The sequence below is a fragment of the Nocardia miyunensis NBRC 108239 genome, from assembly GCF_001613065.1.
GTDB classification, from domain to species: Bacteria; Actinomycetota; Actinomycetes; order Mycobacteriales; family Mycobacteriaceae; genus Nocardia; species Nocardia miyunensis.
On sequence record NZ_BDBQ01000044.1, the window covers coordinates 114,455 to 161,682 of the forward strand.

Below are 47,228 nucleotides of genomic sequence, written 5' to 3' on the forward strand. Positions count from 1 at the left end.
GCTCGACGTCGACGCCCTGGCCGAGATGCTCGACGAACGAGTGAAGCTGGTCTCGCTGGTGCACGCGCCAACCAACGGCGGCCTGGTCAACCCGGTCGCCGAGGCGGCCCGGATCGCGCGTCGGGTGGGTGCGCTGGTACTGCTGGACGCCTGCCAGTCCGCCGGTCAGCTCCCGCTGGACGTTGCCGAACTGGACGTCGACGCGATGTCGGCGACCGGCCGCAAATGGTTGCGCGGGCCGCGCGGCACCGGATTCCTGTATGTGCGACCGGAATTGGCCGCGACCATGGAACCGACCCGTCTGGACCTGCACAGCGCCGCGTGGGTGGGCCCGCGCGAATACCGCCTGGCCGCCGACGCCAGCCGCTTCGAATTCTGGGAGTGCGACGTCGCCGCGCGCCTGGGCCTGGGCGCGGCCGTGCGCTACCTGCTCGACCACGGACCGGACGAGGTCTACGCCGCGATCTCGGCGAACGCCGAGCAGTTGCGCAAGACCCTCGCGCAGATTCCCGAGGTGACCGTCCGCGACCTGGGCGCGCGGCACAGCGGCATCGTCTCGTTCACCATCGACGGCTGGATTCCGGTGGACATCCGCGATCGGCTGCTCGCGCAGGACATCACCGTCACCGTGAGCCATCGCGGATCGACGCTGCTGGACATGTCCGCCCGCCGGTTGGACTCGGTGGTGCGCGCCTCGCCGCACTGCTTCGTGAGCGCCGACGAGCTGGAGCGTTTCACCGAGGCCGTCACCGCACTGGCCACGGGCCGCTGAGCGCGGCCGCGCGCCGCCGGGCACCCCGGTCCCATGCCGAGCATGTGGCGGCCACGGGGTACGCCGGATCCGCGAAACCGAGGACGCGCACACATTCCATCGTCCCGGCGCGCGAGGGTGCGTCGATCCTCGCGTGCATCCGACAGTCGCCCGGCCGGAACCCGGGGTGCATGCCGCCCCGGGTCAGTGCACGGGCGCGTCGAGCGGGTAGCGGGCGGGCAGGTGGCTGCGGTCGCCGACGTGGAAGGCCAGGATCAGATCGTCGGCGACCTGGACCAACTCGTCGCGTCCCTCCACCCGGCCGGCCCAGTCCAGCGGCAACGCGGACAGGCCGTGCGCCGCGCCGATCAGATTGCCCGCGACCGCGCCGGTGGAGTCCGAATCACCGGAGTGGTTCACCGAAAGCAACAGTGCCGCACGGGGATCCGCGGTCTGGTCGGCCACCAGCGCGCAGTAGACCGCGATCGCGAGGCATTCCTCCGCGATCCATCCCGCGCCCACCTGTTCGACGCGCTCGGCCGTGGCCTCACCCTCGTCGGCCGTGGCGACGGCGCGATGCAGCGCGGCGACGGTCTCCTCCGCGCCGGGGCCGCCGGTGATCTGAGCGATGCTCTGCTGCACCGCATCTCGCAGCGGAACGCCCGCCACCACGCGATCGACCAGCGCGGCGAAGATGCCCGCCGAGAGATAGCCGGTCGGGTGGCCGTGCGTGAGCTGCGCGCAGCGCGCGGCCATGGTGAACGCGACATCGGGACCGAGCCGGGCCAGTCCGAACGGCGCGGACCGCATCACCGTCCCGCACCCTTTGGAGTCGGCGTTGACCGGTCCCGGCGCGCCCAGCGGATGCGGTTCGCGGTACTCCTGCTCCTGCCGGTCCAGTCCGCTCATGCACGCGTTCCCGGGCGAGCGCCGGGCGTAGAGGAACGGCTGGCTGGCCAGCCAGCCGTCCGGCGCGTGTCCGGGCCCGTCCTGCCGCTGTGTCCGCAGCCAGCGCAGATAGGCGCGCTGTAGCGCCGGTGCGGGATCCGTGCCCGGCGGCAGCCGCAACAGCCCCTCCGCGGTGAACAACGTCATCTGCGTGTCGTCGGTGATCTGTTGTGGCGCATCGGGATCGTGCCCCATCGGCAGAAACCCCGTCACCCCGTCCGACCCGTGGAATTCCCGGATCGCAGCCAGCTCGAGAAACTCGATCGGCCACCCCAACGCGTCCCCGATCGCCCCGCCGAGCAGTGCCCCGCGAACCCGATCCACCAGTTTCGTGTACTCCTCCACACATCCGATCATGGCAGCACGCCGATGATCTCACGCCAGCAGACCGCAATCCGGGCCTCACACAACGCAATTGGCACTGGTACACCTTGCCGCACGACCTGGCGCACCGCCCGAACCGAGACCCGGCCGGGTCGACGCAATGAGCAAGACGATCGGGAGCCAGCGGGCGTACCCAGCACCCCCGGACCGACGCAATATGCAGAACATCGACCACGGCTCGAACGCGACACATTCGGGAGCTATCGGAATGCTCGGCACGATCGAATCCTCGCTACAGGCAACGCGCGGCCACGTCGGCGGTTCCGGCACAACGCAATCGGCGTTGGTACGCAACATGTCCGCGGTTCACGTCCGCGTGCGGCGACACACACGAGCGGCCCACACAGGCGTCAGGACTCCGAATGTCACCCGGACGGATCGCATCGGCGGCCACACGATCACGGCCGGAGGAAGCGATCGGTCAGTGCAACTGATTCTGGGCGGCTTCCAGGCCCGCGCGGAGCAGGAGTTCCACTGCGTCGGCGGCCTGTTCGACGATGACGGGGAGTTCCTTGCGCTCGGGGCTGGCGAAGGGTTTGAGGACGTAGTCGGCCGGGTCCTGGCGACCGGGCGGGCGGCCGATGCCGAATCGGACGCGCAGATAGTCCTTGGTGGTGAGGGCGCTGGAGACCGAGCGCAGGCCGTTGTGGCCGCCCTCGCCGCCGCCGCGCTTGAGGCGGATGACGCCGAACTCCAGATCGAGTTCGTCATGGATGACGATCACCTCGGTCGGCGGGATGGAGAAGAAGCGGGCCAGCGCGGCGACCGAGCGGCCGGAGACGTTCATGAACGAACGCGGCTTGGCGACCAACACCTTGCGTCCGTCCAGGCGCGCCTCGAGCAGGTCGGCGCCGGACTTCTTGTGCACGGTGAAACGGCCGCCGACGCGCCCTGCGAGCACGTCGGCGACCATGAAACCCGCATTGTGCCTGGTGCGCTCGTATTCGGATCCGGGGTTGCCCAGACCGATCACCAGCGCGGGTCCCGTCGGACGATCCGTGGCGGACGTCGCATTCCCGGCCGTCTCAGGCATTTGATTCGATCACGAAAACCGTTGGGGAACAGCCTTACTCGGCGGCCTCGCCCTCGCCCTCGGTCTCTTCCGCGGTGGCCTCGGCGGCCGGGGCGACGATGATGTTCACGATCAGCGCCTCGGCCTCACCGGCCAGGGTGACGCCCTTGGGCAGCGCGATGTCGGCCGCGGTGATCTGGGTGCCCGCCTCGACGCCCTCGACCGAGACCTCGATCTGCTCCGGAATGTTCAGCGCGTCGGCCTCGACCGACAGGGTGGTGGACTCCTGGGTGACCAGGGTGCCGGCCGCCGCGTCACCGACCAGGGTGACGTGCACGTCGGTGACGACCTTCTCGCCGCGCTTGACGATCAGCAGGTCAGCGTGCTCGATGTAGCGGCGGATCGGGTGCACGACAACCGACTTGGTCAGCGCGAACTGCTTGGTGCCCTCGATCTCCAGGTTCACCACGGCGTTGGTGCCCTGCTCACGCAGGATGGCGGCGAACGCCTGAGCGTTGATGGCCAGATGCTTGGGAGCCTCGCCGTGGCCGTACAGCACGGCCGGGACGTTGCCGTCGCGGCGGGTGCGGCGTGCGGCGCCCTTGCCGAATTCGGTGCGTACGGTGGCTTCGAGAAGGCTGGTGTCGGACATGGGGGGAAGTTCTCCTACGGCTTTCCGGGGCGGGTGTACCTAACTGGCCAGGGACTGCCCTGGCGAAGGGTCTGCTCGTCGGGCGAAAGAACGAACGAGAACGGCGGAAAAGCCGAGCCGCGTCGATCACGGTGTGTGCACATCTGTGCCTCACACCCTCGCCGAGACAACCCGAAGAGAATAACACGCACGCCGGAACACACCCGAACCGGACCCCGCGCCCACAACCGGCGCACACATCCGCGCCGTGCCTCCGCAACACTACCGTCCCGAGCGCCGATGTACAGCGGTTCGAATCCTTCGAATCGAATCCGCCGAATCGAATCCCCGGAACGCCAGGCCCCGAGCAATCCGTTCGATGCCCGAGAGTCGCCAGGTCCACGACGCACCCGTTCGACGCGCCGAGACTACGGCTCATTCCGCCGGACCGGGCCGGGCCCAGAATGCCCGGCCAAGTAGCCTGGAGAGGTTGACCACCCCCGAACAGGAGCCCGTGCCGTGAATTCCCCTTCCCCGAACGCGACCACGTCCGGGCGGTTGGCACAGGAAGTCGCGCGGCGGCGCACCTTCGCGGTGATCTCCCATCCCGACGCGGGTAAATCCACCCTCACCGAGGCACTCGCCCTGCACGCCAAGGTGATTGCCGAGGCGGGCGCGATCCACGGCAAGTCCGGGCGCAAATCCACCGTCTCGGACTGGATGGAGATGGAGAAGGCGCGCGGCATCTCGGTGAGTTCGACCGCGCTGCAGTTCGAATACGGCGACTGCGTGATCAATCTGGTCGACACCCCCGGTCACTCGGATTTCTCCGAGGACACCTATCGCGTGCTGACCGCCGTCGACGCCGCGGTCATGCTCATCGACGCCGCCAAGGGCCTCGAGCCGCAGACGCTCAAACTGTTCCAGGTGTGCCGCCACCGCGGCATTCCGGTGATCACCGTCATCAACAAGTGGGACCGGCCCGGCCGGGCGCCGCTGGAGCTGCTCGACGAGATCAGCGAGCGCATCGGGCTGACCCCGACCCCGCTGTTCCTGCCGGTCGGCATCGCGGGTGATTTCCGCGGTCTGCTGCGGCGCGGTGAAGAGGGTGCGGCTACCGAATACATCCACTTCACCCGCACCGCCGGTGGCGCGACGATCGCGCCCGAGGAGTCCTACCGCGTCGAGCAGGCCGCCGAGCGCGAGGGCGATGTCTGGACCACCGCGGCCGAGGAGAGCGAACTGCTCTCGGCCACCGGGCAGGACCACGATCAGGAACTGTTCCTGGCCGGGCAGACCTCACCGGTGATCTACGCCTCGGCCATGCTGAACTTCGGGGTGCGGCAGTTGCTGGAAACCCTTGTCGCCCTTGCTCCCCCGCCCGGCCCGCGCGACGACGTGAAGGGCTCGCCCCGGGAGACCGGCGATCCGTTCAGCGCGGTCGTGTTCAAGGTGCAGGCCGGAATGGATACCGCGCACCGCGACCGGCTGGCGTTCATGCGCATCGTGTCCGGGGAGTTCGAGCGCGGCATGGTCGTCACGCACGCCCAGACCGGACGCCCGTTCGCGACCAAATACGCGCTGACCGTCTTCGGCCGCGAACGTTCCACCGTCGACACGGCCTATCCGGGCGATGTGGTCGGCCTGGTGAACGCGACCGCCCTAGCCCCCGGGCACACGCTGTTCGTGGACAAGAAGGTCGAATTCCCGCCGATCCCGTCCTTCGCGCCGGAACATTTCGCGACGTTGCGCGCCCGCAGCGCCGGCAAGTACAAGCAGTTCCGCAAGGCCATCGATCAACTCGACTCCGAGGGCGTCGTGCAGGTGCTGCGCAACGACACCCGCGGTGACGCCTCACCCGTGCTGGCCGCGGTCGGTCCCATGCAGTTCGAGGTGGTCACCGCCCGCATGCAGGCCGAATTCACCGTCGAGACGCAACTGGACTTCCTGCCCTACCAGCTGGCCCGCCGCACCGACGCGCAGTCCGCACCCGAACTCGACCGCCAGCGCGGCGTCGAGGTCTTCACCCGCACCGACGGCGCGATCCTGGCCCTGTTCAGCGACAAGTGGCGCTTGCAGTACATCCAGAAGGAAATGCCCGATCTGACCCTGGATCCCCTGGTCGCCACGGCGGACTAGCCGGACGCCTTCCGGTGTGCATCGTTATCACCGCGAAGCACCCGGGACAGGCTCGCAGCAGGGGCCATTGTCCCCTTACGACGCGCACGAACAAAGGCGCACAATAACGTCTGTACACCGGCTCGAGGTTTGTGATCGGTGGCTGGCCGGTTGCCTGCCGACAACGCTCGGACAGGCATTACGCCGTGATGGCATCGTCCCCCTACCAGGCAGCGGCACGTCTGGATCTTCTGTCGGCATCGCAGCCGCACGCCACACCATATGCAACGCCGGGCACCGCGAATGCTGCCCGTCGCGGCTGCGTGCCGCTTCGCGAGTTCGGCGCCGTCAACAGACAGGAAGCGCCATGTCAGAGCAGAACAAGGCCGCCGCCAAGCGCCTCTTCGACGCATGGAACACCCGAGACTTCGAGGTATTCGACGAGCTGCTCGCGGCCGATTACATCGACCACAGTCCGCAGAACCCGTACGCCGATATCCATGGCCCAGAGGGCGTGAAGCGATTCGCGCAGATGTATGTCGACGCAATCTCGGATCAACGGTTCCTGGTCAACGAACAGATCGCCGAAGGCGACTTCGTCACTACCCGATGGACGGGGACAGGAACCAATGACGGCGAGCTGATGGGTATGCCCGCGACCGGCAAATCGGCGGTCGTTCAAGGAATCACGATGCAACGCTTCCAGGACGGCAAGGCCGTCGAGGGCTGGACATGCTGGGACACGCTCGGCATGATGCAGCAACTCGGCCTCGTCCAGCAGGCGCACTCCGCGGCATCCTGACTCGTGATGTGACAGCGCACGACATCGCGGTGCGGTCCCCGGGCCGGTTGCGTTGTCGCGCATACCACCTCATCGGCCGCTAGCCCATCGTTTCTTCCGGGGTACCGGACGATTGGCCGTCGGCCGCGATGCCACCGGTCTCCGGCTCGCTGGCGATCAGGCCCCAGCGGCTCGAGGTGAGCCGGAGGCTGGGCAGGTCCGACAGGGAGAGCACTACCTCGTAGGTGCGTTCGTAACCGGTGTGGGCGATGCGCCAGCGGCCGTCCTCGCAGCGGACATAGCGGTCCGAATAGAACGCCGCGCCACGCAGCAGCATGTTGTGGCCGGGGATGAGCACCGTATCGGCCAGATACCAGGTTCCGGTGGCCTCGTCACCGTCGACGTCGATCTCGGGATGATCGCAGCGGTGTTCGGTGATCACGTGCGGGCCGAGGGTATTGCGCATGAACGCCAGGAATGCGTCACGCGATTCGAACTGCAGGTACTCGCTGTAGGTAGCGGTCGCGTCCGGGACCATGGTGTCGGCGAAATCGTCCCAGGACTTGGTATCGAGTGCCCGCAGGTAGCGGAACTTCAGCCGACTGATTGCGGAGACGGCATCGGAGTCCATACCTCAACAATCCCATCCGGACACGCAGTTCTGCGTGATTTGAGAGATCTGTGCTGGATTCTTGGCCTGCGCTTCACTCCGGCGGGTTCGGTCAGCCGCGAGTGCTGTCCAGAAACTCCGGCAACGAGTTGCACCGGCACGGTCACGAGTGCCGTTCGGCGTACCGATGCGTGGAGCCGAGCGCTCACTCGTTCGGGGACGAGCGCCTGACCGCGATGCTGCTCAGGCCGGACGGAGTGATCGCGTGGGCGGCAGGCCCCGGCGACGATCTCGATCCGCCCGCACTCCGCGAAGCGCTCGACACCTGGTGCCCGGCCGAGCTCGCCGTCCGAGGGCGGTAGCGGCCCGGCGCATGCTCCCGCGCCCGGCGACGCGCTGAGTCACGAAGGGGCGGAGTAGCTCTCGGTGGGCAGGGTGAAGCAGGTGCGGCAGAAGTCCTCGCCGAATTCGGTGAGGCGCAGGCTCTTTCGCACGATCTTCGGGACGCGTCCGGCCGCCTTGAGCGCCGTCTCGACGATCGGCTGGACCTCGAGCACCATGTAGCGGCTCAGCAGGACCGGGTCGTCGGAGTTCATCAGCAGGCCGAGGCGGTTGAGGTTGATCAGGTAGTGGCGCGAGCGGTCCGGGTAGCGCACGCCCGCCTGTTCGGGCACCGAGGTCAGATCGCCGGACACGAGTTCCGACCCGATGCCCAGCGGGCGGTTGGTGCGCACGTCCACCGAGGGCTGCGGTCCGTTCTGCGCCATGAAACGCAGGATGCGGGCCTCGTCGGGGGCGAGCTGATCGAGGATCCGGTCGTAGGCCGGATGCACCTCCTCGGTGAAGTACACATCGGCCGAACGGGCCAGCAGCGCATCGCCGCGACGACGCAGCTCGTCCATCGTCGTGGACCGGACGTAACCGCCGGTAATGGCCTGCGGCGTATGGCCGTTCGCGGTCGGCACATAGCTGACGATCTCGCGCACCGACCCCTCGGTGACACCCAGCACACTCCGAGCGACCGATTGCAGCGCCTGTCCGGCGCGCTCGGCGATCTCGGTGGAGGACTCTCCGTCCAGGGCCGCCTGGGTGATCTGCCGGGTCACCTCGTAGGTGGTGCCCACCGCCCACTGCCCGCTGCGCACAGCTGTCCCCGCGGCTAGCCCGGCCGCGCGGAACACCCCGCGAATGAGCCTGGCCTCGTTGCTGATCTGCCGCTGCTCCACTTCCGAGCCGCGCCTGGGTACGATCGGCGCCCCTGCCCGGTCACGCTGCGTTGCCGCCTTCGGGCCCGATCCGCTCGTGCCGGGATCCGCGGAGCGGGACCCCGGACGGACAACGTCGCGCCCGGTCCTGTCGTCTGCCACGTCCTTCTCCGAAACTCGCCAGGTGAACGAAAACGCTCACAGATTATCGCCGCCACCCGGTCACCGGATGCCTCGGCCCGGCGGGCCGTGCGAACAGTACCGGGCAACCACGACGACCGGCTACCCGAAAGTCTCCCACTTCGGACGCCACGAACCACATCCGGTCGCAAATTCGACCATCTCCGCAATTCCGCAGTAAGGTCCCCCATGCCGACGGGTACCTTCGAGTACCGGTGAGGCGGCGGTCACCGGTACGGTTCTGCAGGAGGGTGTCGTGCTCGACAGCTATTTCCATATCCACCCATCCATTCTGTTGGAACTCATCACGATCCCCTTGTTCACCGGCATCATCGGTTACATCACCAACTGGACCGGCGTGCTGATGCTGTTCAAGCCGATCTACTTCCACGGCATTTCGGTGCCGGGGCTGAAATGGCTGTTCCACTTCCTGCCCAAGCGGATTCAGGTTCTCCCGCTGCTGCGCTACGACGGGCGGATGGGCTGGCAGGGCATCGTCCCGTCGCGCGCGGACAAGATGGCCTCCATCGCCGTGGACAAGGGTCTGTCCAAACTGGGCAGCGTCAGCGATTTCTATCGCGAACTCGAACCCGACGCCCTGGCCGAACATCTGACCGCGCTGGCGCAGGAGCAGATCCGCGACATCGTCGAGGAAATCGCGATCCGGGAACATCCGCAGCTCTGGTACAACCTGCCCACCCAGGTCCGGGAAGTGGTGCACGAACGCGTGCGGGACCAGCTGCCCGAGGTGCTGCGCGATCTCACCGTCGAGCTGGGCAACAATATCGAGCAGCTGCTCGACGTCAAGCAGATGGTGATCCGGTATTTCCAGTCCCGGCCGCAGCTGCTCAATACGGTCTTCCAGGTGCTGGGGGCCAAGGAACTGCGATTCATGCAGAATTTCGGTTTCTACTTCGGCGCGCCCATGGGTGCGGTGCTGGTGGCCATCCTGCATCTGACGAACTGGTCGGCCCTGGTGGTGCTGCCGATCGGCGGCGTGGTGATCGGCTGGGTGGTGAACTGGATCGGCCTGAACATGATCTTCGCCCCCGCGTATCCGAAATGGTGGTGCCCGTGGCGGCAGGGCCTGCTGATCAAACGGCAGGCCGAGATCACCGAGGGCTACGCGGAATTGGTCGCCACCCAGATCATCACGATCGCCAACGTCGGAGACGAGCTGCTGAACGGGCCGCGCGCGGACCGCACCATGCAGGTCCTGGAGGACACCCTGCGTCCGGCCACCGACAAGGCGCTGGGCCCCGCGCGCGGGCCGGTGAAGTTCATGATGGGCACTCGCGACTACGCGACGCTGCAGGATTCCTTCGCCGACAAGGCCAAGAGCCTGGCGCCGGTCGCCTTCGCCGATCCGGCCTTCAACGCGCAGCAGAGTACGCAGGTCAGCCGGTATATCGCCAAGCAGATGGCGGCCCTTTCCCCGCCGAGTTTCGTGGACATGCTGCGTGCGGCGATCAAACAGGACGAGTGGCTCTTGTTCGTCCATGGCGGTGTGCTGGGGCTCATCGCCGGTTACGCTCATCTTCTGATCTTCGGAACGGAAGTGGCGAGAACATGGCTTTGAGCGACCCAGTGCGCGCTGCGGCCGGGCTGGTGCAGGTGGCCGCATCGGCTGCGGCGGAAGCGACCTCGTGGAGTGTGGACACCGCCCGGGACATCACCGGGGCCGTCGTGCGCGGCAGCCTGGCGGGGCGACCGCCGCGCGAGCTGCTCTCCGAGGCCAACGAGCAGATGCGCGAATCGGTGCGACAGGCGCTGGGTATCCCCGCACCGCAATCGGATTCGAGCTCCGACCCGGTCCGGAATCTGCGCGAGCGCGGTGCGGAACTGCTGCGGCATTCGGCGCGGATGCAGACCGGCGAGGGCGACCATCCGGCGTACGCGCGTATCCTGTCCGAGCTGACTCCCGACGAGGCGCGCATTCTGCGATTCCTCTATCTGGACGGCCCGCAACCCACCCTGGACGTCCGCGCCGGACGCGCGCTGAGCCCCGGGACGCAGCGAATCGAGATGGGGCTCAACCTGATCGGTGAGGAGTCCGCGCTGCACTCCCCCGATCGGACCGCCCACTATCTGACCAATCTGAGTCGCCTGGGCCTGATCGATTTCACCACCGAACCACTCGACAACCCCGCGCGCTATCAACTGCTCGAGGCGCAAGCGCAGGTCCGCTCACTGCTCTCCCGCAGCCGCCCGCGCGCCAAGATCCGTTACTGCAGCATCGTTCTCACCGGATTCGGCGGCGATTTCGTCTGCTGCTGTCTCCCCGTGCCGCCGATCGACAAGGCGCTGTAGGACGCGACGTTTCAGCCGACCTCGTCGGCGAGTTCCATCCAGCGTTCCTCGGTCGATTCCTTATCCGCCTGAACCTGTTTCAGCTCCACGCCGAGGGTGACGAGTTTGTCGGGGTCGGTGGCGGCCTCGGCGAGGGCGTCGTGCAGGCGCTGTTCGCGTTCGGTGAGTTTTTCCAGAGCTCGTTCCAGGCGGGCGAATTCCTTGCGGGCGGCGCGGTAGGCGGCCGAATCCGTTGCGGGAGCAGGGGAATTCGATGATCCGCCGGTGGCGCTCTGCGCGGGGGCGGGCCGGCCGGGCGCGGCGAGTGCGGCGCGACGGCGGAGGTATTCCTCGATGCCGCCGGGCAGGTTGGTCAGCTTGCCGTCGCCGAACAGCGCCCAGGTCGAATCGCAGATGCGCTCGATCAGGTAGCGGTCGTGGCTGATCACCACCAGGGTGCCCGGCCAGCCGTCGAGCAGATCCTCGAGCTGCTGCAGGGTGTCGATGTCCAGGTCGTTGGTCGGCTCGTCGAGCAGCAGGACGTTCGGCTCGCCCATCAGGATGCGGGTCAGCTGCAGACGCCGGCGCTCGCCGCCGGACAGATCGCCGACCGGGGTGCGCTGCTTGGCCGGGGTGAAACCCAGTCGCTCGGCCAGCTGCCCCGCGCTGACCTCCTTGTCGCCCAGCATGATTCGTTCGGCGACATCGGATACCGCCTCCAGCACACGCATATTCGTCGGCAGATCGTCGAGTTCCTGACGCAGCCAGCCGATTCGGATGGTCTGGCCCTGGATCCGTCGGCCGGTCGCCGGTTCGGCGTCCCCGGCCAGCGCGCGCAGCAGCGTGGTCTTGCCCGAACCGTTCACCCCGACCAGGCCGACCCGCTCACCCGGTGTGAGCCGCCAGGTCAGATCGTGCACCAGTTCGCGGCCGTCGGGCGTGGTCAAACTCGCGTCCTCGAGTTCGATCACCACGCGGCCCAACCGCTTTCGCGCGAAGGCGGCCAGCTGCACGGTGTCGCGCGGCGCGGGAACGTCGGCGATCAGCGCCTCGGCGGCCTCGACCCGATAGCGCGGTTTCGAGGTGCGCGCCTGCGGCCCGCGACGCAGCCAGGCCAGTTCCTTGCGCGCCAGGTTGCGGCGGCGCGCCTCGGTGGCGTCGGCCTGCCGGACGCGCTCGGCGCGGGCGAAGATCCAGTCGTTGTAGCCGCCCTCGTAGCTTTCCACCTTGCCGCCCACCACTTCCCACGTGCGGGTGGCGACGGTGTCCAGGAACCAGCGATCGTGCGTGACCACCACCAGGGCGCTGCGCCGAGCCAGCAGATGTTCGGCCAGCCACTGCACACCCTCGACGTCGAGGTGGTTGGTGGGCTCGTCCAGCACCAGCAGATCCAGCTCGCGCACCAGGGCCGCGGCCAGCGCCACACGACGACGCTCACCGCCGGACAGGTTGGTGACCGAGGCGTCCATGCCGAGCCCGGCGATGCCGATCCCCTCGATGACGTTGCGGATGCGCGGATCGGCGGCCCATTCGTGTTCCGCCACAACGGGATTGCCGCCGACCGCATCGTCGGCGAGTCCGGCGAGCACGACCTCGCCGACGGTGGCGTCCTCGGGCAGGCTGCCGCGCTGGGTGACCACCGCCATCCGCAGCCCGTTCATCCGGCTCACCCGGCCGCTGTCGGGCTCCTCGATCCCGGTCATCACCTCGAGCAACGTGGTCTTACCGCCGCCGTTGAGACCGACGACACCGATCCGCTCACCCTCCTGCACACCGAGCGAGACCTGATCCAGCAGCGGTTTGATCCCGAAACTCTTGCCGACCTGTTCCAAGTTGACCAGGTTCACCATGGGCTCGTCCGCCTCTCCGTATTCAGGCCAAACAGTGTGAGTGGCGTGTCATCGATATCGAATCGCCTGCCGCGGTGGCAGCCCGTCCCCGGGGCGCTCGGCAAGCTCCTCATGATCTCACGCCGCCGCTCACGCCCCGGATCTCCCCCCGGAGCGGACCCGCCGGACCGATGTGGTTCGGCGGGTGGGACGCCGGGGAGGGTCCGCGGGAACAGGAAATACGAAAGTGGCCCGGAAGCATTGCCTCCGAGCCACTTTCGCTAGTAGCGGGAACAGGATTTGAACCTGCGACCTCTGGGTTATGAGCCCAGCGAGCTACCGAGCTGCTCCATCCCGCGTCGTATCTCAAACCCTACACGAGCCTGCCCCGGAATGCCGAATCGCGCCTGGACCAGCACTTTCTCGGTTCATTCCGCCGACCTCCCGGGAACAGTCGCCGAACCGGAAGTCACCACACCCGCTCACGGCCGAATATCTGTCCGGGACGACACCGCAACCGACTCCGCGCACCGCGCACACGCTGGGCAAGGGCGAACGCACGCCTCGGCGACGGCGCTCAGTGCTCGCCGATGACGCGGGCACCGGGAACCGGCCCGCTGGCGGTGCGCACGCTGCGGCAGACTCCGGCTCCGGAGAGTTCGGCGGCCACCTCGATGGCGGCCTCCTCGCTCTCGCACAGGAAGGCGCAGGTGGGGCCCGAGCCGGAGACCAGCCCGGCCAGGGCTCCCGCGCCGGTGCCCGCGCGCAGGGTGCGGCGCAGATCCGGTTTCAGGGACAGGGCGGGAGCCTGCAGATCGTTGCCGAGCAGCGGGGCCAGCTGAGCCGGATCGCCGGAGGCCAGGGCCTGGAGCAACTCCTGCGGTTCGGCCAGGCGGGGCGGATCGCCCTGTTCGCGCAGGCGATCCAGCTCGCGGAACACCGTCGGCGTGGACAGGCCGTCGCGCGACAGTGCCAGCACCCAGTGAAATGTGCTGCGCGACAACACCGGAAGCAGCTTCTCCCCGCGTCCGCGGCCCAGCGCGGTGCCGCCGTACAGCGCGAACGGGACGTCGCTGCCCAGTTCGGCGGCCAGCGTCGCCAATTCGTCCCGGGTGAGGCCGACGTCCCAGAGCTCGTTCAATCCGACCAGCGCCGCGGCCGCGTCGGCGCTGCCGCCCGCCATACCGCCCGCCACCGGAATGCCCTTGCGGATCGCGATCTCCACCAGCGGCGCACGCCCGGCACGATGGGCCAGTCGCACCGCGGCCTGCCACACCAGATTCATCCGGTCGGTCGGCACCTGCTCGGCGCCCTCTCCGCTCACCCGCACCGACAGCGACGCGGCCGGGGTGATCTCGATATCGTCACTCAGCGACAGCGCCTGGAAGACGGTCGTCAGTTCGTGATACCCGTCGGCACGCAGGTCACCCACCCCGAGGTGCAGGTTCACCTTCGAGGGCGCCCGCACGACCACGGGACTGGGTACAACAGAAAGCACGAGCCCCAAGCGTAATGGGCGAGACCGACATGTGCGGTCACAGCGGTCGCCAACGCGCCGACGCGCCGGTCACACGGCCCGAACCACTTGCACGCAATACCCGTAGGGGGTACCTTCGGGGACGTCCGGGGATACCCCCTCACCGTATAATTCCGAAGGAGTCGAGATCATGGCGAGCAGCACCTACACCGTCACCGGGATGACCTGTGGCCACTGCGTGGCATCCGTGCGGAAGGAGATCGGCCTGATCGACGGCGTCACCGGTGTCGAGGTGGATCTCGCCAGCGGACGGGTCCAGGTGGAGTCGGCGAATCCGGTCGACCAGGCCGCCGTGGCCGCCGCCGTCGACGAGGCCGGATACCAGCTCGCGAGCTGACCGTACGATCCGCCGCGTGCGATGCGATGAGTGACGCAGCACGCGGTGAGAGAACCATCACGAAGGAGAGCGCGACCATGAGCGAGGGACGGCGATGACCGCACCGGTGTCCGAGCGGTCGATCGAACTGGAGATCGGCGGGATGACGTGTGCCTCCTGCGCGGCCCGGATCGAGAAGAAGCTCAACCGGATCGAGGGCGTCACCGCCTCGGTGAACTACGCCACCGAGAAGGCGACGGTCAGTTTCCCGGACTCGGTGAGTCCGGCGCAGCTCATCGAGCGGGTGGTGGACACCGGGTATACCGCCCAGGTGCACGCGCCGGTCGATAGCGCCGCGCCACAAGAGGATTCGCCGCTCTCCCCCGCCGCGGAGCTGCGCAACCGGCTGCTGCTCACCATCGCACTGGCGATTCCGATCATCGCGCTGGCGATGGTTCCGGCGTGGCAGTTCCGCAACTGGCAGTGGCTCTCGCTGGCTCTGGCCGTGCCGGTGGTGTTCTGGGGCGGCGCGGGATTCCACCGCGCGGCATGGACGAACGCCCGGCACGGCGCGGCCACCATGGATACGCTGATCTCCCTGGGCACCCTGGCCGCCTTCGGCTGGTCGGTCTACGCGCTGTTCTTCGGCGTGGCCGGAATGCCCGGAATGCGGCACGGTTTCAGCCTCGCGGTCGAGCGCGGTGACGCGGGCTCGAACATCTACTTCGAGGTGGCCGCCGGGGTCATCGTATTCCTCTTGGCCGGAAGGTATTTCGAGACGCGCGCCAAGGAGCGCGCCGGATCCGCGCTGCGGGCGCTGCTGGAGATGGGCGCCAAGGAGGTGTCCGTCCTGCGCCGGGCCGAGGCGGGCGGATCCGGTTCCGAAATCCGTATCCCGGTGAGCGAACTGCGTTCGGGCGAGGTGTTCCTGGTCCGGCCCGGCGAGAAGGTCGCCACCGACGGCGTTGTGGTGGAAGGCAATTCGGCCATCGATATGAGCATGCTCACCGGTGAGTCGGTGCCGGTGGAGGTCGCCCCGGGCGATCGGGTGGTCGGTGCGACGGTGAACGCGGGCGGCATGCTGACCGTGCGCGCGACCCGCGTCGGCGCGGACACCCAGCTGGCGCAGATGGCCGCGCTGGTCGAACAGGCACAGACCGGTAAGGCTCCCGTGCAGCGGCTCGCCGATCGCGTCGCCGGGATCTTCGTGCCGATCGTGCTCGTGATCGCCGCGGCCACGCTGGTCGTCTGGCTGGTCACCGGCGCATCGGTGGCCGTGGCATTCGGGGCCGCGGTCGCGGTGCTGATCATCGCGTGCCCCTGCGCACTCGGACTGGCCACGCCCACCGCGCTGCTGGTCGGCACGGGCCGGGGCGCGCAGTTGGGCGTGCTGATCAAGGGGCCGCAGGTGCTGGAGTCGACCCGGCGGATCGACACCGTGGTGCTGGACAAGACCGGCACCGTCACCACCGGGACGATGACGCTCGCCGAGGTGATCCCGGCCGAGGAAGTCGATCCCGGCGAGCTGCTCACGGTGGCCGCCTCGGTCGAGCACGGCTCCGAACATCCCGTGGCGCGGGCGGTCGTGACCGGCGCCGCCGGCCGTGGGCTGAGCCCGGATCCGGTGCGGCAGTTCGTCGGTCACGGCGGTAAGGGTGTGCAGGGCGTGGTCGGTGAGCGGGCGGTGGTGATCGGCCGCACCGAACTGCTGGACGACTGGTCGATCACCCTGCCCGAGCCGCTCGCCGACGCCAAGACCGCGGCCGAGTCGGCCGGGCGCACCGCGATCGTGGTCGCCTGGGACGGCGTGGCCCGCGGCGTGCTGGTGATCGCCGACGCGATCAAACCGGCCAGCGCCGACGCCGTCGCCGATATGCGCGCCCTCGGCCTGACTCCGGTCCTGCTGACCGGCGACAATGCCGCCGCCGCGCGAACGGTCGCCGATCGGGTGGGCATCGAGGAGGTCATCGCCGAGGTCCTGCCCAGCGACAAACTGGATGTGGTGAAGCGGCTACAGGACAGCGGCAAGGTGGTGGCGATGGTCGGCGACGGCGTCAACGACGCGGCCGCCCTGGCCCAGGCCGATCTGGGCCTGGCCATGGGCACCGGCACCGACGTCGCGATCGAGGCGGGCGACATCACCCTGGTACGCGGCGACCTGCGCACCGTCGGCACCGCGATCCGCCTGTCCCGCACCACCCTGCGCACCATCAAGGGGAACCTGTTCTGGGCCTTCGGCTACAACGTCGCCGCCATCCCCCTGGCCGCCGCCGGGCTGCTCAATCCGATGCTCGCGGGCGCGGCCATGGCGTTGTCCAGCGTCTTCGTCGTCAGCAACAGCCTGCGACTGCGCTCGTTCCGCTGACCCGACGTCCTCACGTTCGCATCAGCCATTCGGCGAAACCTGCGTGGCGCCAGCACATTCCACTGCCGACATGACGGATGTCGCGACTTCGGCCAGGCTCATACGTGCGTTGCGGCGTCCGGCTTCACACGCGTGCGGCATGGTCGACGCAGCCTCTGCCGGTAGCTGAGCCGGCGTGAATCGGCCGAGCTGTCAGCTCTGGTCTGCGGGAGGACGAGGGCAGCGGCATCGAAAGTCCCACCGCGAGGCGGCAGGGGGTACCCCAGCAATCAGATACTGCCCGGCCTCGGCGAGCGATCTGGCGCCGAACCGTCAGCCCTGATCGGCAAGCCGGACGAAGGCAGCGGTGTCGAGGGTTTCGCCTCGGGCGGTGGGGGCGATGCCCGCGGCGATCAGGCGCTTCTCGGCCTCGGCGGGCGAGCCCGCCCAAGAGCCGAGTGCGGCGCGTAATGTCTTGCGGCGCTGGGCGAACGCGGCGTCGACCACCTCGAAGACCCGGGTGCGGTGTGCCGTGTCGAGAGGCCACGGCGGTTGTGCGAAACGATCGATCCGGACCAGTCCGGACTCGACCTGCGGAACCGGCCAGAACACTTGCCGCCCAACCGATCCCGCCCGGCGGACGGCGCCGAAGAAACCGGCTTTCACGCTCGGCACGCCGTAGGTCCGGGAACCCGGTTCGGCCGCGAGGCGGTCGGCGACCTCGGCCTGAACCATCACCAGAGCCGTTGTGATACCGGGCAATTCGGCCAGCAGATGCAGCAGTACGGGCACCGCGACGTTGTACGGCAGATTCGCGACCAGCGCGGTCGGCCGCGCGGGCAGATCCTGTGCGCTCACCCGCAACGCATCGGCTCGCACCACCGAGAGCCGATCGGCCAGTTCCGGCGCCCGATCGGCGATGGTCCGCGGAAGATGTTGCGCCAGAACCGGATCGATCTCCACCGCGACCACCCGGTCCACCACGTCCAGCAGCGCCAACGTCAGCGAACCCAGCCCCGGCCCGACCTCGAGCACCACGTCCTCGCGCCCTACCCCCGCGGCCGCGACGATCCGCCGCACGGTATTCGCATCGTGCACGAAGTTCTGCCCGAGCTGTTTGGTCGGCCGCACCCCGAACCGCTCCGCCAGCACCCGCACCTCGGCCGGACCCAGCAATGCGGCCTGACCACGGGCGACGACCTCTGATTCGGACACGCCCGACAACCTACCAACCCAGCACCCGCACTCCCCGCACCCGGCCCACCGCATACGGGTCCAGACCTGCCCGGGCGTCGACCGGCCGCGAACAGCCGAACCACCGATCACGCCACATCCGCCGACCGACCCACATCCGCCGCGCACAGGCATCGACCGCGGATGATCGCCGCCCGACCCGTACAGGCCATCAGTGGCTGAGGCGGCGGCGGGCGAACGGCACGGGCAACGGCCACATACTCGTACCGCGAACCGTGCCCATCGCTCGAACTCGCGCCGCAGGCGAGGTCTCGCCAGCCGACCGAACTACCCGCGAATCGGTTACGGCCGGGTGGGTGTGGACTTGATACGGGCGGCGAAATCGCTTATGGCGGACCACATCTGAGGACTCAGTTCGCAGTGGCTGCCGTGGCCGACGACCGTGTGGAAGTCGACGTCGGCGGCGACGAACTGGGCGATGAGGGCGGCGTGCAGCGGGGAGGGGACCGTGGTGTCGGCGGCGTTGGTGAGCAGGAGGATCGGGGCGTCGTAGCCGCTGGTGGGGACGGCCATGTAGGAGGTGAGGGCGGTGGAGAAGGTATCGGTCGTCAGTTGCCGGGAGAGCAGGTCGCCGACCGTCGCACCGGCGGCGCGGCGCATGATCGCGCCCAGGCACAGATCCCCGATGCCGTCGACGAGGTCGCGGCCGCGCGGGGTCAGATAGCTGTCGACGTCGACCCGCGGATGCGTCTCCCGCAGCCCGGTCAGGATCATGGCGATGAACGCGGTCGTGGCGGTGTCGGTCAGCCCGCGGATGTCCGGAACCCACGGACCGGCCGCGGGCAGCAGCGCCTCGAGATCGGATTCCGGATCGACGGTGATGGTGCCGCGAAAATCCAGATCGGGCGCATAGCCGTGCTGTAGATGCGCGGTGCCCAATGCCGCCTGCCCGCCCTGCGATCCGCCGATGACGGCCCAGGTGCGGGACAGCGCCGGATGCGTCGCGCGGGCCGCGCGAACCAGGTCGATGGTTGCGGTCGCCTCGGTGTTCAGCTCGAGATACGGGTGCGGTCCGGTGTGAAACCGCCCGAGCCCCAGGTAATCCGGTGCGACAACCGCGAATCCCTTTGCCAGGAAGTACTTCACGATCTGGTTGTCCACCCGCTGGCCCGGCGCGGTGGTCTGGCCACCGCAGCCCGCACCCAGCCCGGAGGTGCCGTGGTCGTAGGCCATGATCGGCCACCCGCCGACCGGCGCCCGACCGGACGGAACGAACAGTGCGCCACTGGCTCGTCGCGGCGCGCCGTCCGATCCGGTCATCCAGTAGTCGACGATCGAACCGCCCGGAACCCCGCGCCAGCTCGCGGCCTGCGGGACGACGTCGATCACGTTCCCCGGCACGGCGGCGTCCGCGGGCGCGGCCACCGTCCACACCGCGCTCACCGCGACCGCACCCGCGACGACCATCCGCGCCCAGCCACCCCGCCACCGCATCCGAACCCCTCATCGTCTCCCGGACAAAGTCCGGGCGATCGTATCGATCGCTCTCGAGAGCCCATTGTGAAGTCTCGACCGCATCCCGAGCCCATTCGACACGACAGTCGCGGAAACATCCCCATCGCGACACGATCGACGCACGAAGCACGCCCGCCTCGACCGAGCGAACGAAAGCCGTCCACCACAATCACGCGAGATGCGCATTTCCTCACCGCGCACCGAGCCCTCGGGTGGGAAGTTCGCGACTGAGCGAAACGAGGCCGTCAACCACGTGAGTTGCGTTCTCGCCCAGCCCCGCACGGAATGAGCCTTCGAGCGAGGAGTCGCGAACACGCCGGAGCGAAACAGCGGCAGATATTGCCACATTCTGATACGCGTTCTAGTTTTTGACTGATCGCATCGAAGCAGTCGAGAGGTTGGCACGCAATGCAGCGCAGACATGAGGGACGCCGGATTCTCGTCACGGGCGCGGGTTCGGGCATCGGGCGGGGCGTCGCGCTGCGACTGCTCGCCGAGGGGGCCGAGCTGGTGGCCGCCGATATCGTCGAGACCGGCCTGAAGGAGACCGCCGAGGCCGCGGCGGACGCCGATCGCGATCGGCTGCACACCGTCCGCATCGACGTCGCCGATCCCGGATCGGTCCGCGCGGGCTGCGCATCGGCCCTGGACACCCTCGGCGGGATCGACGTGCTGGTGAACGCCGCGGGCATCATGCGCAGCGCGCACACTCACGAAATGCCGTTCGAGGAGTGGAATCAGGTCATCGGCGTGAACCTCACCGGCACCTTCCTGATGTGCCAGGCGGTGCTGCCGCGCCTGATCGAGTCCGACCACCCGGTGATCGTGAACTTCTCCTCCACCGCGGCCTTCGGCTCGAATCCGTACATGGCCGCCTATTCCGCCTCCAAGGGCGGGGTGAACGCGCTGACCCACTCGCTGGCCCTCGAATACGTCAAACACGGTCTGCGCGCGGTCAACATCGTCCCCGGCGGCATCAACACCGGCATCACCTCGGGCCTGCAACTCCCCGCCGACGCCGATTGGAAACTGATGGCCCGCCTCACCGGCTGGCTCAACAATGGCGCTCTCGGCGACCCGAAGGACATCGCGGGCGTCGTCGCGATGGTCGCCTCCGAAGAGGGCCGCTACATCACCGGCAGCGAGATCCGCGTGGACGGCGGAGCGCTGATGTGACTACCCGGCCCCGCCCGCCCCGATGCCGAGCCTGCTGGTGCAGGTCGGCCAGGCTCCCCAGCCCTGGCGAGCGCGGGTCTTCTCGGCGATGGCGATCTGCTCGTTGCGGGTCGCCAGGTCGGGGCGGGGGGCGTATTTGAGGCCGCCCTGGCGCGCCCAGGTGTTCTGGTCGAACTGGACACCGCCGAAGTAGCCGTTGCCGGTGTTGATCGCCCAGTTACCACCGGATTCGCATTTGGCCAGCGCGTCCCAGATGGCGCCGTTGCGGACCGGCGGAACCTCGGTGCCGGGCTTGGCGCCCTTGCGGATGGTCTTGGGCTGCGACGGGACGACCACCGTGCTGGAGACCTGACTCTTCCCCGTGACGATGCCGTTCACGATGGACACCGCGTACGTCACGTCCTGGACACCGGCCTTGCCGGGATTCTCGACGGTGCTGCGGTCCATGTTCATGGTCACATCCTGGACGTCCTTCTCCGTCGGCGGCAGCGGCACGCGTTCCACCCGGTTCACGGTCCGCTTGCGGGTGACGGTGATGCTCATCCCGTCGGTCAGCGGAGTGCTCGCGTCCGGTTGCACCGAATCCTGATCGATCAGCGGCATCCCCTGCACCTTCAGCAACTGACCGACCGTCGGCGCGGCGAGGCGAACGTACTTCGCCCTGCGGCCGTTGTCGCCCAGCAGCACGGTGTGCGGGCTGGTGACCGAGAGCGTCCCGCCGGTCAGCGGCAGCGACGTCGGGCGGGACGGGGAGACGAATACGTCATCGGGAATCTTCAGCTGGGACAACGCCGCGGACACCGTATTGCCGGTGGTCCACACCGTCTGCGGCGTGCCGTCGACGACCATGGCCACCTGACGTCCGCGATCGAAGGTGATGGTTGCCCCGTTCGCGACCGTGGAACCGGCGGACGGGATCACCGCATCGTGGCCGTCGATCCGGTAGCCGGCGGATTTCAGCACACCGCGAACGCTGCCCGCCATGGTCGTCAACGTGGTCGCGTGGCCGTCGACGACGAGGGTGATCGACTTCTTGTCGATGATGGCCAGAGCCGCACCCAGGATCAACGTCATCAGCAGCGCCGCGATCGCCGTGTAGAGCATCGGCGATCGTGACGAGTTGATCCGCGCTAATGCGGACATCCGAAACTCCGGCATGGTCACAATACGATAACGAGCAGGTCAAGGCCCGACAACCACAAGTGGCGGAACAGGCGACTTCCAGATCACGAAGCAATATCGACAACGCGGGGGTGTAACAGGTGTCGCAATAGTAGTGACAAGGGACACAATCACGCATCTCGAGGCGTGTCGGTGTGACACATCCCACTGATCGTGCTGTACCGGTCAGTGCCCGATGCGGTAGACGCGTTCGGCGTTGGCGCTGGTCTGCCGGGCGAGTTCGACCGGATCCTGTCCACGCGTCTCCGCGAGTGAGCGCACGGTGTAGGGCAGGCAGTACGGCTCGTTCGGAGCGCCACGGAACGGGTGCGGGGTCAGGAACGGGGCATCGGTCTCGACCAGGATCTGCTCATCGGGCACGAGCTTGGCGGCCTCGCGCAGATCGTGTGCGTTCTTGAAGCTGACCGTGCCGGAGAAGGACAGCACATACCCCTCCTCCACGCAGGCCAGGGCCATATTCGCGTCCGAGGAGAAGCAGTGGAAGATCACCGTCTCGGGCGCGCCCTCGTCCAGCAGCACCGCGAGCAGGTCGTGATCGGCCTCGCGATTGTGGATCATGAGCGGTTTGCCGAGCCGCTTGGCCAGGTCGATATGCCAGCGGAAACCCTCGACCTGCTCCTCGATCCCGGCGCAGCCGTCGAGCTTGCCGGGCCAGTAGTAGTCCAGTCCGGTCTCCCCGACCGCGACCACCCGAGGGTCCTTCGCCAGCGTCTCGAGTTCCCGCATGGCCGCCTCGTCCAGTGCGTTCGCGCGGGTGGGGTGCAGGGCGACCGCGGCGTACACGCGCGGATCCCAGTGCGCGGCACGCACCGCGAATCCGGCCGCGTCGAGATCGTCGGCGATGGTGACGACCCGTCCGACGCCGACCGCGGCGGCCCGATCCACCATGGCGGCAACCGATTCCGCATCGGTCGCGCCGCAGGCGTCGAGGTGGGTATGCGCATCCATCAACGGGGACAGCGGCTCCGGCGGTTCGGGAGCGGGGCGTTTACCTGGCATCAGGACCTCGGGGTCGTTTCGGGGCCGCATAGTGACCTCCGCACGGGCACCACCGGCGCACGAGGGGATATTCGCGCGAGCGGTGCAGGGCACGCGCATTAGAGTAGAGCCACCATGAGCGCATCCTCACGCCCCGCCTTCTACATCACCACGGCCATCGCCTACCCGAACGGCGCGCCGCACATCGGGCACGCCTACGAGTACATCTCCACCGATGCCCTGGCCCGGTTCAAGCGCCTCGACGGGTACGAGGTGTTCTTCATGACCGGCACCGACGAGCACGGCCAGAAGGTGCAGCAGGCCGCGCGCGCGGCGGACGTGCCGGTGCAGGAGTACGCCTCGCGCAACTCGGACGTGTTCGAGCGCATGGACAAGGCGCTGGACATCTCCTTCGACCGGTTCATCCGCACCACCGACGAGGACCACCACGCCGCGTCCGTCGCGATCTGGGAGCGGATGCAGGCCCGTGGCGACATCTACCTGGACACCTACGCGGGCTGGTACTCCGTGCGCGACGAGGCGTTCTACACCGACGAGGAGACCACGGTCCTCGAGGACGGCACGAGGGTCTCGACCGACACCCGCACCCCGGTGGAGTGGACCGAGGAGTCGAACTACTTCTTCCGGCTGTCCAACTACCAGGACCAGCTGCTCGACCTGTACGAGACGCGGCCGGAATTCATCGCGCCCGCGACGCGGCGCAACGAGATCGTCAGCTACGTCAAGGCCGGGCTGAAGGATCTGTCCATCTCCCGCACCACGTTCGACTGGGGCGTTCCGGTGCCGGGCGATCCGGCGCACGTGATGTACGTGTGGGTGGACGCGCTCACCAACTACCTCACCGGCGCCGGGTTCCCGAACACCGATTCCGCTGCGTTCCAACGGTTCTGGCCCGCCGACGTGCACATCATCGGCAAGGACATCACCCGGTTCCACACGGTGTACTGGCCCGCGTTCCTGCTGTCCGCCGGGATCGAACTGCCGAAACGCGTTTTCGTGCACGGGTTCCTGTACAACAAGGGCGAGAAGATGTCCAAGTCGGTCGGCAATGTGGTCGACCCGCTGGCCTTGGTCGAGAGCTACGGACTGGACGCGGTGCGCTTCTTCCTGCTGCGCGAGATCTCCTACGGGCAGGACGGGTCCTACAGCCACGAGGCGATCGTCGGCCGGATCAATTCCGATCTGGCCAACGAATACGGCAACCTCGCCCAGCGCAGCCTGAAAATGGTTGCCCGCGACTGCAATTCGGTGGTGCCGACACCCGGTGAATTCACCGCCGACGATCGCGAACTGCTCGACCGCGCGAACGGCCTGCTCGAGCGCTGCCGCGCCGAATTCGACCAGCAGCAGATACATCTCGCGCTCGAGGCGATCTGGCTGACCCTGGGCGAGACGAACCGCTACTTCTCCGCCCAGCAGCCCTGGGCCCTGGCCAAATCGGGCACCCCCGAGGATCTGGCCCGCGAGGCGACGGTCCTGTACGTCACCCTCGAGGTGCTGCGCATCGTCTCGATCCTGGTCCAGCCGGTCATCCCGGGTTCGGCGGGCAAGATCCTGGACCTGCTCGCCCAGACCGGCCGCAACTTCGCCGATATCGCCACCCCGATCGAGCCGGGCCTGCCCCTGCCCGCCCCGGAACCGGTCTTCCCGAAGTACGTGGAGCCGAAAGACTGAGTTTCACGTCGGGACTGCGTCCGCCGACCCGTACCCGTTGCTCCCCAGGATCGAGACCGAAGAACCCGCCCGGCGTGAACGAGCACAACGCCGCGCGAGCCTGCAGGATCACACCTCCATGTAGCCTTCATTCATGGAGGACGACCGTGGGGTACTCAAAGCCAAGGGGACAGTTTGGCGTTGGAACGACAAGCGGGCAACGGGGGTTATCGAGACAACGGCAGGCGATCACGTCTGGTTCGGCCTCGACTCCCTGGGTGACCGAAATTTCGGCAACGTCGCGGTCGGCGATTCGGTCGAAGTGGAATACGAAGTTGCCGAACAGGACTCGCATAACCTGAGAGCAATTCAGGTCACGTGGCTTTGAAGCTACCGACGTGATTCTCACTCAGGCGCTGAAGTCGATGGCAGTCTCGACGTTCGAAGGCGTTGGGCCGGTATCGGTGAGAACCTTGAAGTCACAGCGACTTCGCAGGTGATATGTCACACCGCGTTGAATCTGCGCACTCGAATGCAGCAGGTAGTCGGACGGAATGTCCGCATGATTGTCGGAGTATCCCCGCAGGCCGTTGATCAGAGTCCAGCAGCTCATCGGGTTCAGTACGATAGCTTGCGCTGTCGGGTCCGCTAGATTTCAAGTTCGCTTGCCGGGGTCCGGCGACGTCATTTGTGCGGTCGGCAAGCCCAGATGAGCACGGCCAGTGGCAGACCGACCGCGGTCAGCCAGCCCAGGGCGGCCCAGCTCATCCGGACCACCCAGGTTGCACATCCGCCCATCGGCTGAAAGATAAACGCGGACAGACTGTTTCGACTCCGACCACGCCCATAACGGAGTTCAGCGTGAGCACGTCGAGGTGGTCCGAAACCGAGGCGATGACGATATCGACGTCAGCTTGGCGCACCTGATCAACCAGCGGTAACACCGAATTCCCCGACGCCCAGACCACCGCATATCCCAGATGCCGCGCCAAACGCCGAACCTGGGCCCGCTCCCACTCGTATGCCTCACTGTCCTGGTCGACCACACCGAGCGCCATAGGTGTCTGCCTCACCGTCCCCTGCCTCCCCGTCGCTGGATGACACCTACCGACCGGGATGATGATTGCGAGATCCGCACGGCGGCAGGGCCGACACAGACGCTAAGGGAGTGATGGCGAGCCGCCTGTCCCGCTGGGACAGGAGATTCGGTCGGTGGTTACCGTGGCGCCAAACCCATGCGATGCGCCAGCCCGCGCAGTTCACGGCCGGTGTGATCGTGGGCGGCCGTAGGCAGTAGACCGGTCACGGTCTCGCGAACCAACGGATTGTTGCGCACATACTGCGGCGCGAGTTGCTCTGCGGTGACTAGAGATTCAACGCTTCGGCCACGAGTTTCGCGGTCGGTTGCCAATGCCCGGCCGAGGTCGGCATGAAAAGTTGCCTGCCAGGACAGGAGCGGAATCGCCGCAGCGCGAACATCATTGGCGAGTTCGGCCACCTTCGCCCCGTCACCCAGCTCTGTGGCCAGCGAGACCCGCCACAGCCCTACGTTGTCCGGCCCGAAGTACAGACCGGCGAAATTTTCGTGCCGCTCGGGGAGCCGCTGGGCCAGCTCGCCAGCTGCTGCGATGTGATCGTGGGTGCGTGGTACATCCCGTTGGACCGCGCACGCCAGCGCCGCGATGAAATGCAGTGTGCCAGCGACCTGTACCGCATTGGGCCCAGGGACACCGGCCAGCTGATCGGCGGCCCGTACAGCCAGTTCGTATTGTCGCTGCCTGGCTCCTGGTCCGCCCATGATGCCGCGCAGATATGCCGCGTACCCTAGCCATTCGGGTTCATCCAGCACCTGCGCACAGTCGTGTGCCTGCCGTACGGCCATCATCGGCAACCCGCGGACACCGAGATTCTTGCAGACCGATGCAGCAGCCCGGTAAACGTGGATCAGCGCAACCAGCGCATCGTGACGACGCCGGGATTCACGCACATAGCAGGCGTGTAGTTCGCTGAGAAGGCCCGGCAGCACATAACCCATCGCGGCATAGTCGGCGTTCTCCCGCAACGCCATGTTGAGGTTGGAAACCTCAGCGGCCAGCTCGGGCCACGGCCGCACGGCGCCACCGGGGTCCTCACCGAGATCGTAAGTCTCCAATGCTGTCTCGACTCCGGCGATTGCCGCATGAGCCTCACCGGAGAGCGGGTCGGCCGGGGCGAAAGGCTGACCGGTTATCTCCTGCGGGGCCACTCGCAGTGCAGAAGCGAGAGCCTCGAGCAGTCGCCGGCTGTCCACGTATTTGTCGCCACGCTCGAGCTTGCCGAGGTAGCCGTACGAGATTCCGGAAAGTCCAGCGGCAGCCTCCAAGCTCAGCCCCCGCCAAGCCCGGATCTCTCGCAACCTACGACCGACGTCGTTCGGCCGACTCTCGCTCATAAGTCAAGGCTACGGACATGCTCATGGGGCGTAAAGGCGGTACCAGGCGCTACGTCATGCCGACAACGCACTCGACACACGTCCGATCTCACTACGCGCTAGGCAATTACGCACGGCCTCGTGCTCAGGATGTCCGGGGCCCCGTATTCGAAGTGTCAGCCGAGACCCGTTCTGAGACAGGATTCTTCGTGATTCTGGGCCGAGACTCCTTTGCCCGACGCACATCCCGCGAAACCAGCACGGTGCGATTGGGGGGCTCATCGTGTCCATGGTCCGCCCCGGCCACCGCGCACGAAGCCGATATCAGTCGGACCGTGCGGTGAGTACCGCGTCGTAGAGTTCGCGCCGGGATGTGCCATTGGCGGCGGCGACCTCGGCGCAGGCGTCCTTGAGGCGGAGTCCTTTGGCGACAAGGGATTCGACTCGGTCGACGAGGTCCGCGGGTTCGGCCGAAACCGGTTGCGCGCCTTCGAGAACGACGGTGATCTCGCCGCGCGCCCCCTCGACGGCCCAGTCGGCGAGTTCGGCGAGGGAGCCGCGGACGACCTCCTCGTAGGTCTTGGTCAGCTCGCGGCAGACCGCGGCGCGGCGCGACGGGCCGAGCACTTCGACGGCGTCGGCGAGGCAGGCGGCCAGGCGGTGCGGGGCCTCGAAGAAGACCACGGCGCGGGGCTCGGCGGCGAGGGTGCTCAGCCACTGTTTGCGCTGACCGCTCTTGCGGGGGGCGAAGCCGTCGAAACAGAAGCGTTCCATCGGCAGCCCGGACAGGGCCAGTGCGGTCGTCACCGCGGACGGCCCGGGCAGGCACGTCACCGGCAGATCCCGCTCGACGCAGGCCGCGACCATCCGATAGCCGGGATCGCTCACCGACGGCATGCCCGCGTCGGTGACCAGCAGGACCGTTCGGCCCCCGGCGATCTCGTCCAGCAGGACCGGGATGCGGGCGGCCTCGACGTGGTCGTAGAAGCTGACCACGCGACCGGTGATCTCCACGCCGAGCGCCTTGGCCAGGGCACGGGTCCGGCGGGTGTCCTCGGCGGCGACGACATCCGCCGAGGCGAGCGCGTCCCGCAGACGCTGTGAGGCATCGCCGATCTCACCCATCGGCGTCGCCGCCAGCATCAACCGCCCGGTGCCCACACTGGTATCCACATCGTCACCATAGGCCCGACCCCACTTAGACTCGTCTTCGTGACCCAGCTGACGGACGTGCGACCGCCGCTCGGCGCGGGCCCCTCGAGTCCGGCGCCGCGGCGCCCCTCCCCCGATTTCGGCCCCATCGATCGCGCGCGCGGCTGGGTCGTCACCGCATTCCTGACCGCGATCGCCGCGATCACCCGGTTCACGATGCTGAACTATCCGACCGATGCGGGCACACCCGTGTTCGACGAGAAGCATTACGCCCCGCAGGCCTGGCAGATGGTCACCGGCGGCGGCATCGAGGACAATCCGGGTTTCGGCCTGGTGGTGCATCCGCCGGTCGGTAAGCAGATGATCGGGCTGGGCGAGGCGCTGTTCGGTTATTCGCCGGTCGGCTGGCGCTTCGCCGCGGCGCTGTTCGGTTCGGTGATCGTGCTGCTGGTCATCCGCATCACCCGCCGGATGACGCGCTCCACCCTGCTCGGCGCGATCGCCGGAATCCTGTTGATCTGCGACGGCGTGACGTTCGTGTCCTCGCGCATCGGCATGCTGGACATCTTCCAGGCCGGATTCGTCCTGGCGGCGTTCGGCTGCCTGATCGTCGACCGCGACGTGGTGCGGGAACGTCTGGCGCGCGCCGACGCCGAGGGGCGGATCGCGTTGAGCCAGTGGGGTCCTCGGCTGGGTGTGCGGTGGTGGCGGTTCGGCGCCGGCCTGCTGCTGGGCATGTCGACCGGGGTGAAGTGGTCGGGCCTGTACTACATCGTCGCGTTCGGGCTGCTGTCGGTGTTCTTCGACGTGGCCGCCCGGCGCGCGTACGGGGTGGTGCGGCCGTGGGTCGGCACCATCGTGCGCGATGTCGTCCCGGCGCTGTACGCCCTGGTCGCGATCGCGCTGCTGGTCTATCTGGGCACCTGGGGCATGTGGTTCGCCGGCGAGGACGGTTACGACCGCTATTCGGTCGGCAACGCCATCGGCACGGGCGGAACCTGGTCCTGGATACCCGACGCGCTGCGATCGCTCTGGCACAATCAGGGCGAATCGCTGAAATTCCATGAGGGACTGACCAATTCGGCCGGTAACCATCATCCGTGGGAGTCCAAGCCGTGGTCGTGGCCGATGGGTCTGCGGCCGATGCTGTACTACTACGCCGACAACGGCGTCACCGGCTGCGGCCAGGCGGTGTGCGTGAAGGCGGTCATGCTGATCGGCACCCCGGCGATGTGGTGGCTGTCGCTGCCGATGCTGGTCTGGGGCATCTGGCGCACGGTGACCCGTTTCGACTGGCGTTACGCCGCGATGCTGGTCGGCTACCTGGCGGGCCTGCTGCCCTGGTTCATGGACCTGGACCGCCAGATGTACTTCTTCTACGCCGTCCCGATGGCCCCGTTCCTGGTGATGGGCCTGGCCATCGCCCTCGGCGACATCCTCGGCCCCGCACCCTTCGCCCGCGCCCCCAACGGCCACCGCTTCCTGCTCACCAGCGAACGCCAGAGCCTGGGCTTGCTCCTGGTCAGCCTCTACGTGGCCATCGTCATAGCGAACTACGCCTGGCTCTGGCCCATCATGACCGCCCTGCCCATCACCGTGGACAGCTGGCACAACCACCTCCTGCTACCCAGCTGGCGTTAGCCCGCGAGGTCGAGCCGGCGGACCGGGCCGGTCACCGCGAATCGCCGTCCAGGCTCGACGCCGGAACCGTCTCGACGCCGGGAGCGTCGGTTCGGGTCAGATCGAAGATGACCGTGCGCAATTCGCTGATGATCTCGTCGGTCTCGGCGACCAGCGGCTCCAGCGTCGATCGCATGCCGGGATGGCGGCTCATCGCCGAGGCGAGCAGGAGCCCGAGCCCGAACACTCGATTGAGCGTGCGGTCGTGCAGGTCCGCGGCCATCCGGGTCTGCTCGTCGTACCGGGTCAGCGCCTTCTCGGTGACCACCCGGTCATCCATGCTCGCGAGGATGCTGGCGCGCATGTGGTTGGCCGCATCGGCGATCGCGGCGATCTCGACCGGCCCGTTCCGCTCGATCTCGAGCGCGTAGTTCCCTTCCGACACTGCCTGCAGTTGTCCGACCAGGCGCGTGACCGGCCTGTTCACCAGTCGCGGCAGCACCGTGAAGGCCGTCACCACCATCACCAGCAGGAGCGCGATCGAAACGTAGGTCGCGGCCTTGGCGACCTGCTGCGCGGCGGACACCCGGTGCAGTTCACGCGCGGCCATATCGTCGGTCACCGCCTGAAGCCGGGCGGCCTCGTCGCGAACGGTGTCGAACAGGCCTTTGCCGAGCAGCGCCAAGGATTCGACCTGGTCCTCGGGCACCGCACCGGCCGCTCGAGCGGCAATTTCGGGTTGGGCCGCCGTCGTCTCCCAGGCATTCGCGGCAGTCGACACGGCGTCGAGCGCTGCCGTGGCCCGGACGTCGCCGTCGAGAACCTGCCGCAGCCGGGTCTGCATCTGCGCGGCGTCGGCGCGCCCCTGGGTGTAGGGCTGGAGAAACACCGGGTCACCGGTCAGCAGGAAACCGCGCTGCCCCGTCTCCTGATTAACATAGGCTCGCAACAGCGCCGAGGCGGACCGCTGTGCCACGAAAACGCGATTGTTCAGATCAGCAACCGCCCGACCGGCGACCATGCTGTTCACCACCGCCGACGCGGCAGATATCCCGAACAGCACCACGAGCGTCACGATGATCACCGAAAATACTCGTCGTATCGACATCCGAGCCAACAGGACCGATCACCGCCGATCGCAGCAGAAGCAACGCGACACCCGGAACGCACCGAGGTCGATTCTCGCCCTCGATTCTCCGACGAGCCGGATTGCAGAGCAACAGGCCGCCCCGGCAGAGCCGGACTACTCGGCCAGAGCCGCGCGAACGTAACGCAGGGCGGCCTCGTCGTCCAGGCCCAGTCGCCGAATGACCGCGACGTAGTCGGTGGCGGCCCGGCCCGCGGCGTCCTGGGTGGGGTCGCCGGAGGAGGCGATGAAGGAACCGAGCCGACCCCGGGTTTCCAGGACGCCGTCCTGTTCCAGCTCGCGGTAGGCGCGGGCGACGGTGTTGGGGGCCAGGCCCAGCTGGACGGCGAGGGCTCGGACGGTCGGGATCTTGGTTCCGGCGGTCAGTTCGCCCGAGCGGACCCGGGCGACGATGCCCTGGCGCAGCTGTTCGTAGGGTGGGACCGCCGAATGGTGGTCGACCGGGATATCCATCGGCGCCTCTACATTTCGTCCCTGGTCAGCGGGCAGGACAGACAGCGTGGCCCGCCGCGGCCGGAACCCAGTTCGGAACCCGGAATCGTGAGCACTTCGACCCCCGCGTCGGCCAGTCTGGCATTCGTATTCTCGTTGCGTTCGTAGGCCACGACCACCCCCGGGGCGAGAGCCAGCGTGTTGTTGCCGTCGTCCCACTGTTCGCGCTCGGCGGTGATGCCGTCGAGCCCGGTGTCGATGACGCGCAGTTTGCCGATTCCCATCGCCTCCGCCGCGGCCGGGAGGAACGGCTCGGGCCCGCGCATATCCACCGAACCGTCGTCGCGAACGGCGATCGTGAAGGCGCACAACGAATCCCGCACCGCCGGGTACATCACCACCGCATCGGAGTCCACCATCGTGCACACGGTGTCCAGATGCATGGTGGCGCGGTTCTGCACGATCGGAACCACCAGCACGGTGTGCGCGAGACTGTCCTCGAACAGGCTGCGCGCCAACGCTTCCGCGCCCGCCGGAGAGGTGCGCTCCCCGACGCCGATGGCCACCACGCCCGGGGCGAGCAGCAGCACGTCACCGCCCTCCATCGGCGCGATATGCGATTCGTACGCCCGGCGCACGCCCAGGAACCGCGGATGGAAGGCGTAGATCAGATCGGTGAGCGAGGTCTCCCGGGCACGGGCGGGCAGCGCGAGCGAGGTGATGGCGACCTTGCGCCCGACCCAGAACGAGGAGTCCCGGGTGAACAGCAGATTCGGCAGCGGGTCGATGACGAAGTCGGTGCCGTGGTGCATGCGCCGCACCAGCGAGGCGGCGTCGGGCTCGAACGGCAATTCGTCGAATGTCATTCCCGCCATGAGGATTCGGGCCAGTTCCGGTGCGGGCACCCCGCGCAGATGGGCTTTGAGCTCCTCGGCGAGAGTGAATCCGATGCGTCGCGCGTCCACCGCGGCGGTGATGCCCATGCTGCGGCCCGCGCCGCTGACGGCCAGGGTGTCGGTCAGCAGATCAGACAGCAGCAGGACCTCGACCCCGCGGCCGCGCAGCACATCGACGAAGATGTCGTGCTCCTGCTGAGCCCGCTCCACCCACGGAATGGCATCGAACAGCAACTGGTCGTTGTTGCGCGGGGTGAGTCGCCGCAGTTCGTCACCGGGCCGATGCAGCAGTACCGAACGCAGCGTCCCGACCTCGGATGTCACGGAAAACGGTCGCCCCTCCGGCACACCATCGGTTTCCATGATTCGACCGTAGTAGCCCACAGCCCCGATGGCACGGAATTCGCTGTCCGTGCGCGAGAGACCACCCTCACGATTCCGGGCCGAACACCGCGTACCTCGAGTATTGTTGAGGTATGCAGCACACCACCTGGCAGGCGAAGGAGCTCACTCCCGGACAACTGTCCGACCGTAGTGGAGTCGCGGTGTCTGCGCTGCATTTCTACGAACGCGAGGGCCTGATCAGCAGCCGCCGCACGAGTGGCAATCAGCGCCGCTATCCGCGGGAGACTTTGCGGCGAGTCGCGTTCATCCGCATCTCACAGCGAGTCGGCATACCGCTCAGCGAGATTCGCGAGGCCCTGCACACCCTACCGGAGAGCCGCACCCCCAATCGCAAGGATTGGGAACGACTGTCCACGATCTGGCGGCAGGATCTCGATCAACGCATCGAACAGCTGATCCGCCTGCGGGACAGCGTCAGCAGCTGCATCGGCTGCGGCTGCCTGTCCCTGGCCAGCTGCCGCATCGTCAACTTCCACGACCGCCTCGGCGACGAGGGCCCGGGCGCGCGCGTCCTGGACGTCAACCTGAACAACGACCAGTGCGGCCCGTCCTGCGAAGAGCAAGCCGAACCCTGCGCCGAGCAAGCCGGAGCCTGACCGATTCAGCGGACGCCCGAAAGAACTACGCCAGCCCTCACATCTGGTTCCAACACCCCGGACAACATCGACCTGTTCGCGGCCCGTCCCGTCGCTCGGACGCGTGGCGGGTGCGCGGAACGAGTGCCCGACACGGGGCCGAGCGACGGGACTCAGGGGCCGCGAACCGCCGGAGCGGAGGCCGAATTACAGGTTCGAGCTCCCGATCCGCTGGTAGATGGCGTTGAATCCGTCGTTGGCCCGGCGCATCGCGATCTCGTACGGCCAGGCGAACTTTCGCGCCCACCAGTACCCGAATCGCACTTCGAACGAGGTGTGCACCAGGAAGCGGTTGCGCTCGATACCGCGCAGGATGATCGCGGCGACCTGCTCGGGCGTCTTGGCATGACGCTGAAACTGCTTGATATACCGCTGAATCCGGGGATCTTCCTGATTCACCCCGGCGATCTCCACGGTGCGCACCAGCGGAGTGTCCACCGCGCCGGGCACCACCAGACGCACCGCGATCCCGTGCCGCGCCAGATCGAAACGCAGCACCTCCGACAGCCCGCGCACACCGAATTTCGAGGCGCTGTAGGCCGCATGCCACGGGAAGGCCAGCAGTCCGGCCGCCGAGGACACGTTCACCAGCGCGCCGCCGCGCCCGGCCCGGACCATCGGCGGCACGAAATTCTCGATGACGTGGATCGGGCCCATCAGATTGACGTCCACCATCCGACGCCAGTGCCGGTGCTCGAGATTCTCCACCGTGCCCCAGGCCGAGGTCCCGGCGATGTTCATCACCACGTCGAGACTGCCGTGCTGATCATGCACCTCCGCCGCGAAGGCGGTGACCGCGTCGTAGTCGGTGAGGTCCACGGGCTTCGCGGACAGCACCTTGCCGCCGCCGTCGCCGATGACCCGCACCGTGTCCGCCAGCCCGTCGGCGTCGATATCGGTCAGCACCAGCTCCGCGCCCTCGCGCGCGGCGGCCAGCGCCGTCGCCCGGCCGATGCCGCTGGCTGCGCCGGTGATCAGGACCTTCTTACCGCTGACGGATTTCAGGCGCTCGTGCACACCGTTCCTCGAATACTCAATGCGGTCGCCGAGCCGATCCGGATGATCGGCGCTCGGCGCGCCCGACCTCTTGCCGTGCTCTCCAGGAGCATACGGGGTACACCTGTGCGCGGCCGGGATCCGTCGTCTACGCACCCAGCACGTGCAGCATCCGGGACACCGCCGCGGGCCAGGTGAACTGCTCGGCCCGGTTGCGCGCGGCACGCCGTCGATCGGCCGACGGACGCGCGAGCACCTCGGTCACCGCCCGCGCGAAATCCGCCGGATCGTTGGCGGCGACCGCACCGCATTCGGCGGTCACGATATCGGCCAGCGCCGAGGACCGGCTGGCCACCACCGGCGTCCCGGCGGCGAGCGCCTCGAGCGCGGCGAGGCCGAACGTCTCGTGCGGTCCGGGAGCCAGCGAGACGTCGGCGCTGGCCAGCAGGGTCGCCAGCCGGGTTCGCTCGGCGATGAAGCCGGCGAAGTGCACCGCCGGACGACCGTCGGGCAGCGGCGTCAGCCCGCGCGCGCGACGCTCGAGCGATTCGCGCCGCGGACCGTCCCCGGCCACGATCAGCCGCGCGTCCACCCCTTCGCGACGCAGCGCGCCGATCGCCTCGATACTGCGATCCACTCGCTTCTCCACCGACAGCCGCCCGCAGTGCACCAGCAGCGGATTGTGCGCGGCGGCGAAACTCGCCCGCAGCGTTCCGTCGCGCCGGTGTGGGGCGAACATCTCCAGATCCACGCCGAGCGGCACCAGCTCGACGTTCGGCGCATCGATCCGCGCGAACTCCGCCCGCGCGAATTCGGTTGTGCACACCACGATGTCGTAGTCCGCGGCGGTTCGCCGATTGGCCACGTCGGCGGCCCGGCGGGCCATCGGGCCGGGCAGCGCCTGACCGAGCAGCCGGTCCAGCCGTTCGTGCGAGATCATCACCCCGGCCACGTCCCGCTTGCGCGCCCAGCGCCCGAAACCGCGCAGCGTCAGCCGATCGGACACCTCGAGCACGTCGGGCCGGATGCCGGTCAGCACGTCGGCCACCTTGCGCGGATCGACCGCGCGGTATCCGCGCGTCCATGGAATCTGCAAGGCGGGCAGGGTGATTCGCAGCATGCCGCCCGGCAGGATCTGCTCGTCGCGCCGCTGTCCGGGCACGATCAACACCACCTCGTGCCCGGCGGCCACATATCCCGAACCGAGATGATGCAGCGCGGTACGTAGTCCCCCCGACCGCGGCCCGTAGAAGTTGGCCAGCTGAACGATGCGCACGCGCTGATCGTCCAGCGGTAGCCGGCCCTGCGGGGCAACACCGCGTGAACAGGGATGGAAGTATCGTCAACCGGCTGGGGTGGCCCGCCCGCGACGCTATTGTTTGGCCGCCCGGGACACCCGGGGAAGTTCCAGATCGAGCGGAATCCGCCCGGCCGACAAATGCGCTTCGACCTTCTCCGGCGGCAGCGGCCGCGCGATCAGGAAGCCCTGCGCCCGATAGCAGCCCAGCCCGACCAGGGTGCGCGCGGCGACCGCGGTCTCCACGCCCTCGCCCACCACGCCGAGCCCGAACGACCCGGCCAGGCCGACGATGGATTTCACGATCGCCAGATCATCGGTGCTCACCCCGAGCCGCTGCACGAATCCGCGATCGATCTTCACCGCGTCCACCGGCAGGGCCTTGAGATGCGACAGCGAACTGTATCCGGTGCCGAAATCGTCGATCGCGATCTGCACGCCCATCCGCTTGAGCCCGCGCAGGGTCAGCTGGGTGCGCGCGAGATCCTGCACCACGACGTGTTCGGTGATCTCCAGGCAGACCGAACTGCCGTCGATTCCGTTGCTGCGCAGGGTGTCCTCGATCGATTCCACGAAATCCAGGCTGACCAGCTGCACCGGCGAGACGTTGATCCGGATGACGACGTTGGAGGCCAGGCCGTGCTGGCGCCACTGCGCGAACTGCGCGCAGGCGGTGCGGATCACCCAGCGCCCGAGTTCCCCGGCCAGATTCGTCGCCTCGGCGACCCCGACGAACGCACCCGGTGGCAGCAGCCCGCGGGTGGGATGCTGCCAGCGCACCAGCGCCTCGAGCGCCACGATCCGCCCGGTGCGCAGATCGACCTCGGGCTGATAGTGCAGCAGCAGCGAACCATCCGAGACCGCGCTGCGCAGATTGAGCTCGACGTCGTCCTGGAGTTCGAACTGCGCGCGCATCGCGTCGGTGAACACCGCGACCCCGTTGCCGCCGCCGGATTTGGCCGACAGCAGCGCGTGATCGGCCCGGCGTAGCACGTCGGCGACGGTCGCCTCACCGGGAATCCCCACCGCCACACCGACACTCGCGGCCCGGCTGACCGACTCCTCCCCGACGGTGACCCGCCGGGCGATGAGTTGCTGCAACCGAGTCCCCTCGAGTTCGGCCTCGACCGCCTCCATGGGTTTGGCCGGGACGATGACGAATTCGTCGCCGCCCAGGCGCGCGATCATGTCGGCCGGATCCAGATGTTCGCGCAATCGCGTGGACAGCGTGCGGATGAAATTGTCGCCCGCGGTGTGTCCGAGGAAGTCGTTGAGCGCCTTGAGCCGATCCAGATCCAGGAAGAACGCGGCGACCGGGCCCGGATTGCCCGGCTGGAGCCGTTCCTCCATGTATTCCAGCAGGGCCCGCCGGTTCGCCAGGCCGGTCAGATCGTCGTGCATGGCGATGTAGCGCAGCCGCTCCTCGGCCTCCACCCGCGCCTGCAACTGGGCGAACAGCGACGCGATCGCCTTGAGCACGTTGAGTTCGCGGGTGCTCCACTCGCGGTCGCCCAGTTTGATGAAGCCCAGCAGGCCGATCGGCTCGCCGCGCGAGAGCAGCGGGACCGCCGCGGAGGTCAGCTCGGTGATGCCCGCGGTGCGGCGGGCGAGGTCGCGGTAGGGCGTGAACGCCTTGCCCGGTCGCACGATGACCGGCTCGGTGGCGTGTTCGAAAGCCTTGAACGCGGGGTCCGGATCGTCGAAGTAGACGATTCCCAGGGGGTCCGGGTCGGGTACGCACTGCCGCGGCGGCCACTCGGCGACGAGGATGGTGGCGCGGCGCTCGCGGTCGGTCCGTCGCAGGTAACAGAAGTCCACGTCGAAATGCTCGATCAGGCTTGCGAGCACACGCTCCGTCGCCGCCACCAGGGTGGTGGCGTCGACACCCATCAACTCCGAGGCGACCTGTGTCACCAGTGAGTCGAGTGTCCGCCGAGGCACCTTGTCTCCGATCGCGTCAGCTGCGGGAATTCATGCCCGGCACCGGGAACCGCCTGCTGCGGACCGTAGTGCGGGCGGCATACCTCAGACGGAACACCAACGCCATGATCTCATGGACAGGCCCGTCCAGTAGGCCGAGGAATCTGTCCCGAAGTGACGCTAGTGTATCGGCGAACTCCGGGGAAATCCCTGCGAACACGGGGTGACGGGCCGCTTCGACTGTCATGAATTCCTACTCCGTTGCTGCGCGATACCGCGCCCTACCCGAGACCCTCCCGGTAACGGCCGTATCGCGGCCGCCGTCCGGGGTTGGTCGCTATGGCAGTATCCGTCATCGAACAGGAATTGACCAGACATCCGGCAAATCTTCCGGAAACAGGGACGAAAGTCCCGGATTGTCCCTGGTCAAGACTATGACTTCGACAATCGGACGGAATGAGAAGACCGGTTGGTTCCAAAATGGCTATCCGATAGCTATCTGTGCTGGTTACACCAGGATCGAGATGTAGAGTTCGACCTTCGGCCCGCGCCAGATCTCGATCTCCTCCCGGTACGCGCGGGTGATCTCGGCCGAAGCGGTCGCGTCGTCGACCTGGGCCCACACGTCCTCGACCGGATCGTGGTAGTCGCCGTTCGGCTCGAACCGCGCGTACACGCCCTTGGGCACCCGGACCAGCACGTCACCGGCCGGAATCGCGTCCACGGCCGGATAGTCGTAGCTGACCAGGACGTTGTAGTTGCCGGCCGGATCGGGGACGTACACGGTGTACAGCGCCCGGTCCGCGGCGTCGTCGCGGTCGCGCAGCCGATCACGCAGGAATTCGATCAGTTCGCTGTTGCTGACCTTGAAACTGGGCCGCACCCGCGGCACCACCAGACCGCCGTAGATCGCCTGGTCACGCAGTACGATCGTGTAGCTCATCGCGGGTCGACCGCCAGATACAGATCGATCTTGTAGGCATGCGGATAGCACTCGAGATCGCCGGTATGGGTGCGCTTGATCTGCTTGTGCTCCTCGGCATACGCGATCTGGGTCCACAGGTCGGTCATGATCTGCGGAAAGTTCCCCACCGAGGAGAACCGGGCATACACCCCCCGCGGTAGCCGGGCCACGATATGACCGCGGGTGACCTGATCGAACGAGCCGCACTGATACCCGACGATCTGCGTGTTGAACGTGCTCATATCCGCCGAATAATCGGTATAAGCGCAGGCCAGCGGCCCGCCGAGCTCCTGATGCAGGACCGCGCCCCACGCGGCGTCCAGATCCCGGTCACGCAGTTCCCCGAGCGCGCGCTTGGGGCTTCGCACGGGAAGCCCGGCAACCCACGTCTCGTCCCGCTCGACGATCTCAAACTGCATGGAAGACAACTCTTTCGAAGTATTCGCGCAGGCAGCGTGCATGCGTGGCCGGACAGATCCGACCGAATCGTCATGCTATCAACCCGCCCTGTGAGATATATCCGACACGACCCCCGCCCACCACGCAGGTTTGCTGCACACCACCCCCACCCAAGTCGCAAATTATCGGCAATTTCGCCCAACCCCCCCACCCATCCCACGATATGAACCCCCGAACCCACCCCACCACCCCACCGAACCCCTCCTCACCAGCCGATTCGGAGTCTCCCCCACCCACCTGCTACAGTTCTCCAACGTCGGTTCGGAAACGAACCACGGGGCTATAGCGCAGTTGGTAGCGCGTCTCGTTCGCATCGAGAAGGTCAGGGGTTCGATTCCCCTTAGCTCCACAAATTGACCCGAAAAGGGTCCTTGATCAGGGATTTTGTCGCCTTCCGGGCATGAGACCACCTTCAGCCAGGTAGCGCATATCGCCTGGTCATCGCTTATTTTCGTGTTCTAATAAGCACCCCAAGGTAGGTGGTCGGCGGTGTTAATTACGTCCGAAGGCACCCTTTCAGCACCACGGCCGCGAGCCCCGTGCTCGCCACAAGTGGGATCTCGTCTGGTCGTCATGGATTGCTGTCAAGACCGAGTCCGCCCGTGCGTGTCACGGGTGCGAACGCCACGCTCGCGCAGCCGGTTCAACACGGTGGCCGGATCGACGGCAAAGTGTTTCCCGACTTGCGCCAGGGACCAACCGAGACGATAGAGGCGGATCGCCTCGTTGGTCTGGCCTGGCGACAGACCGCGTCGACGCATCGGCACGTCGTGCCGGTGCAGGATCGCGCTGACGGTACGGCGGTCGACACCGAACCGGGTGCCCAGTTCGTAAGTCGTTGCGCCAGCAAGATAGTCCTGAATCAGCAACTGGATCTGGTCCTGATCAAGTTGTCGTGCCCGCCGCCGTGCGGACCGTCGGGCCGGCAGAGACGGTAACGATGCACTGGCGCCACCGACAGCGGTGCCGTTGTCACGACACCTCGGCTTGTCGGTCAATTGCTCTCGCGCCAGCTCGACGAGCACCTCGCGATCTTGTCGACATCGGGCGGATCACGACGGACATCACGAACCGTAAGTCCACCCCACTGGGTAACCGTGTTGATCGGAGTTGTCATGCGCATCCGTTGGTTCGGTTTACTGCGAGGATTCTGAGTACCTCATGTACTCGAAGTCATAAACAGGCACTGGAGCGAGTTCTTCTCACAGTGTTGAACAGCTGATTTCCATATCTACAAGCAGTTCTCACTGACATGCGGCCATCGTATCGCATCCAGCTTCTGAGAATGTGGTACTCGCCAGGTGGTGTACGTCGTCCTTAAGCTCGTCCTCGGAACCCACCCCTACTCCTCAGTGAGAAGCCCATGATTCGTCACATCGCGCCACCGTGGTCGGCCAACTCTGTTCCTTCCTCCCGCCTCGAAAAGGTGCTGCCATGGTGAGAGATCTGCTTGCGTTGGGCATCTCGCCGCCCTTCTTCTGGTGGCTGACCCGACTCGGCCCGGAGCGGCTGTTCGCCGTTGTGTGTGCGGTGTGGCATCCGAAGGCATCCCGCCGTCGCGAGGCCAGAACGGTGCTCGGCCAGTTACTGTCGAACAGCTCTGCTGAGCAACCGGATTCGGCGCCCGAAACGCGGCGCGTGCGCGGTTTACGTGTGGCCTCCCGGCGTCTGGATCGCCGCGACGACTACTTGTGAGGAACGGGAGTGACTGAATCTGACAGTCTGCCGAACCGCCCTGTCTACGTGCACAAGCCGGATATCGCGAGATACGCCGGCATAGGACGGCCCACCGTCACGACGTGGGAGACGCGGCACTCCACCTTTCCCCGGCCGGTGGGCCATGACGACCGAGGTGACTACTACCGTCTCGACGAGGTGATCGTGTGGTTGTCGGATCGGCCGGTGCCGGAGTCGGCTCGCGACCGGGAACAGGAACCAGTAGGCATTACCTATGGCCAGCGGGCCAGCCTCCGGGTCGCGGCCGAGCAGGCCACGCGGACTGCAGCAGTGCGCACTGAAGCTGGAGCCAAGCAACGCGAGAAACTATTGTCGGACCTTCTGGGCTCCATTGGGATTCGGCTACGCGCGGATGCCGTCTCCGAGGCCGACTACCTGCTGATCCTGCTGTGCCTGATCTTTCTGCGTGTGTGCGACAACGACTCCTGGCACGAGTTACTGAAGTCAGCCGAACAGCAGTCGGGTGTGACACTGCTGCGAGAGATCGGCTGGCGTGTCGACCAGGCACTGCGTGCACACGCCATCGCGCCCGACATGCGGCCGCTGATCGAATGCCTGTCTCCGCGCCACCCCTATGAACTGAGAAAATGCCTGAAGAGCTGTGGAAGTCTCGGTCCGGCAGCATTTTCGAGCCTCGTCAGTCGCTTTGCCGTGACGGCCGAACTGGGCAGTCGTGAATATTTCACTCCTCCGGCGTTGGCGCGGCTCATGGCGGATCTTGCGGCGGGTCCCGAGCCGGTGTCCGGTGTGGTTCATGACCCTTATACCCGTGGCGGGGAGCTGTTCCATGCACTGCTCAGCCGTGGTGTCAGGGAGGCAGGGGTGCATGTACAAGGCACGAGCGTCACCGCGCGAACGATGCGGGTGGCGGCCATGTGGGTGGCGATCACCCACGGTCCCGGCGAGTTCCGACAGGGCAGCATGTCACCGTGGAACGACCGAGAGGGCGCCGTCCGCGCAGATATCGTCGTGACGAACCCGCCGTTCAATAACCGATCCGATCAAGTCGGTGAGCCCTCCTCCAGCGCTTGGGAATTCGAGGCGCCGCCACCACCGCACAACGACAATTTCGCCTGGCTGCTGCACGTGGTCGCGAGCCTGACTCCCGACGGGGTGGCGGTGGCATTGATGCCCGCGCAGGCGGCGGTCTCGGCCGACAGGCAGGAGGCCGAGGTCCGCCGCGCCATGGTAGAGGCCGGCGCGGTGCGGGCTGTCATCGCATTACCGGACAAAATGGCTCCGAAGAGCGATGCGGCCACGTCCGTATGGATCCTCACCAAAGGACAGAAGGTTCCCCACGATGTTCTGCTGATCGACGCGCGGGCCCTTGGGGTCTCCGATGGTAAGCGAATGACGTTGCCCGACAGCATGGTCACCGCGCTCGTCGAACGCTATCGGACCCGACAGGACTTGCCTACGGATCAGGTAGTGGCGGTGGCCGAGCAGGGGTCAGCGATGAACGCGAGTCCGGACACGATTCGCGCAGCCGGTTACCTCCTGCGGCCCTCGGATTACGTCCGCAGCGCCGAGGTCGTGCGGACCGAGGTGATCCTGGACGGGATCAGACAGACGTTCGGGGATTTCGGAAGGCGGCGGAATCAAACTAGCCCGGCAGGCATGCTGGACCTCGTAAGCTATCTACCACCCGACCGCTCGGAAACGGATACATCGAACAAGGCGAGGGACCAGCTCCTGATCGACGTCTGTGACATTCAACCGGGACCCTCATACGACCTGATGCCGAAAGATGATGAGCACGGGGAGGTGCTTACAGTACCCGTCCTGAAACGCCAGCATCTGCGCGAGTATCGAGTTATCGCAGAGGGAGCGGAACTGATCAGCGCACAAGCGGCCAGGCGACTACGCAAGTATCTGCTCGAGCCGGACGACATCCTGCTGGTCCGTACCGGCGCAATGATCGCCCCCGCGATTGTTGGTGCCGATCAGCTACCGATGATGTTGGATAACAGTCTCGTTCGGCTGCGCGTTCGTGATCGCGAAAGGGTGGATCCGCTGTTCTTGCTCACGTACCTTTCCAGCGATCGGATCCTGACAGACATCGCCGCGCGCGCCACCGGTACCGCAGCCCCCACGCTCAGTAAGGGTGCTCTGGGCCGCCAGCCGATCGCTCTGCCCTCCATCAACGAGCAGCACCGCATCGGCGAGGCGATACGCGCCGTCGACGATCAGGTCGCTGAACTCCATCAGCTGGCCAAGGTGTCCGCCCACGCCCGCGCCGCGCTGGTCGATGCCCTGGCTACAGGAGTCCTGAAATTGAATGATTTACCATCGCTATGACTGCCACGGTGACGGCGTGGGTGCGGGCCTCGCCCGCCTATCTCACCGCGATAACCGACGCGTTCGATCGCCCCGCCAAGATCTACAGGCAACCGCCCCCATCAGAGCTGCACCCGAGGTCGGTGCCGCGATGCCCGATCACTTGCAGAGGGCTCGGCTCGCGGCGAGAAAAACGACCTGCGACCTACGCGGAGTCGTCGGGTAAGTCGGTCTCTCCGAATCGTCTCAGTTCCCACTCTTCGGGCAGGAGCTTGTTCTTTGAGATATTGCATCTCCAGCAGGCCAGGACGACGTTGTCCCAGGTGTGGTTGCCGCCGGCACTGACCGGGATGATGTGCTCGACTGTCGCCAGGTTGTCGGGTCGTTCTTCGCCCTTCTTTGTACGGCTAAAGACCATCAGCACTCCGCAATAGTGGCACTGATCGCCGTACTTCTTGCGAAGCTTCGCTCTCGTCACAGTCGGGTCAAATTCGATGCCAGCGAGTCGTGCGCGTCTGCGATCGACTGAGATCGACGCCAAGGCAATTCGCTTGTCCCGATGACGTTCGTATCGAGCTGTGTCCTGAGCCCTGATTCGTTCGGGGTTCGCTGCGACGCGCTTTCGGTGCCTGTCGAGCTGGCGCTCACCGTTATCCGAGTACCACTTCTTCATTTGATCGGATCGGCACTGTTTACACTTCGACCTTCTGCCGCCGGTACCGTTCTTGTCCTTGTCGAACTCTGCAATCGGCTGACGGTTTCCGCAGCCTGAGCAGGTCCTCGTTCCATCTGGGTGGTCTATTGCTTTGAGAACGGCTGGACTTTTGTTGCCGCCGAGCGGATCGCCGTGGTTCTTCAATCGGAGCCAGTGGGCGTTGCACAATCCGCGTCCGACGATCTTGCCTGAGCAGCCGTCGACCGAGCAGGTCGCACCTTCTGGATACTTCGCAATCCTCAGAAGGTGGATCGGTCCTGGATCGCCGGTAGCTCGGAACCTGTCGTAGTGCAGTTCGCACATGCCTCGCGCTCTGGCGGTCTGCTCGCACCCTTCGACGGCACACGCATGCTTCGTCGGTCGGCACGAGACGCACTTGATCCCGGTTCCTCGATGCAGCTTTCCGCAGCTGCCGCATTCGCGTTCGGGTTTCCCGCAACGGCTGCAGCGAACTGTGTGGCCTCGGAATGTCTTGCCGCACTCCACGCAGGTTCGCTCAACGGCCCGGCATTGGCTGCACCGTCTGTGTGGCACCTCGAATGGACTCGCCGCAGCCGACGCATACAGGGGGCCGACCGTTCGCGCCCGCAGCGGTCTTTCCGTCCGCCATCCGCCAAACTCCCGCCGCTATCGTCCGCTACTCAGGAGTCTATCGGGGGTGTCCGACACCTCTCGCGCACGAACGGCGATGCAAGCACAGATAATTTGCTACATCGGGTCCATCGAGTCACGTACTTTGGCCTGGTGGGCATGTATTAGACTCCTGCGCGCCTCCGGGCCGTCCTCGCTGACGTCGAGCGATTCCGGACGGCGTTCGAGGAGTGGGTCTCCCTGCACAAGCGGGTGTCGAGAGACTTCGACGGTGCCGGCGAGTACGAGGTTCGAGGTGGCATTTCGCACGGAGTTGTCAGCAAGGCACGACGAGAGGTCGCGGTGGCAGCGGGCCGAGCTGGGCTCGCCGCTTCGATTGTCATGGACTGCCCGTTCTACGACAGCAACGGCTGGAACGGCGATCAGAACCTCATCCAACGCTGGCAGGCCGTCGCATACAACGTCCGGTTCGAAGAAATTCTCGACTACACCGACATGCTTGCCGGTCAACTTGCGGGGCTCGTTCAGAACGCTGAACTCGACAATCCACCCCAGCTCGGCCCCACTGAACTCCATGCGCTGATCTGGGGGGCCGCGAAGATGCTCTGGCAAATCGGCGAGTATCGGCGAGCAGTAGCATCCGCTGCCGATGCCGTGGAGTGGTATGGCCGCCAGCAAACCAGTCGCCATGACATCGAGGGCGTGTCGGTTTGGCAGGAGGCTTTTTCCGATAGACCACCCGAGCCGGGACGGCCACGTTTGCGCTGGCCTGGCGATCCCACACACAAGTCGGTCAACTCTATGAACCGGGGTCTTCTCGGCTTCGGTGTGGGCGTGCAGCAGACGATCCGGAACCAGGCCACACACGGACAGGAACAGGAGTACGCGCCTCAGGAAGCCTTGGAGCGACTCGGCGCGCTGAGCCTGCTGGCGAGGTGGATCGACGAATGCAACCTGGACGAAGCATCCCCTGTCGTCCCGGTTCCGACGAACGGCCAGCCTGCCGCTGCCGTATGACTCTCTCCAGCAAAGGCTTCAGCTCTCCGAATTCCGCGATACGTGGGTCTTGATCCTCGTATTGCCATTGAGCAGGCTAGTATCTGCCTCGATGAGCGTGTACTACCGCCCTCGGGGGACAACCAAGTGAACCATCCTGCGCCGCAGCATAACTCGACCCAAAGTAAGCCACCAGCCCCGCCCCGGAAACGTCGCGTACTGGAACTGGGACCCGCATGGATCACAGCGATCTCTGGCCTCATCGCGGCCCTGACTGGAGCAGGTGTCTTCGTTGGAAGGGCAACCGCTCCAACCGGCGGGGCGCAACCTACGGTTGTTGCATCGGCGCCCCAGGCACCCTCCCTTACGAACAGACCGAGCGACAGTGCCTCTCTCGTACCGACCACGAGCTCGAGTTCAGCTGCGCCTACACTTCCGGCCGGAACCATCCTGGTCCAAGACTGCGCGATCGACCTGCCCACCTCCTACTACCTACCGCTTGGCAATTCATCGGACTGCCCGGTGCCCGACACCAAGTTTGCAGCGGGGCTTACGTGGTCGTACCTGGCTCTGAAGGCTTCCGGTCCGTTCAAGATCGCGCCAGGAGGTGCTACTGCGCCGACTTTCGACACATGCCGACGAACAACCAACTTCGAGGACTCTGCGACGTTTTGGAAGATCGGCGATTCGGAGTGCATACGCGGGAGTGGTGTGGTTGCGGCACTGACTATTACCACACGCACCGAAGGTGACGACAAGAACGGTCACTTCACTCTCACGATCTGGCAAGGATGACAGGCGGGCAGCGCCTCCCCATCGCGGGTTGCCAACCTTGCCGATGACGTGCAGTGCAGTCGTCGAGATCGTGTCCGACCAGAGCAGACCCAAGGTTTGGGTGCGACGCAGGCCGGTTGCCGCGAGCAGGGTCACCCAGTCGGCCAAGTCGGTGCTCTCGCAATAGTCCGCCACAGTCGGCGCCGTGTAGGACTTCACCGGCGTCCCGCGATTGCATTCCGCGCGAGACAGCTTGCGAAGACAGGGAAGCCGCGGCGTCCGCACCGCGGAGAGCATGAACCACAGTTCCTCGATGGTGATGTCACGGGCGCCGCATGTCCGGCCTTTGGCTTCGATGTTCTTCGTCAGCTGCGACTCCCGGACAGGGTTGACGCTGAGCGCGTCCTTGCGGACGGCGTAGCGGAACATCCCCGACAGCACGTTTGCGCCCGGTCCGCATCGACGACGGGCCTTTGTCTGCACCAGGGCTTTTCAGGAAGGTCTCGACCGACGACGTCGTGACCTCGAGCAACCAGCGCTCACCGAACGCGGTAGTCGGTTGCTTGTTGAAGCTGACTTCGCGGTGCGATCCACCGGACGGATACGAGGCCACTGCAGCAACTATCCCTGTGCGAACCGCCCCCATCGAAACCGAGTTCACAGCCGCAGTCGAACGCTGGACCAAGGAATTTCGCGCGGACAAGGAAGTCCTGACCGGCGAACCGATCGCTACAGCACGCAAGCATTTCTCCGAGACATTTCTTCATGCACTATCGTCCACGGCTCTCTCGGACAACGAGCAATTGCCGGGCCTATTCACGGACTGGTGGGTAACGAATCAAGAGGAACTCAACCGACTACGCAGTCCCGACAACAGCACCAACTCACCCGCTGCGAAAAAGTACGAAGATCTGTACGACCGGATCGATGCTGACCTCCTCGCACGGGCTAAGAAACTCGTGGCTCAAGAGCGCAACCGCCTGGTCAATATGTATGTGGCGTGGGGAGACCGGTACAACACCTCCCTTGAGGAGCTAGAGATCCGGCGGGCAGAGACGTCCTCGCGCCTGATCAGACACCTTCGAAACCTCGGTTACTCCTCGGAACCCAACCGGTAGGGCGGGTCATCAACGTCACCCGATCGTGCAGAA

The 47,228-nt window shown here is 66.7% G+C and carries 43 protein-coding genes and 2 tRNA genes (1 of these 45 cut by a window edge); 18 read left to right on the forward strand and 27 right to left on the reverse strand.

Annotated features, from left to right (window positions below; genetic code table 11):
- Positions 1-772 carry the 3' portion of an aminotransferase class V-fold PLP-dependent enzyme gene (locus tag NM2_RS19130; protein ID WP_067670453.1) on the forward strand. The gene continues 425 nt to the left of window position 1, outside the view, so only the last 772 of its 1,197 coding nucleotides appear in the window; its start codon lies beyond the left edge, outside the window; its stop codon occupies positions 770-772.
- A 183-nt stretch (positions 773-955) separates the two neighbouring features.
- Here NM2_RS19130 and NM2_RS19135 read toward each other — a convergent pair whose 3' ends face one another.
- The 3 genes from NM2_RS19135 to NM2_RS19145 all read right to left on the reverse strand — a co-directional run bounded on the left by NM2_RS19135 (position 956) and on the right by NM2_RS19145 (position 3,747).
- Positions 956-2,044, reverse strand: coding sequence for an ADP-ribosylglycohydrolase family protein (locus NM2_RS19135; RefSeq protein ID WP_218025949.1), 1,089 nt, complete (start codon positions 2,042-2,044; stop codon positions 956-958).
- Positions 2,045-2,504: 460 nt separating this feature from the next.
- On the reverse strand, positions 2,505-3,116 hold the full coding sequence (pth, locus tag NM2_RS19140; RefSeq protein WP_067670457.1) for an aminoacyl-tRNA hydrolase: 612 nt from the start codon (positions 3,114-3,116) through the stop codon (positions 2,505-2,507).
- Between the two features lie 34 nt (positions 3,117-3,150).
- Positions 3,151-3,747 (reverse strand): 50S ribosomal protein L25/general stress protein Ctc, encoded by a 597-nt coding sequence (locus tag NM2_RS19145; RefSeq protein ID WP_067670458.1) that lies wholly within the window; start codon positions 3,745-3,747, stop codon positions 3,151-3,153.
- Between the two features lie 498 nt (positions 3,748-4,245).
- On the opposite strand from NM2_RS19145, the gene NM2_RS19150 reads away from it, so the two are divergent.
- Complete coding sequence (locus NM2_RS19150) at positions 4,246-5,865, forward strand: peptide chain release factor 3 (RefSeq protein ID WP_067670460.1); 1,620 nt, start codon at positions 4,246-4,248, stop codon at positions 5,863-5,865.
- A 346-nt stretch (positions 5,866-6,211) separates the two neighbouring features.
- On the forward strand, positions 6,212-6,646 hold the full coding sequence (locus NM2_RS19155) for an ester cyclase (protein ID WP_067670462.1): 435 nt from the start codon (positions 6,212-6,214) through the stop codon (positions 6,644-6,646).
- A gap of 79 nt (positions 6,647-6,725) precedes the next feature.
- On the opposite strand, the gene NM2_RS19160 is transcribed toward NM2_RS19155, so the two are convergent.
- Positions 6,726-7,256, reverse strand: coding sequence for a nuclear transport factor 2 family protein (locus tag NM2_RS19160; protein WP_067670464.1), 531 nt, complete (start codon positions 7,254-7,256; stop codon positions 6,726-6,728).
- A 101-nt stretch (positions 7,257-7,357) separates the two neighbouring features.
- Between NM2_RS19160 and NM2_RS53000 the strand changes: the two genes are divergently transcribed.
- Positions 7,358-7,597 (forward strand): aromatic-ring hydroxylase C-terminal domain-containing protein, encoded by a 240-nt coding sequence (locus NM2_RS53000; protein ID WP_067670466.1) that lies wholly within the window; start codon positions 7,358-7,360, stop codon positions 7,595-7,597.
- A 39-nt stretch (positions 7,598-7,636) separates the two neighbouring features.
- Here the strand turns inward: NM2_RS53000 and NM2_RS51700 are convergent, their stop codons facing one another.
- Entirely contained in the window at positions 7,637-8,461 is an 825-nt protein-coding gene (locus NM2_RS51700) for a DUF4393 domain-containing protein (RefSeq protein WP_245718110.1), read from the reverse strand.
- A gap of 415 nt (positions 8,462-8,876) precedes the next feature.
- On the opposite strand from NM2_RS51700, the gene NM2_RS19175 reads away from it, so the two are divergent.
- On the forward strand, positions 8,877-10,199 hold the full coding sequence (locus tag NM2_RS19175) for a DUF445 domain-containing protein (protein WP_067670468.1): 1,323 nt from the start codon (positions 8,877-8,879) through the stop codon (positions 10,197-10,199).
- Positions 10,196-10,930 (forward strand): Abi-alpha family protein, encoded by a 735-nt coding sequence (locus tag NM2_RS19180; protein ID WP_245718111.1) that lies wholly within the window; start codon positions 10,196-10,198, stop codon positions 10,928-10,930. Before NM2_RS19175 ends, NM2_RS19180 begins: the two co-directional genes overlap by 4 nt.
- A gap of 11 nt (positions 10,931-10,941) precedes the next feature.
- Here the strand turns inward: NM2_RS19180 and NM2_RS19185 are convergent, their stop codons facing one another.
- The 3 genes from NM2_RS19185 to NM2_RS19195 all read right to left on the reverse strand — a co-directional run bounded on the left by NM2_RS19185 (position 10,942) and on the right by NM2_RS19195 (position 14,236).
- Complete coding sequence (locus tag NM2_RS19185; protein WP_067670470.1) at positions 10,942-12,759, reverse strand: ABC-F family ATP-binding cassette domain-containing protein; 1,818 nt, start codon at positions 12,757-12,759, stop codon at positions 10,942-10,944.
- Positions 12,760-13,023: 264 nt separating this feature from the next.
- Positions 13,024-13,097 (reverse strand) — tRNA-Met (locus NM2_RS19190).
- Between the two features lie 218 nt (positions 13,098-13,315).
- A complete protein-coding gene (locus tag NM2_RS19195) occupies positions 13,316-14,236 on the reverse strand; it encodes a 4-(cytidine 5'-diphospho)-2-C-methyl-D-erythritol kinase (protein ID WP_067670472.1) in 921 nt (306 codons plus the stop codon).
- 169 nt (positions 14,237-14,405) lie between these two features.
- Between NM2_RS19195 and NM2_RS19200 the strand changes: the two genes are divergently transcribed.
- Entirely contained in the window at positions 14,406-14,612 is a 207-nt protein-coding gene (locus NM2_RS19200) for a heavy-metal-associated domain-containing protein (protein ID WP_067670474.1), read from the forward strand.
- Positions 14,613-14,706: 94 nt separating this feature from the next.
- Entirely contained in the window at positions 14,707-16,956 is a 2,250-nt protein-coding gene (locus NM2_RS19205; RefSeq protein ID WP_067670476.1) for a heavy metal translocating P-type ATPase, read from the forward strand.
- A 312-nt stretch (positions 16,957-17,268) separates the two neighbouring features.
- On the opposite strand, the gene rsmA is transcribed toward NM2_RS19205, so the two are convergent.
- Together rsmA and NM2_RS19215 are read right to left on the reverse strand one after the other, a co-directional pair.
- The gene (rsmA, locus tag NM2_RS19210; RefSeq protein WP_067670478.1) at positions 17,269-18,150 is read right to left on the reverse strand and encodes a 16S rRNA (adenine(1518)-N(6)/adenine(1519)-N(6))-dimethyltransferase RsmA; all 882 of its coding nucleotides are present in this window, start codon (positions 18,148-18,150) and stop codon (positions 17,269-17,271) included.
- Positions 18,151-18,471: 321 nt separating this feature from the next.
- Entirely contained in the window at positions 18,472-19,623 is a 1,152-nt protein-coding gene (locus NM2_RS19215; protein ID WP_067670480.1) for a lipase family protein, read from the reverse strand.
- Positions 19,624-20,052: 429 nt separating this feature from the next.
- Between NM2_RS19215 and NM2_RS19220 the strand changes: the two genes are divergently transcribed.
- Positions 20,053-20,820 (forward strand): SDR family NAD(P)-dependent oxidoreductase, encoded by a 768-nt coding sequence (locus tag NM2_RS19220; protein WP_067670483.1) that lies wholly within the window; start codon positions 20,053-20,055, stop codon positions 20,818-20,820.
- On the opposite strand, the gene NM2_RS19225 is transcribed toward NM2_RS19220, so the two are convergent.
- Positions 20,821-21,963 (reverse strand): resuscitation-promoting factor, encoded by a 1,143-nt coding sequence (locus NM2_RS19225; RefSeq protein WP_067670485.1) that lies wholly within the window; start codon positions 21,961-21,963, stop codon positions 20,821-20,823.
- 204 nt (positions 21,964-22,167) lie between these two features.
- Positions 22,168-23,001 (reverse strand): TatD family hydrolase, encoded by an 834-nt coding sequence (locus NM2_RS19230; protein WP_067670565.1) that lies wholly within the window; start codon positions 22,999-23,001, stop codon positions 22,168-22,170.
- Between the two features lie 114 nt (positions 23,002-23,115).
- Here NM2_RS19230 and metG point away from each other — a divergent pair, with 114 nt between their 5' ends.
- Positions 23,116-24,675 carry a methionine--tRNA ligase gene (gene metG / locus NM2_RS19235; RefSeq protein ID WP_067670487.1) on the forward strand — a complete coding sequence of 520 codons (1,560 nt, stop codon included), beginning with the start codon at positions 23,116-23,118 and terminating at the stop codon, positions 24,673-24,675.
- A 133-nt stretch (positions 24,676-24,808) separates the two neighbouring features.
- Positions 24,809-25,042, forward strand: coding sequence for a hypothetical protein (locus NM2_RS19240; RefSeq protein WP_067670489.1), 234 nt, complete (start codon positions 24,809-24,811; stop codon positions 25,040-25,042).
- Between the two features lie 21 nt (positions 25,043-25,063).
- Here the strand turns inward: NM2_RS19240 and NM2_RS19245 are convergent, their stop codons facing one another.
- The 4 genes from NM2_RS19245 to rsmI form a co-directional block, all read right to left on the reverse strand.
- The gene (locus tag NM2_RS19245) at positions 25,064-25,267 is read right to left on the reverse strand and encodes a hypothetical protein (RefSeq protein WP_067670491.1); all 204 of its coding nucleotides are present in this window, start codon (positions 25,265-25,267) and stop codon (positions 25,064-25,066) included.
- A 151-nt stretch (positions 25,268-25,418) separates the two neighbouring features.
- Positions 25,419-25,727 (reverse strand): hypothetical protein, encoded by a 309-nt coding sequence (locus tag NM2_RS19250; RefSeq protein ID WP_245718112.1) that lies wholly within the window; start codon positions 25,725-25,727, stop codon positions 25,419-25,421.
- Positions 25,728-25,870: 143 nt separating this feature from the next.
- Entirely contained in the window at positions 25,871-27,085 is a 1,215-nt protein-coding gene (locus tag NM2_RS19255) for a helix-turn-helix domain-containing protein (protein ID WP_067670495.1), read from the reverse strand.
- Between the two features lie 303 nt (positions 27,086-27,388).
- Positions 27,389-28,207, reverse strand: a complete 819-nt coding sequence (rsmI, locus tag NM2_RS19260; protein ID WP_067670567.1) for a 16S rRNA (cytidine(1402)-2'-O)-methyltransferase — start codon at positions 28,205-28,207, stop codon at positions 27,389-27,391.
- Between the two features lie 69 nt (positions 28,208-28,276).
- On the opposite strand from rsmI, the gene NM2_RS19265 reads away from it, so the two are divergent.
- Positions 28,277-29,857, forward strand: a complete 1,581-nt coding sequence (locus NM2_RS19265; protein ID WP_067670497.1) for a dolichyl-phosphate-mannose--protein mannosyltransferase — start codon at positions 28,277-28,279, stop codon at positions 29,855-29,857.
- 31 nt (positions 29,858-29,888) lie between these two features.
- On the opposite strand, the gene NM2_RS19270 is transcribed toward NM2_RS19265, so the two are convergent.
- From NM2_RS19270 to NM2_RS19280, 3 genes are all read right to left on the reverse strand, one after another.
- The gene (locus NM2_RS19270; RefSeq protein WP_067670499.1) at positions 29,889-30,920 is read right to left on the reverse strand and encodes a CHASE3 domain-containing protein; all 1,032 of its coding nucleotides are present in this window, start codon (positions 30,918-30,920) and stop codon (positions 29,889-29,891) included.
- A 159-nt stretch (positions 30,921-31,079) separates the two neighbouring features.
- Complete coding sequence (locus NM2_RS19275) at positions 31,080-31,436, reverse strand: GntR family transcriptional regulator (protein ID WP_040827954.1); 357 nt, start codon at positions 31,434-31,436, stop codon at positions 31,080-31,082.
- A gap of 8 nt (positions 31,437-31,444) precedes the next feature.
- Positions 31,445-32,674 (reverse strand): arginine deiminase, encoded by a 1,230-nt coding sequence (locus NM2_RS19280; RefSeq protein ID WP_067670569.1) that lies wholly within the window; start codon positions 32,672-32,674, stop codon positions 31,445-31,447.
- Positions 32,675-32,787: 113 nt separating this feature from the next.
- Here NM2_RS19280 and soxR point away from each other — a divergent pair, with 113 nt between their 5' ends.
- A complete protein-coding gene (gene soxR, locus NM2_RS19285; protein WP_067670501.1) occupies positions 32,788-33,312 on the forward strand; it encodes a redox-sensitive transcriptional activator SoxR in 525 nt (174 codons plus the stop codon).
- A gap of 186 nt (positions 33,313-33,498) precedes the next feature.
- Here soxR and NM2_RS19290 read toward each other — a convergent pair whose 3' ends face one another.
- The 5 genes from NM2_RS19290 to NM2_RS19315 form a co-directional block, all read right to left on the reverse strand.
- A complete protein-coding gene (locus tag NM2_RS19290) occupies positions 33,499-34,368 on the reverse strand; it encodes an SDR family oxidoreductase (RefSeq protein WP_084531257.1) in 870 nt (289 codons plus the stop codon).
- A 127-nt stretch (positions 34,369-34,495) separates the two neighbouring features.
- Positions 34,496-35,623 carry a glycosyltransferase gene (locus NM2_RS19295; RefSeq protein WP_067670503.1) on the reverse strand — a complete coding sequence of 376 codons (1,128 nt, stop codon included), beginning with the start codon at positions 35,621-35,623 and terminating at the stop codon, positions 34,496-34,498.
- A 96-nt stretch (positions 35,624-35,719) separates the two neighbouring features.
- A complete protein-coding gene (locus NM2_RS19300; RefSeq protein WP_067670573.1) occupies positions 35,720-37,534 on the reverse strand; it encodes a putative bifunctional diguanylate cyclase/phosphodiesterase in 1,815 nt (604 codons plus the stop codon).
- A gap of 538 nt (positions 37,535-38,072) precedes the next feature.
- Positions 38,073-38,507: an effector binding domain-containing protein gene (locus NM2_RS19310; RefSeq protein ID WP_067670507.1), complete on the reverse strand. Its 435-nt coding sequence runs from the start codon at positions 38,505-38,507 to the stop codon at positions 38,073-38,075.
- Positions 38,504-38,947, reverse strand: coding sequence for a GyrI-like domain-containing protein (locus tag NM2_RS19315; protein WP_067670509.1), 444 nt, complete (start codon positions 38,945-38,947; stop codon positions 38,504-38,506). The genes NM2_RS19310 and NM2_RS19315 overlap by 4 nt, the downstream gene beginning before the upstream one ends.
- Before the next feature lie 316 nt (positions 38,948-39,263).
- On the opposite strand from NM2_RS19315, the gene NM2_RS19320 reads away from it, so the two are divergent.
- Positions 39,264-39,336 (forward strand) — tRNA-Ala (locus NM2_RS19320).
- A 235-nt stretch (positions 39,337-39,571) separates the two neighbouring features.
- Here NM2_RS19320 and NM2_RS47605 read toward each other — a convergent pair.
- Positions 39,572-40,012 carry a hypothetical protein gene (locus NM2_RS47605; protein ID WP_218025950.1) on the reverse strand — a complete coding sequence of 147 codons (441 nt, stop codon included), beginning with the start codon at positions 40,010-40,012 and terminating at the stop codon, positions 39,572-39,574.
- A gap of 409 nt (positions 40,013-40,421) precedes the next feature.
- Between NM2_RS47605 and NM2_RS19330 the strand changes: the two genes are divergently transcribed.
- Positions 40,422-40,682, forward strand: a complete 261-nt coding sequence (locus NM2_RS19330) for a hypothetical protein (RefSeq protein ID WP_067670513.1) — start codon at positions 40,422-40,424, stop codon at positions 40,680-40,682.
- 9 nt (positions 40,683-40,691) lie between these two features.
- Positions 40,692-43,022, forward strand: coding sequence for a type I restriction-modification system subunit M/S (locus NM2_RS19335; protein WP_067670515.1), 2,331 nt, complete (start codon positions 40,692-40,694; stop codon positions 43,020-43,022).
- A 184-nt stretch (positions 43,023-43,206) separates the two neighbouring features.
- On the opposite strand, the gene NM2_RS50920 is transcribed toward NM2_RS19335, so the two are convergent.
- Positions 43,207-44,019: an HNH endonuclease gene (locus NM2_RS50920; protein ID WP_084531259.1), complete on the reverse strand. Its 813-nt coding sequence runs from the start codon at positions 44,017-44,019 to the stop codon at positions 43,207-43,209.
- Positions 44,020-44,688: 669 nt separating this feature from the next.
- Between NM2_RS50920 and NM2_RS19345 the strand changes: the two genes are divergently transcribed.
- A complete protein-coding gene (locus NM2_RS19345; RefSeq protein ID WP_157121171.1) occupies positions 44,689-45,324 on the forward strand; it encodes a TIGR02391 family protein in 636 nt (211 codons plus the stop codon).
- Between the two features lie 486 nt (positions 45,325-45,810).
- Here NM2_RS19345 and NM2_RS49125 read toward each other — a convergent pair whose 3' ends face one another.
- Complete coding sequence (locus NM2_RS49125) at positions 45,811-46,506, reverse strand: hypothetical protein (RefSeq protein WP_157121172.1); 696 nt, start codon at positions 46,504-46,506, stop codon at positions 45,811-45,813.
- 200 nt (positions 46,507-46,706) lie between these two features.
- Between NM2_RS49125 and NM2_RS19350 the strand changes: the two genes are divergently transcribed.
- On the forward strand, positions 46,707-47,195 hold the full coding sequence (locus tag NM2_RS19350) for a hypothetical protein (protein ID WP_067670521.1): 489 nt from the start codon (positions 46,707-46,709) through the stop codon (positions 47,193-47,195).
- Positions 47,196-47,228 lie beyond the last annotated feature (33 nt).

Excerpts from the sequence above, each read along its gene's own strand:
- pth (WP_067670457.1), bottom strand. The coding sequence starts at position 3,116 with ATGCCTGAGACGGCCGGGAATGCGACGTCCGCCACGGATCGTCCGACG.
- NM2_RS19145 (WP_067670458.1), bottom strand. The coding sequence starts at position 3,747 with ATGTCCGACACCAGCCTTCTCGAAGCCACCGTACGCACCGAATTCGGC.
- NM2_RS19155 (WP_067670462.1), top strand. The coding sequence starts at position 6,212 with ATGTCAGAGCAGAACAAGGCCGCCGCCAAGCGCCTCTTCGACGCATGG.
- NM2_RS19160 (WP_067670464.1), bottom strand. The coding sequence starts at position 7,256 with ATGGACTCCGATGCCGTCTCCGCAATCAGTCGGCTGAAGTTCCGCTAC.
- NM2_RS19185 (WP_067670470.1), bottom strand. The coding sequence starts at position 12,759 with ATGGTGAACCTGGTCAACTTGGAACAGGTCGGCAAGAGTTTCGGGATC.
- NM2_RS19200 (WP_067670474.1), top strand. The coding sequence starts at position 14,406 with ATGGCGAGCAGCACCTACACCGTCACCGGGATGACCTGTGGCCACTGC.
- NM2_RS19205 (WP_067670476.1), top strand. The coding sequence starts at position 14,707 with ATGACCGCACCGGTGTCCGAGCGGTCGATCGAACTGGAGATCGGCGGG.
- NM2_RS19215 (WP_067670480.1), bottom strand. The coding sequence starts at position 19,623 with ATGCGGTGGCGGGGTGGCTGGGCGCGGATGGTCGTCGCGGGTGCGGTC.
- NM2_RS19220 (WP_067670483.1), top strand. The coding sequence starts at position 20,053 with ATGCAGCGCAGACATGAGGGACGCCGGATTCTCGTCACGGGCGCGGGT.
- NM2_RS19225 (WP_067670485.1), bottom strand. The coding sequence starts at position 21,963 with ATGTCCGCATTAGCGCGGATCAACTCGTCACGATCGCCGATGCTCTAC.
- NM2_RS19230 (WP_067670565.1), bottom strand. The coding sequence starts at position 23,001 with ATGCCAGGTAAACGCCCCGCTCCCGAACCGCCGGAGCCGCTGTCCCCG.
- metG (WP_067670487.1), top strand. The coding sequence starts at position 23,116 with ATGAGCGCATCCTCACGCCCCGCCTTCTACATCACCACGGCCATCGCC.
- NM2_RS19240 (WP_067670489.1), top strand. The coding sequence starts at position 24,809 with ATGGAGGACGACCGTGGGGTACTCAAAGCCAAGGGGACAGTTTGGCGT.
- NM2_RS19245 (WP_067670491.1), bottom strand. The coding sequence starts at position 25,267 with ATGAGCTGCTGGACTCTGATCAACGGCCTGCGGGGATACTCCGACAAT.
- NM2_RS19255 (WP_067670495.1), bottom strand. The coding sequence starts at position 27,085 with ATGAGCGAGAGTCGGCCGAACGACGTCGGTCGTAGGTTGCGAGAGATC.
- rsmI (WP_067670567.1), bottom strand. The coding sequence starts at position 28,207 with ATGCTGGCGGCGACGCCGATGGGTGAGATCGGCGATGCCTCACAGCGT.
- NM2_RS19275 (WP_040827954.1), bottom strand. The coding sequence starts at position 31,436 with ATGGATATCCCGGTCGACCACCATTCGGCGGTCCCACCCTACGAACAG.
- NM2_RS19280 (WP_067670569.1), bottom strand. The coding sequence starts at position 32,674 with ATGGAAACCGATGGTGTGCCGGAGGGGCGACCGTTTTCCGTGACATCC.
- soxR (WP_067670501.1), top strand. The coding sequence starts at position 32,788 with ATGCAGCACACCACCTGGCAGGCGAAGGAGCTCACTCCCGGACAACTG.
- NM2_RS19300 (WP_067670573.1), bottom strand. The coding sequence starts at position 37,534 with ATGGGTGTCGACGCCACCACCCTGGTGGCGGCGACGGAGCGTGTGCTC.
- NM2_RS19310 (WP_067670507.1), bottom strand. The coding sequence starts at position 38,507 with ATGAGCTACACGATCGTACTGCGTGACCAGGCGATCTACGGCGGTCTG.
- NM2_RS19315 (WP_067670509.1), bottom strand. The coding sequence starts at position 38,947 with ATGCAGTTTGAGATCGTCGAGCGGGACGAGACGTGGGTTGCCGGGCTT.
- NM2_RS19330 (WP_067670513.1), top strand. The coding sequence starts at position 40,422 with ATGGTGAGAGATCTGCTTGCGTTGGGCATCTCGCCGCCCTTCTTCTGG.
- NM2_RS50920 (WP_084531259.1), bottom strand. The coding sequence starts at position 44,019 with ATGTGCGAACTGCACTACGACAGGTTCCGAGCTACCGGCGATCCAGGA.
- NM2_RS19345 (WP_157121171.1), top strand. The coding sequence starts at position 44,689 with ATGGACTGCCCGTTCTACGACAGCAACGGCTGGAACGGCGATCAGAAC.
- NM2_RS49125 (WP_157121172.1), bottom strand. The coding sequence starts at position 46,506 with ATGTTCCGCTACGCCGTCCGCAAGGACGCGCTCAGCGTCAACCCTGTC.